Genomic DNA, 55,336 nt, shown 5'->3' with positions numbered 1-55,336 from the left:
ACTATCCCCGGGAGATTTCAGGGTTGTGCCCGTTGTCGGAGGGGACAGCCGGCGGGGTTTCGCCGCTGAACGCCTTGGTGACGTTCTGCAGCGCGGTGGTGACCTCGGACGGGATGACCCAGAACGTGTTGCCGGGGCCCTTGGCCAGCTCGGGGAGCATCTGCAGGTACTGGTACGCGAGCAGCTTCGGGTCCGGGTCGTTGCGGTGGATCGCCTCGAACACGGTGTCGATCGCCTTCGCCTGGCCCTCGGCGCGCAGGATCGCCGCCTGCCGGTCGCCCTCGGCGGTCAGGATCCGGGACTGCCGGACGCCCTCGGCGTTCAGGATCGCGGCCCGCTTCTCCCGCTCGGCCCGCATCTGCTTCTCCATCGACTCCTTGATCGACCCCGGCGGCTCGATCGCCTTCAGTTCGACCCGGTTCACCCGGATGCCCCACTTGCCGGAGGCCTCGTCGAGGACGCCGCGCAGGATCGAGTTGATGTGCTCGCGCGACGTCAGCGTCTTCTCCAGGTCCAGGGCGCCGATGACGTTGCGCAACGTGGTCACGGTCAGCTGCTCGATCGCCTGGATGTAGTTCTGGATCTCGTACGCCGCGGCGCGCGGATCGGTGACCTGGAAGTACAGCACCGTGTCGATGTGCACGACCAGGTTGTCCTCGGTGATCACCGAGTTCGGCTCGAACGACACCACCTGCTCGCGCAGGTCGATGAGCTGGCGGGGCCGGTCGACGAACGGGATCACGATGTTCAGGCCGGGTTCCAGCGTGCGCAGGTAGCGGCCGAGGCGCTCGACGTTGCTGGCCCGCGCCTGCGGCACGATCCGCACGGTCCGCAGTACCAGCACGACGGCGAGCAGCGCGACGACGATTCCGATGATCAGTTCGGCCATGGTTCCTCCTGAGGATGGACGAGGGCGGTAGCCCCCTCGATGGCGAACACGTCGACCCGGGTCCCGGCGGGGATCCGCAGGTCGGGGTCGTAGGAGCGGGCACTCCACTCCTCGCCGCCGATCCGGACCCGGCCGGCGTCCCGGTCGCACGGCGCGAGGACGACGGCCTCGCGGCCGACCAGCGCGGCGACACCGGTGCGCAGCGTCGGGTGCCCGGTCAGGTGCCGGCGCGCCACCGGGCGGACCAGCGTGACCATCGCCACGGCGGTGACCGCGAAGGCCAGCACCTGGAAGCCGATCCCGAGTCCCAGCCCGCCGATCCCGGCCGCGGCGAGCGCGGCGACGGCGAGCAGGAGCAGGTCCAAGGTCGCCGTCATCAACTCGGCCGTGCCGAGGACGGCGGCGACGATCAACCACAGGATCCAGGACTGCATGGCGACCACCCCGGCGGCGGAAAGTACCTCTACTTTCGACGGTACTCCTGGATACGCCCACATTCAGCTAACGGTTCAGCTGCCTTCCGGCGGATCCCCGGTCGGTACGACGGCGACCAGCGAGGTGATCTCGCGCGCGCCGGCCGGATGGCTGCTGACCGTCCGGTTCTTCTTGAAGCGGTCGACGAGCCCCAGCAGCTCCTGGTTGAACTGCTCCGCCTCGGCATGGGTCAGCCACAGCCGGGACCGGCTCATCGAGCTGACGTCGTCCCAAGGGTCGTCCGCGTCCATCTCGACGAACTGGTCGGCGACCGCTTCCATCGTGGTCCGCAGCATCGCCTGGCTGGCCAGGCGTCCGGCGCTGCTCGACTGCGAGGAGATCACCAGACTGGCGGCCGGCGCCTTCCACGGGCGCTCCCGGCCGTCCGCGGACTCGTCGGCGCGCTCGATGATGCCCCACTTCTCCAGCGCGCGGAGGTGGTAGCTCATCGCCGACGGCGTCAGTCCGGCCAGCTCGGCGCATTCCGTCGCGGTCAGCACCTTGCCGTTGAACAGCTCGTCGATGACCACCTGCCGCGCGGGGTGCGCGAGCGCCCGGATCGCCCGCGGATCCGTGATCACCAGCTGCTTCTTCTTCGCCACGAGGTCAGCGTAGCGAACCCCTTGACGACCCAAGATCTGAAGTGTTTACTTCACAACTATGAAGCAAACCCTTCAGACCTCGATCTGGTCGCGCCCCGACGTCCGCCTCGTCCTGCCAGCTCGCGCGCTGTCGTACGCGGGCGACTCGATCGCGTTGATCGCGCTGATGCTGCGCGTCTCCGACGGCCACGGTCCGGCAGCCGTCACGGCACTGCTGCTCGCGTTCGCCGTACCGACGGTGGCGATGATCCCGTTCGCCGGGCGGATCGTGGACGGGTTCGACTCGCGGACGGTCCTGGTCTGGTCAGGGCTGCTGCAGGTGGCCGCCGGTGTCGGGCTGGCGTTCGTGCACGACCTGGTCAACACGCTGGCGCTGGTGTGCGTACTGCAGATCGGCCAGGCCGTCGCTGGGCCCGCGTGGGGTGCGCTGATCCCGCGGATCGTCGGCGAGGAGCTCGTCGGCCGTGCCACCGGGACCAGCCAGGCATTGATCGGGGTCGCGACGCTGGCTGGGTCGGCGGCCGGCGGTGTGCTGGTCAGCTGGGTCGGCAGCCGCGGCGCCCTGCTCGTCGACGCCTCGACCTTCCTTGCCCTCGTCGTCGTCGCGCAGCTGGTCCAGACCCGGCGCCGGCCGGAGCCGGGCGCCGCTCGCGGGCGCGGCGGGGTGTCTGCGGGACTGCGCGCCATCTTCGGTGACGACATCTTGAAGATCCTGGTTCCGGCGCTGTGGATCTTCGTGGTCGCCGGCGAGGCGGTCAACGTCGTGGAGGTCTTCCTGATCACTGACGAACTCGGTCTCGGGGCCGCTCTGTACGGCGCGGCGGGCGCGGCGACCGGCGCCGGGGCGATCCTCGGTGCCTGGTACAGCGGCCGGCTGAACGGCGACCGCGCCCGGGCGGTGGGAGTCGTCGTGGGAATGGCGGCGATCGGCGGCTCGAGCGTGCTGATGGGCCTCGCGGGCAACCTGGTGACCCTACTGATCGGAGCCACCACGATCGGCGTCGGCAGCGGAATGCTGAACGCGGCGGCCAACGCACTGGTGGTGACCAGAACCGCCGAGGCCGTCCGCGGCCGGGTGATCGCCGCCCTGAACGGTACGGTCCGCTCGTTCAGCATTCTCGCGATGCTCCTGGGCGGTTTGGCGGGTGCGCTGCTCGGCCCGCGCGGGACGTTCGTGACGTGCGGAGTGGCCTGCGTCGCGGCCGCCGTGGTCGTCGGTGCCCTGGTCGCGCGGAGCAAGGCCGAATCAAAGGATTCGGAGCTGGAGGCCCTGAGTCACTAGCCTTTGGGCTATGACTGATGCACACGTGGACCCGGTGAACCCCGACAGCGGGCAGGACGACCTGCCCGAGCAGATGCGGGTTCGCCGGGAGAAGCGTGACCGCCTGCTGGCGGAAGGAGTACCGCCGTACCCGATCTCGGTGCCCCGGACGCACCTGCTCAAGGACCTCCGGGCGACGTACGACGCCCAGGACCTGGAGCCCGACACCCGGACCGGCGAGCAGGTCTCGGTGGCCGGCCGGGTGATCTTCCTGCGCAACACCGGCAAGCTCTGCTTCGTCCGGCTCCGCGAGGGGGACGGGACCGAGCTGCAGGTGATGTTCTCGCTCGCCGACCTCGGCGAGGAGGAGCTGGCCCGGTTCAAGGGGCTCGTCGACATCGGCGACCTGCTGTCCGTCCAGGGCGAGGTGATCACCAGCCGCCGCGGTGAGCTGTCCGTGCAGGCGACCGCGTGGCAGATGGCCGCGAAGACGCTCCGCCCGCTCCCGAACGAGCACAAGCCGCTCAGCGAAGAGGCCCGCGTACGGATGCGGTACGTCGACCTGATCGTGCGTCCCGAGGCCCGCGAGATGGTCCGCGCGAAGGCAGCCGTCCTGAAGGCGCTGCGCGCGACGTACGACGGGCGCGGCTTCGTCGAGGTCGAGACGCCGGTGCTGCAGCTGACCAACGGCGGCGCGGCGGCTCGGCCGTTCTCGACCCACTTGAACGCGTTCGACCAGGAGATGAAGCTCCGGATCGCGCTCGAGCTCGACCTGAAGCGCGCGATGATCGGCGGCGTCGACCGGGTGTACGAGATCGGCCGCACGTTCCGTAACGAGGGGCTGGACTCCACCCACTCGGCGGAATTCTCGATGATCGAGGCCTACGAGGCGTACGGCGATTACGACACGATGGCCGAGCTGATCCAGGAGCTGATCAGGAACGCGGGCCGTGCGATCGGTCGTACGACGATCACCGGGCGCGACGGTTCGACCATCGACATCGAGCAGCCGTTCCAGCACGCGACGCTTTTCGGGCTGCTCTCGGAAGCGGTCGGTGAGAGTGTCGACGCGACCACCGACCTGGCCAGGCTGCTGAAGTTGGCCGAGCAGCACGGGGTCGAGCTGCAGCCCGACCGGAATGCCGGTGAGATCGCCGTCGACTTGTTCGAGAAGCTCTGCGAGCACACCCTGATCCAGCCCACCTTTGTTCGCGACTATCCGGAGTCGGCGCGGCCGCTGGCGAAGCCGCACCGGGAAATTCCGGGGCTGGTCGAGGCCTGGGACCTGTTCCTCAACGGCGTCGAGCTCGGGGTCGCCTACTCGGAGCTGAACGACCCGGTGATCCAGCGGGATCGCCTGGTGGAGCAGTCGTTGCTGGCCGCGGCCGGCGACCCGGAGGCGATGGATCTGGACGAGGACTTCCTGCGCGCGATGGAATTCGGGATGCCGCCGGCCGGTGGCATGGGGATGGGCCTGGACCGCTTGGTGATGTTGCTCACCGGGACCGGTATCCGGGAGACGATTCTCTTCCCGTTGCTGCGTCCGGAGTGATTTTCGAATCCAGACACAGGGTCGTTGCATAGCACAACGGACGGCCTTCGCAAATCCAGGGGCCGAATTCATTCCGGACCGCCCGGTTCGAACCGGATGAATACTCAAGGTCACCATGACTGCACAGCGTCGATGAATGACAAGTGCCTGGTTTGTGCGGTACAAATCAGGTGCTAACAATTCAGCAGGGGGATTGTGCCCGATGGCGGGCGCGGAAAGGTTGTCATCGATGGCGCAAAGGGTGCAGGTGGTTCTCGAGGACGATCTCGACGGTGGTAAGGCCGACGAGACCGTCACATTCGGGCTGGACGGAACGACGTACGAGATCGACCTGTCCAAGAAGAACGCCGCGAAACTGCGCGACGCCCTCGCCGCGTACGTCGGCTCGGGTCGCCGGGTGGCCGGCCGCCGGGGTGCGGCGGGCCGGGCGCGCGGCCGCGGCCGGTCGGCCTCGGACTCCGCGGACATCCGGGCCTGGGCCAAGGAGAACGGCTACGAGGTCAGCGAGCGCGGCCGGATCTCCGCCGAGGTGCGCGCGGCGTACAACGACGCGAAGTAGTTTTCAGCTGTCGCCGGTCCCGGCACCCCGATGCGGGTGCCGGGACCGTCCGCATTCCGGTTGTTTCACAGAGTGGGACCGGGCGTGTCGCGGCGATGGCTGACCGGGCAGGCAGTTCTGGGAATTCGCTGGTGGCGAACACGCTGTCGGATCGCGGTGCACCGGGAACACGCTGGTTACCAGTGCGGTTGTTCCCTTGTGATGCCGCCCGGACGGCCGATGGACGAGTGATCGGGTGTTCGCCGAGAGCGAGCCTGTCGGTGTCGGGGACTAGCATGCAGGTACGGGGGTCGGCCAACACGGCACGTCCGACTCCTCTGAGGCAAGGAGCGCTTTGGCGATGTTTGAACGATTTACGGACCGCGCCCGTCGGGTAGTCGTCCTGGCACAGGAAGAAGCCAGGATGCTCAGTCACAACTACATCGGGACCGAGCACATCCTGCTCGGCCTGATCCACGAGGGTGAAGGGGTCGCCGCCAAGGCTCTCGAGAGCCTGGGTATCTCGCTCGAAGCCGTCCGTTCCCAGGTCGAGGAGATCATCGGCCAGGGGCAGCAGGCACCGAGCGGGCACATCCCGTTCACTCCCCGCGCCAAGAAGGTGCTGGAGCTCTCCCTGCGCGAGGCCCTGCAACTGGGCCACAACTACATCGGCACCGAGCACATCCTGCTCGGCCTCATCCGCGAGGGTGAGGGTGTCGCAGCGCAGGTCCTGGTCAAGCTCGGTGCGGACCTGAACAAGGTCCGGCAGCAGGTCATCCAGCTGCTGAGCGGATACCAGGGCAAGGAGTCGTCGCCGCAGGGCACGGCCCCGGAGGGTGCACCCAGCAGCTCCCTGGTGCTCGACCAGTTCGGCCGGAACTACACCCAGTCCGCTCGTGAGGCGAAGCTCGACCCGGTGATCGGGCGCGAGACCGAGATCGAGCGGGTCATGCAGGTGCTGTCCCGGCGGACCAAGAACAACCCTGTCCTGATCGGTGAGCCGGGTGTCGGCAAGACCGCCATCGTGGAAGGTCTGGCCCAGCAGATCGTCCGTGGTGACGTCCCGGAGACGCTGAAGGACAAGCAGATCTACTCTCTCGACCTGGGCGCCCTGGTGGCCGGTTCGCGCTACCGCGGTGATTTCGAGGAACGCCTGAAGAAGGTGCTCAAGGAGATCCGCACCCGCGGCGACATCGTGCTGTTCATCGACGAGATCCACACCCTCGTCGGGGCCGGTGCGGCCGAGGGCGCGATCGACGCGGCGAGCATCCTGAAGCCGATGCTGGCCCGTGGCGAGCTGCAGACGATCGGCGCCACCACCCTCGACGAGTACCGCAAGTACGTCGAGAAGGACGCCGCGCTGGAGCGCCGCTTCCAGCCGATCCAGGTGGCCGAGCCCTCGATCGCGCACACGATCGAGATCCTCAAGGGCCTCCGCGACCGGTACGAGGCGCACCACCGGGTGACCATCACCGACGCCGCGCTGGTGAACGCCGCGCAGATGGCCGACCGGTACATCTCGGACCGGTTCCTGCCGGACAAGGCGATCGACCTGATCGACGAGGCCGGGGCCCGGCTACGGATCCGCCGGATGACGGCTCCGCCGGACCTGCGCGAGTTCGACGAGAAGATCGCGACCGTGCGCCGGGAGAAGGAGTCGGCGATCGACGCGCAGGACTTCGAGCGCGCCGCCCGGCTGCGGGACGACGAGAAGAAGCTGATCAACGCGAAGTCCGAGCGTGAGAAGCAGTGGAAGGCCGGCGACATGGACGTCGTCGCCGAGGTCGACGAGGAGCTGATCGCCGAGGTGCTGAGCACCGCGACCGGGATCCCCGTCTTCAAGCTGACCGAGGAGGAGTCCTCGCGGCTGCTCGACATGGAGAAGGAGCTGGCCAAGCGGTACGTCGGCCAGGTCGACGCGGTCAAGGCGCTGTCCCGCTCGATCCGGCGTACTCGCGCCGGCCTGAAGGACCCGCGCCGCCCGAGCGGCTCGTTCATCTTCGCCGGCCCGTCCGGTGTCGGTAAGACCGAGCTGTCCAAGGCGCTGACCGAGTTCCTGTTCGGCGACGAGCACGCGCTGATCAGCCTCGACATGTCGGAGTACTCGGAGAAGCACACCGCTTCCCGGCTGTTCGGTTCGCCTCCTGGGTACGTCGGCTACGAAGAGGGCGGCCAGCTGACCGAGAAGGTGCGCCGCAAGCCGTTCAGCGTCGTGCTGTTCGACGAGGTGGAGAAGGCCCACCCGGACATCTTCAACTCGCTGCTGCAGATCCTGGACGAGGGTCGTCTGACCGACGCCCAGGGCCGCGTGGTCGACTTCAAGAACACCGTGATCATCATGACCACGAACCTCGGTACGAAGGACATCGCCAAGGCGGTCTCCCTGGGCTTCTCGCAGGCGAGCGACACCACGTCGTCGTACGAGAAGATGAAGGCGAAGGTCACCGAGGAGCTGAAGCAGCACTTCCGGCCGGAGTTCCTCAACCGCGTCGACGAGATCGTGGTCTTCCACCAGCACACGATGGAGGACATCGTCCGGATCGTGGACCTGATGGTGGCCCAGATCGAGCTGCGGCTGAAGGACAAGGACATGGGCATCGAGCTCACGCCGGCGGCGAAGGAACTCGCCGCGAAGCGTGGCTTCGACCCGGTCCTGGGTGCCCGTCCGCTCCGCCGCGCACTACAGCGCGACATCGAGGACGTGCTGGCCGAGAAGATCCTGTTCGGGGAACTGCGCCCCGGCCAGATCGTCCTGGTCGACGCGGCACCGGAAGGCACGGTCGACGGCGACGGACTGCCCGAGTACTTCACCTTCACCGGTAACCAGAAGTCGACGGCCTCCGACCTGGAGCTCACCGACCTCACCACCGGTGGCACGACCGGCAGCTCCGGTCTGCAGGACAGCTGAGCCAGTAGCTGACAGCGAGGGCCCCGCGGACATCGTGTCCGCGGGGCCCTCGTCCTACGTCGGGCAGGTCCCGGGGATGCAACCGGGTGCTCGCCTCACCCGGTACTTAACGGTGAGGAAGCGCCCAACCAGGACCGGAGGACGCGTGGCGAGCAACCGAGATCAGGACTTCACCGACTACGTGAGTGCCCACCGCGGGCGGATGATGCGGATGGCGCGTCTGCTGACCAGTGGGGACGCGCACTGGGCCGAGGATCTGGTGCAGACCGCGTTGACCAAGCTCTACGTGAAGTGGGGTGCGGTCAGGCCCGAGGTCGGAGCGGCGCGGTACGCCGACAAGATCCTGATCAACGTGTTCCTGGACGAGAAGCGCCGGTTCTGGCGTCATCGCGAGACGTTGACCGACGAGGTCTCCGAGCCCGGGCAGCAGACCGGCTCCGGACCGGAGGACCGGCTGACCGTGCTGGCCGCGCTCGAGCAGCTGCCCAGGCGTCAACGGGCCGCTGTCGTCCTGCGGTACTTCTGCGATCTGGACGTGGCCGCTGCCGCCGAGCTGATGGGCAGCAGCCAGGGCACCGTCAAGAGCCAGACCGCTCGTGGGCTGGACAAGCTGCGCGACCTCATCGGCGAACCCCTGAACACACTGGAGCATGTGCGATGACTGATCTGAAGAGTCTTCTCGAGCGCGCGGCCGGCACCGACCCGGTGGTCACCGACGACGACGTCGCGGCCGATCTCAGCCGCGGCCGCCGGGCCGCCCGTCGTCGCCGGTTCGCCGGCGCCGGCCTCACCACGGTCGCCGCGGCTGTCGTCGTCGGTGCCCTCGCGGTGCCGCTGGCGTTCGCACCCGGTGCGCACTCCGGCGGCTCGGACTCCGCGGTCTCGGCGCCGCCCGCGACCGGCCCTGCGACCGGCTCTGTGACGATGTCGGCCGGTGAGGTGCTGTTGGTCGCGGCGGCCCACGAGGAGAAGGCCGAACCGACGACCGGCAAGTACTTCCGGGTCCGGAAGGTCCAGAGCCGGGAGTGGACCGTCATGGCCGACGGCAAGATCGTCTGCTGTGGGTCGATCCCGGCCGGTCCGGGCGGCTACAAACTGCGTGAGCTGACGGTGACCGAGAGCTGGACCGGCCTGAAGGGCGGCACCGCCTGGCTCGGTACCCGCTCGCTGGGTGCGCATCCGGCCACGGCGGCCGACGAAGCGGCGTGGCGCAAGGCGGGAGCGCCGGCGAGCTGGAACGCCGGTCCGACCGACACCTCGACCAAGCACGACCAGGTCATCTCGTCGAAGCCGGGAAAGGCCACCTTCCTCGAGCTGAAGGACGACGCGGACCGCTACACCGCCCTGGGGATCAACGGCACCCTGCAAGACGTGCTGGCGCTGCCGGCCGACCCCGCACAGCTGCGGACCCGGCTGCTCGAGGTGAAGGCGGCGACCGCTCCTGACGCCACCGAGGCGGCGGCTCTCGCGCAGCTCTCGGCCGGCCTGCTCAGTGATACCCCGGCACTGCCGAAGGTCCGCGGAGCCGCGTTCCGGCTCCTGGCGGGGCTGCCGGGCGCCACGGTCCAGCCGAACGTCACGGACCTGAGCGGCCGGACCGGTACGGCGGTCGGGTTCTCCTTCCCGGCGTACCAGCTGAAGCTCCGGCTGATCGTCGACCCGAAGACCGGCAAACTCCTGAGCAGCAGCCACACCGGCGGAAAGAACGGCGACAGCACGATCCTGCTCTCCGGCTGGACCGACGCCACCCCGGAAGCACCACCCGCCGCCATCAAGTGAGCTGACTTCGTTCTGCGTGCCTCGAGCGCCCGTCGACCCTCCGGGGCCGGCGGGCGCTCGCGTGTTCGGCCGGGAACCGGTCCAGGCCGGTGGAGTACTGCGACGCTGCTCGGCGTACCGGAAACACGCCTGATTTATGCGAAGGCTACTGATTGGTCGTATCGTCCTGCGGAGCGTGATCACTTCGGTACGGAGACGGCTTCCGTCCGCCTACGGATCGATGGGAAGATCGCGCGACTGCTGAGGAAGCAGTTACTTACCGCCTGTCTGCCGCGTTGTAACCCTGTGACCACGCTGTTCGGACCCGGACTGTCGGAAAGGGGGCCGAGGATGGAATCATCTCGTCGCATGGACGCGCCGCGTCTGCCGCTGACCCAGGAACCGGTCGCCGACACCGGTTCCTTTGGCGTGCGGCAGGCGGGCGGAGTGCTCGAGCGGGCGCAGCGGATCGCGGACACGCTCCGCGAACAGGCCGAGCACGAGAACGATCTCGCCCGCGACGAGGCCGGCCGGATCCGGGCCGCGAACGAGCGCCTGAAGGCCGACGCAGAGGCCGCCGCGAAGAAGCTTCGGTCGGACGCGATGACGGCCGCCCAGCGGGTGCTGAACGACGCCGAGCGGGCCGCCGAGCAACTCCGTACCGAGTCCGAGGCCGAGGCCGAGCGCGTCCGCTCGGAGGCCGAGGAGACGGCAGACAGGCTGCGCTCCGAGTCGACCGCCGAAGCCGAGCGGGTACGCCGGGACGCAGCCGCCGCTGCCGAAAAACTGACCGCCGAGTCGACGGCCGAGGCCGAGCGGGTCCGGTCCGAGGCGACTGCTTTCGCGGAGCGGCTGAAGGTTGAGTCGGAGTCCGCCGCCGAGCAGCTCCGCGCCGAGGTCGCCGAGGAGGTGGCCAAGCGCCGGGCGGATTCGGAGGCGACGGCCGAGCGGCTCAGGGTCGAGAGCGAGGCGGCCGCCGAGAAGCTGCGGGTCGAGTCACAGGCGGCCGCGGACCGGCGGGTCGCGGCGGCAGAGGTCGAAGCGGGCCGGGTGAAGGACGAGGCCGACGAACTGCTCGACGACGCCCGGATGGCGCGCGAGTCGGCCCAGGCGATGGTCGAGCGGGCCAGCCGCGAGGCACAGCAACTGGTCGCCGACGCCGGCGAACAGGCCGCGCTGGTGTCGCAGGCCGCCGTCCGCAACGAGGCAGACCTGATCGCCCGCGCCGAGTCCGAAGCGAGCGAGCTGCGGGCCGCGGTCGAGCGCGAGGTCGAGACGGCCCGGGAGCGGTCCCGCGTCGAGATCGCCGCTGCCCACGCGGAGATCGAGCGGCTGCGCGGCGAGAACCGGACGGAGCTGGAACGCCGTACGGCGGAGCTCGAGGAGACCGAGCGCGCCAAGCTGGCCGCGATCTCGCTGGAGATCGACAAGCTGCGGGCCGAGGCGGTCGCGGAGATCGCCGAGCGGAAGGCCGAGGCCGAGGCCGGTAACGAGCGGCTGATGGCGGACGCCCGGGCCCAGGCCAAGCTGGTCGTGGACTCGATCGAGGCGGACCGCCGGACGGCGGCGGGCGAGGCGCAGCGGATCGTCGAGGACGCGAACAAGGCGGCCGAGGCAGCGATGGCCGAGGCCGAGAAGCAGACGCTGTGGAGCAAGAAGACCGTCGACGACCTGATCGGCGCCGCGGAGTCCGAGGCACAGGCGATCCGCGACCAGGCCGCCGTCGACGCGGCCGAGCTGCTCAAGCAGAAGCGCGCGCACCTGCGGCGCGTGGTCGGCCGGTCGACCACCCGGCTCAAGCAGACCCAGGACGCGATCGCCAAGGAGAACGCCGAGCTGACCCAGCTGGCCGAGACCACGCTGTACTCGGCCGGCGAGCAGGCGGAGGCGACGCTGGCCGCGGCCAAGCAGGAGGCCGAGCGGGTCACCGCCCAGGCACAGGCCCGGGCCGACCGGCTGAAGAGCTCGGCCGCCGAGGACGCGCGGGAGATCATCGAGCGCGCCAACCGCCGCGAGGCCGAGGCCCAGCAGAGCACCCAGGTACTGCGGGAGCGCGCGGCCAACGACCTGTCCGAGGCCCAGCGCCAGTCGCACGAGCTGATCCGCAAGTCCCGCGCGGAGGCTCAGCAACTCGAGGCCCAGGCCCGCGAGCACGCCGACACCCTGCGTGCCCAGGCCCGAAAACTTCTCGCCGACGCCGAGGCGAGGGTCGCTGCGCTGAACCAGCGCCGTGATGAGATCACCAAGGAGCTCACCCAGCTTTCGGGTGTGATCGAGGCACTCGCTGTACCGGGGTTCCGCCCAGGTGGTGGAATGTCCTCCAGTGAGGGTTCCACGGGGGAATCAGGATGAGGACGTGACAGTCAGATCCTTGTCAGTGACAATGTGTGATCCACCCACCCATCGAAGTGAGCATCGGAAAACATGAGCAGTGAAAGCCCAACCCCGTTCCGTACCGTTCTGCGTGGCTACGAGCCTGCCCAGGTGGATCAGCACATCCGTGAGCTGACCACTTCGCTGACCGCGCTGCAGCAGCAGTCCGAGCAGCTGCAGCGTCATGTGCAGGAGCTGCAGTCCCGCACGGACGCGGCGGAAGCGGCCGTCATCTCCGCCCAGGAGGACTCCAAGGACCGCGCGCCGACGTTCACCGAGTTCGGTGAGCGCGTCGCGAAGATCCTGTCGCTGGCCGACGACGAGGCCCGTGACCTGGTGACCCGCGCCCGCACCGACGCGGAGGCGATCGTCGCCGACGGTGAGGCGCACGCGAAGAAGGTCCGCAAGGAGGCCGAGCAGTACTCCCTGGACTGGAAGAGCGAGGTCGACGCCGAGGCCGCCCGGATCCTCGAAGAGGCCCGGACCCAGGCCGACGACATGCGTGACGAGGCCGAGCGTGACGCCACCGCGCGTCGCAGCGAGGCGCAGGCGCTGTACGAGCAGGAGCGGGCCAAGTCCGCGCAGGCCGCGGCCGCCTTCGAGACCACCCTGGCCGAGCGCCGGGGCAAGGTCGAGCAGGAGTTCGCCGCCCGTACGGCGCTCGCCGAGCAGCAGCTCGCCGCGGTCACCGATCGCGCCGCGCAGGTGCAGCGGGAGGCCGACCGGTCGCGTTCCGAGGCCGAGCGGTTGTCCCAGCAGCAACTGGCCGACGCGAACCGGCAGGCCCAGGAGATCGTCGCCGCCGCGAAGGACAAGTCCGAGCGGATCCGTGCCGAGTCCGAGCGCGAGCTCGCGGCCGCGACGCAGCGCCGGGACAGCATCAACGCGCAGCTGACCAACGTCCGCCAGATGCTGGCGACGCTGTCCGGCCAGCCGGCGATGCCGCTCGACCTGCTGGACGACGACGCAGACGCCACCACCGGCAGCAAGAAGAACTGAAGCACTACCACCTAAGACGCCGGCTCGAGTCCTTCGAGCCGGCGTCTTGGTCTGTCACGCAGGGAGCCGGTAGCGGCCACGGCTGAGAGGTTCGACGAGGCCGTCGGCCACGAGTCCGTCCAGGGCTCGTTCGCGTTGGACGGGTTCCGGCCAGCAGGTGTCCAGCTCGGTCTTCGGTACGGGCGCCGACGCGGCACGCAGTACGGCCAGAAGGCGGCCGCGGACTTGGCGGTCGGTGCCTTCGTAGGTCTGGCCGCGGCGCGGCGGGCCGTCGTACGGCGGGCTTCCGGCGCGGACCCAGGCGCAGTCGGACCGGATCGGGCAGTCGGCGCAGCGCGGCGTACGGGCGGTGCAGATGAGGGCGCCGAGCTCCATGGACGCCACGGCCCAGCGGGCTGCGGTCGGCTCGTCGGCGGGCAGTGCGCTGACGGCGAGGCGCTGGTCGGCGGCCGTGGGGGAGATGCTCGGTTGCGCGACGCCGGTCAAGGAGCGCGCGAGAACCCGGCGTACATTCGTGTCGACGACCGCGTGCCGCTGACCGAACGCGAACGATGCGATCGCGGCGGCCGTGTACGTGCCGACGCCGGGCAGCGCGAGCAGCGCCGCATGGTCGTCCGGTACCTCGCCGCCGTGACGCTCCACAATCGCCTGAGCCGCCGCGTGCAGCCGGAGGGCGCGCCTGGGGTACCCGAGCCGGTCCCAGGCCCGCACAGCCTCACCAGGAGCCTCTGCGGCCAGGTCCACCGGCTTCGGCCACCTCTCCAGCCAGCGCTGGTACGCCGGTAGCACCCGATTCACCGGTGTCTGCTGCAACATGAACTCACTGACCATCACCGCCCACGCCCCGGCGCCCGGCTCCCGCCACGGCAGTTCCCGCTTGTTGACGGCGTACCAAGCCAGCACGGGGTCATGGAGAGCTGACGGCGAGCCTGAGTGGTCCTGCACGGAGCCGATATTAGAGTGCGCTTCATGAGCAGTCTGCTCCGTCCGGTCGGGCACCTGCCCGCCAGCGTGTACTGGTTCCGGCGTGGACTCGTGCTCGCGGTCGTAGTGGTGCTGGTCATTCTGATCTCCCGGCTGTTCGCGGGCGGTGGCGACGACACGAAGAACGCCGCCGCGTCGGACCCGCAGCCGAACCCCACCGGCGCCGCCCCGGTCACACCGTCGACGACGCCCAGCAGCAAGCCGAGTACGACGCAGACACAGACCCCGAAGCCGACGAAGACCACGCCGCCCGCGGACCTCGCCTGCAAGGGCTCGGACCTCAGCATCGACGCGCTGCCGGCGAACCGGAAGATCGTCTCCGGCTCGATGCTGAACTTCGTCATCCAGTTCAGGCCGATCGACGACGGGTGCAAGGCGACCGTCAACGCCGACAAGCTGACGGTCACCGTGACGTCCGGGACGGACCAGATCTGGAGCACCACCCAGTGCGACAAGGCGATCCAGACCGCCACCCTCGTCGTTGCCAAGGGCAAGCAGTCGGCGGTCACCGTGCCCTGGAACGGACACCGGTCCAGGCCTGGCTGCCTTCCGGGTCAACCGATCGCCAAGCCTGGAACCTATGTCGTCAAAGCCGAGTACGACGGCCGCTCGTCAGGCGCTCAGGCCTTTCAGGTCGTCTGATCGGCCGGCCGCGCAACCTCGTCCTGCTGCTTCTGCAGGTGGCTGGGGGCGGTGAACAGCAACGCGGCCACCAGTCCGACCAGTAGCACCAGGGCCGGCAGCACCAGCGACTGCGCCATCGCGTCGCTGAACCCCTGCCGAACCATCTCGGGCAGCCGTCCGCTGGAGAACCCCTCGCCCGCCGGCGCGCCACCGGATCCCGGAAGGTTGTGCGCCAGCCGCGACTCCATCAGTACGGCGATGCTCGCACTGCCGAGCACCGCGCCGACCTGCCGCGTCGTGTTGTAGACGCCGGCCCCGGCGCCGGCCTGGTGCATCGGGAGGTTCCGCGTCGCCGTCGCCCCGAACCGGTTTGGGGAGACTTTCCGCCGGGACTGGGGAGGGTTACTGCCTGATTCGGGAGGGTGAAACTCCCCACAACGACCCGCGCGCGTCGCCCACCGCCGGGGTGGGCGTCCCTCGGGCAGATGTCGCGATCGTCCCGGCGGGCTACTAGGCGAACGTCCCGTGCGGGCTGCTAGACGTAGCGTTCCAGGATGCTGGACTCGGCCAGCCGGGACAGGCCCTCGCGGACCGTGCGGGCCCGGTTCTCGCCGACGCCCTCGACCGTCTGCAGGTCGTCGATGCTTGCCGCGAGCAACTTCTGCAGGTGGCCGAAGTGGTCGATCAGCCGGTCGATGACCGCACCCGGGAGCCGCGGCACCTTGGCCAGCAGCCGGTAGCCGCGCGGGGTGACCGCAGCGTCCAGTTGCTCGGCGCCGCCGAGCTGCAGAGCCCGCGCGACCTGGCCGATGTCCAGGAGGTCCGTCGGGCTGACGGCGTCCAGCTCGAGCAGTACGTCGTCAGCGGTCTTGGGCCGGCGACCCGTGGCCGGCGGGAGGTAGTCGCGGACGACCAGTTCCCGTTCGCCGGCCACTCCCGCGACGAGTTCGTTGAGCTGCAGCGTGAGCAGGCGGCCGTCGGTGCCGAGCTCCACGACGTACCCGTCGATCTCGGTGGCGATCCGGCGGACCATCTCCAGCCGCTGCGCGACCGCGGCAACGTCCCGGACGGTGACCAGGTCCTCGATCTCGAGGGCGGACAGCGTGCCGGACACCTCGTCCAGCCGGAGCTTGTAGCGCTCCAGGGTGGCGAGGGCCTGGTTGGCGCGGGACAGGATCGCGCCGGAGTCCTCGAGCACGTACCGCTGGTCGTCGACGTACAGCGCGATGATGTGCATCGACTGCGACACCGAGATCACCGGGAACCCGGTCTGCCGCGCGACGCGGTCCGCGGTGCGGTGCCGGGTGCCGGTCTCCTGGGTCGCGATCGACGGGTCCGGCATCAGGTGCACGGCCGCGCGGATCAGCCGGGTGGCGTCCCGGTCGAGGACGATCGCGCCGTCCATCTTGCTCAGCTCCCGCAACCCGGTCGCGGTGAAGTCGACGTCGATCTCGAAGCCGCCGGTGGAGATCGCGTCGATCGCCTTGTCGTGACCGAGCACGAGCAGTGCGCCGGTCCGCCCGCGCAGGATCCGTTCCAGTCCTTCGCGTAGTTCCGTGCCGGGCGCCACTGCCGCGAGCGTCGCGCGGAGCCGGGCGCCGGTGCTGTTCTTGTCCGTGTTCGCCGCCACGGAACCTGAGTCTATGCGGTCAGCCGCGTGCCGTTGCGCGGATATCTGCCGCAGCGCCCGGTACGGCGCCCGGGGATCGGCCGACCGGCGCACCTGCGCGTGCACCCGCCCGTGCATCGGACTGTGCAGTTCTGGTTTCCCGCGTGGACCGGGTGCCCGCAGGTACGACGTCTTCCGCGTCAGGGGCAGCGGATGACCTGACCGGCGTACGAAAGACCGCCGCCGAATCCGAACAGCAGTACCGGCGCGCCGGACGGAATCTCGCGCTTCTCGACCAGTTTCGACAGCGCGATCGGGATGCTCGCGGCCGACGTGTTGCCGGATTCCACGACGTCCTTCGCGACCACCGCGTTGACCGCGCCGAGCCGCTTCGCGAGCGGCTCGATGATGCGCAGGTTGGCCTGGTGCAGGACGACGCCGCCGAGATCCTCGGGCTTCAGGCCGGCCTTCGCGCACACCTGCTTGGCGATCTCCGGCAGTTGCGTGGTGGCCCAGCGGAAGACGCTCAGACCTTCCTGCGCGAACGGGCCGTCGCGGCCTTCGATCCGGACTGCGTCCGACATCTCGGGCACCGAACCCCACACCACCGGGCCGACCTCCGGCTCGTCACTCGCGACCAGCACAGCTGCACCGGCGCCGTCACCGATCAGCACGCAGGTGGTGCGGTCGGTCCAGTCCGTCCAGTCGCTGAGCTTCTCGACGCCGATCACCAGGGCCTTGGTCGCGGCACCGGCCCGGATGGCCTGGTCGGCGGTCGCGAGCGCGTACGAGAAACCCGAGCACGCGGTGTTCAGGTCGATCGCGGCCGGGTTGCCGAGGCCGAGGCGTGCGGCGACGCGAGCGGCCATGTTCGGCGAGCGGTCGATCGCCGTACAGGTCGCGACCACGACGTAGTCGATCTCCGAGGTGTCGATCCCGGCGTTCGCGACGGCCTTGTCGGCGGCCCGCCAGGCCATCTCGTCGACCTGCTCGTCGGGTGCCGCGATCCGGCGCTCCCGGATGCCGACCCGGCTCTGGATCCACTCGTCGTTGGTCTCGACCATGGTGGCGAGCTCGTCGTTGGTGAGCACCCGTTCCGGCTGGTAGTGGCCGAGCGCGACAACTCTGGATCCGGTCATCAGGTGCTCCTGCAGTCATCCGGCGGGGGTACGGGCGGTCCCCAGAGTACGTTCCCGAGCCAGCAGCTGTGGATCCCCCGTCTCACCCCGTCCCACCCCTGTGTCCCACCCCACACCCGGACCACCTCCACCTGTTGCCGGGCTGGCGTGCGCATTTGGTGGGTTGGCGTGGGCATTTGCTGGGTTGGCCCACCAAATGCTGGGTTCCACACCCTGGTTGGAGGTGAGGAACCCCCAACCTGCTGGGTTGGCCAGGCAAATTGGTGGGTCTGCCAGGCAAATGCGGGGGGGGGGGGGCGGTCAGGCGAGGCCGGCGGCTAGGCGAGACCCGCGGCTGGGCGAGGCCGGCGGCTGGGCGAGGCCGGCGGCTGGGCGAGGTCCGTGGCTGGGCGAGGCCTGCGGCTAGGCGAGGCCTGCGGCCAGCAATGCGGAGCGGAGGTCGGGGGCGGCGAAGGTGCGGAGGCCGTACTTCTTCTGGATGTCCATCGGCTTCACGTCCTTGCTCCGGTTCGGGATGTCGGCGGGGACGATCGCCTTGGTGAACCCGAGCCGGGCCGCTTCCGCGAGACGTTTCTCCAGGCCGCCGACGCGACGTACCTCACCGGCCAGGCCGACCTCGCCGATCGCGACCAGGCCGGGGTGGATCGGCTTGTCCATCACCGAGGACGCGACCGCGATCGCGACCGACAGGTCCGCGACCGGCTCGGTGATCTTCACACCGCCGACGGTCGCGACGTACACCTCCTGGTCGGCCAGCTTCAGCCCGGCCCGGTTGCCCAGTACGGCGAGGACCATCGCGACCCGGGACGACTCCAGACCGGACGTGGTGCGGCGCGGTTGCGGTGCGGCGGACGGGCCGACCAGCGCCTGCACCTCGGCCAGCAGCGGGCGGCGGCCCTCCATCATCACCGTCACGCAGGTGCCGGCCACCGGCTCGGCGTGCTCGGACACGAACAGACCGGTCGGGTCGGTGACCTCCACGATGCCGGTGTCGACCATGTCGAAACAGCCGACCTCGTCGGACGGGCCGAAGCGGTTCTTGGTCGCGCGCACCATTCGGAACCCGGAGTGCCGGTCGCCGTCGAACGCCAGCACGACGTCGACCAGGTGCTCGAGCATCCGCGGACCGGCGATCGCACCCTCCTTCGTGACGTGGCCGACCAGCACGACGGCGATATGCCGCTCCTTCGCGAGCCGAACCAGCGCGCCGGTGACCTCGCGGACCTGCGTCACGCCGCCCGGGGCACCGTCGACCTCCGGGTGCGCCATCGTCTGCACCGAGTCGATCACCAGGAACGACGGCTCGACCGCGTCGACCTGACCGACCACCGCACCCAGGTCGGTCTCGGCCGCCAGGAAGAGTTCGTCGACGAGGGCATCGGTCCGTCCGGCCCGGAGCCGTACCTGCGCGGCCGATTCCTCACCGGACACGTAGAGAGTCCGTTGGCCGCCGCGGGCGGACTGGGCCGCGACCTCGAGCAGCAGCGTGGACTTGCCGACGCCTGGCTCACCCGCGAGCAGGATCACCGCGCCCGGCACGACACCGCCGCCGAGCACGCGGTCGAGTTCGCCGATGCCGGTCGGGCGGGATTCGGCCTCGATCGCGGACACCTTGGCGATCGGCATCGCCGGAGACGTCACCGGGCCGGCGGTGATCCGCGCGGCCTTCGGCGCACCGACCTCGACGACCGTGCCCCAGGCCTGGCACTCACCGCACCGCCCGATCCACCGCGCCGAGGTCCATCCACACTCGGAGCACGCGTACGCCGCCTTGCTCTTCGCCTGAGTCGCCGCCTTCGCCATGGAAACAACCTAGGCGAGCCCGCCGACAAACCGGCGCGACACCCGCAGCCGCGTCTGTCAGCGGGTGAAGAAGGTGCGCAGGCGTTTCAGCCAGGTGACCGCCGTACGGCGTGGTGGGTCTTCGTCGACGACGGGAAGGTCCGAGGTTCGGCGGGCCGCGTCGAGGTACTTCGTCAGGAGCTCGCTCTCCGACGTGCGCAGTGTCGCGCTGCGTTCGAGCAGGTCGAGTGCGGTGTCCAGGTCCTCGGCGACGACGGCCGCGGAGCCGAGGTGCTGGAGGCAGCGGGCGTGGCCTTCGCGTTCGTCGATCTCGGCGTACAGGTTCGCGGCGTGCTCCCACCGGCTGCCGGCTTCGTGCCGGTTGCGCTGCATCCACGCCGCCACGCCCATGAGCTCCAGCGCGTGGGCCTGTCCGCTCACGTCACCGGCCGCTGTCGCGCGGGCGAGTGCGGGGCGCAGCTGATCGAGTGCGCCTTCGTCGTCGTGCTGGTACAGATGCACGACGGCGAGGTTGATGGAGATCGCTACGTCGGCTGCGAGGTCCGGACCGGGCCGGGTGAGGCGTGCGTCGTCGAGCCGGTCGCGTGCGTTCAGGACAGCCTCGTCACGGTCGTTGCCGGCCGGTGCGCGTTCTGCGCGGGCCAGGTGCAGCAGGGCGCGTTCGACTTGGCGTCGCGTCTTCAGCGCGGCCGCCGTACGGCCGTGGGTCGCGATGTTGTCCGAGACGCCCAGCCGGGTGCTGGCCGTGTCCAGGTCGCCTAGCATCCGGTACGCCGTTGCCGCCCGCGCTGCTGCGAGCTCGGCGAGACCACGGCGCCCGCTGGCCTCCGCTGCGGCGCTCAGGAGCTCGCTCAGTTGGAGGAGTGCGTCAGGGTTGGGACGGCGTACGTACCAGGCCTCGAGCGCGTCGCAGATCCGGGCGAAGTCGTCGACGGCCGCGTTCTGCGGGTTCTCGGTCGCGACCAGGTCGCGGAGCCAGTCCTCGTTCACCGTGAACCACTCGGCTGCCCCCATCCCACCAGCGTCCGATCCGAGCGCGATCATCCACTGCTCGGCCTCTTCGGCGGCCGCGTGCAGTTCGCTCGCACCCTGCTGGCGGCGGATGCGCGCACGCCGGCGCCGCGCGCGCAGCCGAAGGTAGGAGATGACCACGAGCAGCGCGGCGACGGAGTACCCGACCCACTGCACGATGCCGCGTTGGCCGAGGCTCTGGTTCAGCAGCTGTGACGTGAGATCGGTGAGCAATGCGGACGCGACACCGCCGACGACCAGGGAGAACTCCTGGATCCGCGACTGCTCCTCCGGTGGCTCCCGCTTTGGCTGCTCCTCACTCACGGCCGGCTCCCTGTCGTTAGTCCGCGCACCACAGTCCGCCAGAACGTCAGCATCAGCACCACAGGTACAACGGACGCGACCACAGCCGCGGCAGCGACCGGTCCGCTCGACGTGGAGAACTGCCGCGCCTCACCCCACAGCACCAGCGACAACGGCGTCGCGCCCGGCCCACTGATCAGGAACCCGACGATGAAGTCGTTCCACACCAGTGCGAACTCCAGCACCGCAACAGCAACCAGCGCGGGACGGTACGTCCGCTGCACAGTCGCCAGTACAGCGCTCTGCCGCGCTGGACCCTGCAACGCCTCAGACACAAGCGCAGGTGGTGCAGACGCGAAGGCGGATCGCAGCAGCAGTACGGCGAACGGTAGACCAGCAGCCGCATGTACTAGTGCCAGTGCGACCCGGGACCCGGCCAGCCCGGCTGTGTCGATCGCATCCCGCAGCGGAGCGGCGTACATCTGCACCGGTGTCACGGCCAGTACGACGAACACGCCCATCGCGATGCGCCCGAGCCGCGTCGGCAGGCCGCCCCAGGCGACCAGGTACGCGGTGGGTACGGCGATGACGAGCAGGACAGCTGTTGCCGCGGCCGCGATCACCAGCGTGGACAGCAGCGCCCGGAACAACCCGACGTTGGCCGCGGCGGCGAACGACGAGAACCCGAGCCCCGACAACGACCACCACCCGCGGAGACCGGCGTCTCGTGGCGAGTGCAGTGCGGTGGCGACGAGTACGACGGCCGGGAAGATCCACACCAGCGCGACAGCGAGCCCAATGAGCCAGCCGAACCGCCGTACCGCCCGGCCCGGCTTCGGTCGCCCCAGCGACGGATCCGGCCGTACGACGGCCACGGGCATCGCCCACCGCCGGCGACGCAGCCCGCGGACGCCGATCAGCCCGACCGCCGCGACGATCGCGAACAGCACCACGCCGAGCGCCGCCGTCCGTCCTGAGTCGCCACCTGTCGTGGTGGCCCGCCACCAGTTCAGACCGAGTACGTCGGCGGACCGCTGCATCGACCCTGGTACGACGATCAGTACCAGGTCGAACACCCGCACTGCGGCAATGACCAGCGTCAACGTGACCACGCCGGTCACCGGACGCAGCAGCGGGATCTCCAACGCCCGCAGGCGTCTCCAGCCCGTCACGCCTTCAGCCGTGAGCGTCCGCGACACGTCGTCCGGTATCGCGTCCAGACCGGCGCGGAAGAGCGACACGACGTACCCGAGCCAGGTCCAGCCGAACGCGGACACCAGCACCAGCCAGAACAGTCCAGGACCCAGCCACACCGGACTGGTACCGAACAGCCGCGTCCAGACGGCAGTGATCGTGCCGCGTTCCGGCGTCGGGTCGAAGATCAGCCGGAACGTCGCACCGGACGCCAGCACCGAAACAGCGAACGGGATGACGAGCGCGGGCTGCAGGAACGTCGTGACCGCCGGGAGCCGATGACTCAACAGGGCAAGGAAGAACCCGACCACGACGGTTCCGAACGCGACCATCACCCACAACAGGCTGTTGCCCACAGCATGCAGCGCGGACGGGTCGCCCATCACCGCGAAGTTGCCGAGCCCGAAACCGCCGCGCGTCCGGAACGCCGCCACCACGGTCACGCCGATCGGTACCAGCAGCAAACAGCTCAGCAGCAACGCCGGCAGTCCCAGCAGGTACGGTCCGGCGGGTCGGCGCGGTTTGCCCTGCACCGGACGGCCGGTGACCTCCCGGCCGACGACCTCGAGTGACAGGCCGTTGGTCTGCAGGCCCATCAGCCCTCCTCCACGTTCCGCAGCTCGGCCATCGCGTCGTCCACCGCATCCGGTACGGCGGCGTCCGGGCGCCCGACCGCGATCAGGAAGTCGGTCAGCACCCGCCACAGTCCGTTGATGTCTCCGATGCGACCGAGCCGGTCGGACAGGTCGAACTGCAGTTGCTCTCCGGGCCGGGTCAGCTGCTCGGCGAGCCGGGTGAGCTCGGGGGAGTACCCGGTGGTCCGTCCGTCGACCAGGAACCCGCCTTCCGCGATCCACGGGTCCGGCGCGGTCTGTGCGGACAACCGGCGTACCAGGTCGCGTGCGTCGTCCGAGGTCGGCTTCTGCAGCACCATCACGTCGCCTCCGACGACCACGGGTGCAGGAGCCCCCGCATTCATCGGCGGGAACGTGAAAAGCCCTATGTCATGGGGGTCTGCGGCAAACGAGCGCACTACCGGTTCGGCGAAGTCGGACGCGAGAACCATCGCGGCCCTGCGGTGCCCGAACACCTCCACCAGTGCGTCCGGGAACTGCTGGACGAGCGACTCCTTCACCCCGCCCGCCAGAAGACCAGGCGCGGACCACATGGTGCCCAGCAACCGCAGTGCGGCCGCGAACTGCGGCTGCTGCGACGGCCGCGGGTCTTTCGCCGTAGCAAGCTCAGAGTAGACAGACGGCGCGATGCCCAGCAGGACGTTCTCCAGAAAGTCTGTGAGCACCCAACCGTCACCTGCGGCCAGCGCCATCGGTGTGACACCGGCCTGCGTCAGCGTCCGGTTCAGTGTCAGCCACTCGCTCCACTGCCGTGGAGGTTGTACGCCGACCTGCCGGAACACCGAGGGGCGGTACCAGACCGCCGACTTGTGCGCTGTCTTGAACGGCACGCCGTACGTCGTTCCCTCGTGAACCAGGAGCTCTTTCCACAGACGGGCCCGGCCAAGTGGTGCGATGTCCTCGGGGATCGGCTCCAAGTCAGACAGATGGCGCGGCACGAGACCTGGTTGCGGCAGCATGACGATGTCCGGTCTCCGGGTGGAGCGGATGCCGAAGGCGGTGGAGATGGCGTCGCCGAGAGGCACGACCTCGACCGGGTAGTTCAACGTACCCAGGCTGTCCAGGACCTTGTGGAACGCGCGCAGCTCCTCGCCACTCCAGCTGACAGCTACGCGGACCGCGCGTCGCAGTCCTAGTACGTCACTCGAGCAGCCGGCCAGCAGAAGTGTCGCTGCGGTCCCCAGAAACGCTCTGCGGCTACTCAGCATCGACAAACCCCGCTGTACGCGTCGCACTGGTTGTGATGAGCATCAGAGCGGCTGAGGCGAGGTCGGGGTTGGGCCGGAGCGACAGGAGCGATCCCCACGTAGGCAGGCCGTTGGCGTCCTCCAGCACGATCGCTCGCGGGTAGGCGCCGAGCGCCCGGGCCACTCCGGCCAGACGGCGACGGCCTGCGGTGATCTCGTACGGGTAGCGGTCCAGTACATCCTCCAGCCCGCAGCCGACTGCTTTGACGACGCTCGCTTCCCGCGCTGCCTGACTAATGACCGACTGGGACGTGCGGTGCCCGTGCATCACGTTGCCGAGCACAGTGAGGTGGGGGAGTAAGCCGCCTTCGGCAGGGACCAGCCGGACCTTTCCACTGGCCAGCACGAGTGCGCCGGGTGGTGGGTCGTCCAGCCCGGTCACGATGTCGGCCAGCCTGCGGCGGTCGGCTGCCTGAGGCACCACCACCGCACGCTGCTCACCTACGTCGATCCGGAGCCGCCCCGGCAACCCCGGCACGTGATCGAGCAGCAGTCCGTCCATCCGTGGCTGGCGCCTCCCCAGGAACCCCGTCGAGTGGTCCGTCAACCCTATGAGGACCGGAGGTCCGTCCGCAGACCGGAGAGTGTCGTCTAGAAGGTCCGGCTCCAGAGGTTGATTGCGTAGTCGACCTCCACACCCGTGTGCGACGCGAGGATCCGGCGCGCGTCCTTCGGGGTGAACTCGATCTTCACCACCGCCTCCAGGTCGGCGCGGGTCTCGAACCGCCAGCCCATGTCCAGCGGTGTCCGGTGCCAGCCGCGATCCGCCCAGAACCGTTCCACCACAGGCGCCTTGATCATCGGGTACGACGTACGGAACCAGGCACCGAACGTCGACCGGCTCCCGTCGTTGTCGATCACGAACGCGGTCCCGCCGCGGCGCATCACCCGGTCCAGTTCGGTCAGTCCGGGCTCGCACCCCGGCCCGAAGAAGTACGCCCAGCGCGCGTGCATCACGTCGACCGACGCGTCCGGTACCGGCAGGCGCTGCGCCGTCCCCTGCCGTACTTCGACGTTCGGCAAAGCCTGCGTACGTCGACGGGCCGCGTCCGCCAGTGCTCCGTGCGGCTCGACGCCGATCACGTGTCCGGCCGTCGCGGCGAAGATCGGCAGGTGGAACCCGGTCCCGCAGCCGATGTCGAGGACCGTCGCGCCGGCCCAGTCGCGGATCGCCCGCATCGCCGGCTCGATGACGCCGTTCGGGTCGACCGCCCGGTTCTCGACCTCGTACACCTTCGGGTGGTGCCAGATGTTCGGGCTCGGAATCCCGCCGTCCGCGACGCTCACATCGCTAAACCCTAGCTACTGCTTGTTTGGTCGTTACGGCGAGTAGGGCCGCCGGAATCAGGAGGATGCCGCAGAAGACGGCCAGCCAGTGGAACCCGAGGTACGCGAGGACGGGGCCGGCAGCTGTGCCCGAAAGGGAAGCCAGGACGCCCATCGTCAGGTCCGACAGGCCCTGCGCCGATGTGCGGATGCCCTCGGGCACGGACCGCGACAGCAGGGTGGAGCCGGCGACCAGACAGGCGGACCAGCCGAGGCCCAGCGTGAAGAGGGCGACTCCGGTCAGCGCGTGTGCGTCGTCCGGCGCGACAGCGGCCAGCGTCATCGCGACCGCGAGGATGCCGAGGCCGATGCCGATCGTCGGGATCCGGCCGAGCCGGTCGGCCAGCCAGCCGGTCAGCGGGGACAGGGCGTACATGCCGGCCACATGTCCGCTGATGACGAAGCCGACGATGGTCAGCGAGGCGCCGTGGTGGCGCAGGTGGACCGAGGTCATCGACATCACGCCGACCATCACCGCGTGCGCCGTCGCGATCGCAAGCAGCCCGAGGCGCGCGTGCGGGATGCGGATGACCTGGCGGAACGTCTCGGCCAGCGGCTGGCGCTCCACCTTGCCCGGCCGCACCTGGCTGCGCATGCCGACCCACACCGTGGCCGCGCTGAGGCCGAAGGCGACGACCGAGAACACGTACGGACCGGCGAGCGCCAGGATGCCCAGTGACGTACCGACCGAGCCGCCGACCCCGGTCAGGTTCGGTCCGACGATCACGCCGATCGTCGTGGCCCAGACGACCAGCCCGAGCGAACGGGCGATACGGCTGGGCTCAGCGGCGTCCGTGGCGGCGTACCGCGACTGGAGGTTGGAGGCCGAGCCGCTGCCGAAGAAGCAGCCCGCGGCCAGCAGCAGCGCCAGCGAGCCGATCTGCGCGGCGACGATCGTCAGCGCAGCGCCCACGAAGGCGATCGCGTAGCCGATGCTCAACGAGACCCGTCGGCCGTAGGACCGTGCCAGACCGGCCAGCGGTACGGCGAGAGCGGCGGCGCCCAGTGTGGTCGACGTGGCGACCAGACCGGCCATGGAGGTGGACCCGGACACGTTCTCCGCCAGCAATGCGGCGACTGCGAAGCCGCTGGCCGTCGCGACCCCTCCGAGCGCGTTGCTCGCCACCAGGACGCGGAGAGTCGTCCGCTGCTGCTCGCTCGTCACGAGCGAACCCTCTCATGAACCTGACAAGGAAGCCGCTTATAGGATCGTCCTGACATAAATCGATCCCCTTCCCTGGAGTCCCGATGTCCGACATCGCGATCGTCCCTGCCCCGCGAGAACTCACCGTCCACGAAGGCCGGTGGTTGACCGCCGATCCGATCGGCGAGGCGGTCCGGGACGTGGTCGAGAACCTCGGCAACACCGAGTACCGCATCGAGGTGACGGCCGAAGGAGCCCGGCTGACCGCCGGTTCCGAGGACGCGCTCCGGCACGCGGAGACGACGTACGCGCAGCTGGTCGAGGCCGCCGAGCCGGATGAGCACGGGAAGGTCGCCGTACCGCTGGCGCACGTCGCGGACGCGCCGCGGTTCGGCTGGCGCGGGATGATGCTGGACGTCGCGCGGCACTTCATGCCGAAGGACTTCGTCCTCAAGATCATCGACGTGCTCGCGCTGCACCGGCTGAACGTGCTGCACTTCCACCTCACCGACGACCAGGGCTGGCGGGTCGAGATCGAGGCGTACCCGCGGCTCACCGAGATCGGCGCGTGGCGGGCCGAGACCATGGTCGGCAAGATGTCGCACGGCCAGACCGAGTTCGAGTACGACGGCACGCCGCACGGCGGGTTCTACACCAAGGACGACCTGCGCGAGATCGTCGCGTACGCCGCGGAGCGTGGTATCACCGTCGTGCCCGAGATCGACCTGCCCGGTCACATGCAGGCCGCGATCACGGCGTACCCGGAGCTGGGGAACCACCCGGACAGGCAGTTGGCGGTGCGGCAGGTGTGGGGAATCAGCGACGACGTGCTGAACGTGAACGATGCGACGGTCGAGTTCGTGAAGACCGTTCTGCGTGAGGTGCTGGAGATCTTCCCGTCGCCGTACATCCACCTCGGCGGCGACGAGTGCCCGTCGGTGCAGTGGGCCGAGTCGGAGGCGGCGCAGAAACGGCAGGCCGAGCTCGGATTGGACGAGCCGGGCCAATTGCAGGGCTGGTTCACCGCGCAGGTCGCGGAGGTGCTCGCCGAAGAAGGGCGCCGGCTGGTCGGCTGGGACGAGATGGTCGACACCGACTGCCCTCGCGACGCGGTGATCATGGCGTGGCGGAGCGCGCAGCGCGGCGAGATCGCGGTGAAGGCCGGTCACGAGACCGTGATGGCGCCGTGTGAGTCGGTGTACTTCGATTACTACCAGGGCGACCCGGCGAGCGAGCCGCTCGCGATCGGCGGGAACATCCCGCTGGAGAAGGTGTACGACTTCGAGCCGATCCCGGACGGGTTGTCGGCGGAGGAGCAGGCGCTGATCGTCGGGACCCAGTGCCAGATCTGGACCGAGTACATGGAAGGACCCGAGCAGGTCGGCTACATGCTGCTCCCGCGCCTGTCCGCCTTCGCCGAACGTGCCTGGGGCTCCCCGAAGACGTCGTACGACGAGTTCCTCACCCGCCTCCGCCCGCACCTGACCCGCATCGAGCGGATCGGCGTCAACTACCGCCCGCTCGACTGAGCGGGTCCGATCGTTGTTGCTGCGGTAACTAATTCTCGGTGAAGGGAGTTGTGGGGGTGTAGACGCGCTCTCGTACGACGACCACGATGGTTTGCCGGGAAGGTGAGGACCATGACCGTGGTGGGGCCGCTGGACGCGATGTTCCTGGGCGGAGAGTCTCGGGAGCAACCGATGCATGTCGGTGGGCTGATGCTGTTCGAGTTGCCGGAAGGCGCCGGGCGGGATCACGTGTTCCCGGAGTCGTCGCGGGACTTCGTGTCGCGGCTGTACCACGAAATGACGGCCGCGCCCGAGGTGCATCCGTTGTTCGCGCGCCGCGTGCGGAACCGGCCGGTGGACCTCGGCTACTGGTCCTGGGAACAGGACGACGAGATCGACCTGGAGTACCACGTCCGGCTGTCCGCGCTGCCCCGCCCCGGGCGGTACCGCGAACTGTTCGAGCTCACCAGCCGGCTGCACGGGACACTGCTCGACCGGCATCGCCCGCTGTGGGAGATGCACCTGATCGAGGGCGTCGAAGGCCGGCGGTTCGCGATCTACAGCAAGATCCACCACTCGATGATCGACGGCGTCACCGCGCTCCGCTGGATGCAGGACACCCTCACCACCGACCCGACCCGTACCGGGATGCCGGCCACGTACGCGCTGCCGCCGAAGGTCGCCGAGCCGCGGCCGGACACCGGTCTGCTGCGGGCGATCGCCAAGGTTCCGGGTGACGCGTTGCGGACCGCCGCGGGGCTGGCCGGTCTTCCGCTGGCCGGTGTGAAGAGCCTGGTGCACTCGACGATGCCGTTCCAGGCGCCGCGGACGATCTTCAACCAGCCGGTCACCGGTGCGCGGCGGTTCGCGGCGCAGTCGTGGCCGATCGAACGGCTGGAGAAGGTCCGGGCGATCACCGGTGCGACGCTGAACGACGTACTGCTGGCGATGTGTTCAGGGGCCCTGCGCAACTATCTGCTCGAGCTGGACGCCCTGCCGGACAAGGCGCTGACGGCGATGGTGCCGGTCTCGTTGCGGACGTCGGACGACGCGCCCGGCGGCGGGAACTCGCTCGCCACGCTGATCGCCGACCTGGCCACCGACCAGGCGGATCCCGAGCGCCGGATCCGCCGGATCATGGCGTCGACCGCCCACGGAAAACGTGTTCTCTCCGACCTCAGCCCGCTGCAGAACCTGATCGTCGGCGCCCTCGGCTTCGGCGTCGCCGGCCCCGCCGCGGTGCTTCCCGGCGTCGCCGGCCGTACGACGCCGCCGTACAACGTGGTCATCTCGAACGTGCCCGGCCCCGCCGAGAGCCCGCTCTACTGGAACCGCTCCCGACTACTCGGCATGTATCCCGCGAGCATCGTCCTCAACGGCCAGGCGCTGAACATCAGCGTCACCAGCTACGCCCACGAACTCCACTTCGGCCTGACCGGCTGCCGCCGCACCGTCCCCCACCTGCAACGCCTGCTCGCCCACCTGGAAACCTCACTCGCCGACCTGGAGAACATCCACTGACGAGCTGGGACCGGGGATCAGACGCGGACGATACCGTTGGGGGTCTGGAAGACGGCCGCGACCAGGCCCGGTTGGCCGTTCGGGCCGACCCAGGCGACGTCGAGGTCGTCGAGGAGGTGGTCGGCGGGGTGGCCGATCCAGTCGGTGACCCGGGTCGGGTCGCCGGCGATCTCGAGCCCGGTCAGCTTGATGTCCTTGCCGCCGATCGACGGGTGCTCGGACAGGTCGTCCCAGTGGATGAAGAACGGCAGCTGCGGGTCGGCGATCAGGCCCTTCACGCCGATCTGCCGCCAGGTCAGGTTCAGCCCGTCGGGGCGGTGCCGGTTGCCGGGGACCGCCTGCCGGCCGAGGCGCTGTTCCATCCGCTCCATGTCGCGGACCGCGACCACCCAGCCCAGCCAGCCGCCGCCGAGCTCCTTGCGGGCCCGGACCGCCTGACCGAACGGCGCCTTGTCCGACGCCGGGTGGTCGAGCACGTCGACGACCTCGATGTACCGGTCGTTCTCCAGCGGCAGGATGTGGTTCACGGTGCCGAACCGCGGGTGCACCCCACCGTCCACGAACTCCGCTCCGAGCAGCGCGGACAACCGCTCGACGGTCGCGCGGCACCCGTCCGGCCCGCACGCGTACGACAGATGATCCAGACGCATGCCGATCATTCTTGCGCCCTCCACCGACAATCGTGATGTCAGGGGTGTGTCGGACTACTCTCAAGTGCTATGCGCACAGTCGTCATCGGCGGAACCGGCCATATCGGCACCTACCTCGTCCCGCGGCTGGTCCAGCTCGGGCACGACGTCACCGTCCTCAGTCGCGGCGAGCGTACGCCGTACCACTCGGACGGCACCTGGAAGGACGTCACGTTCGTCCAGATCGACCGCGCCGCGGAGGACACCGCGGGGACGTTCGGTCAACGGGTCGCCGACCTGGACGCGGACATCGTCGTCGACCTGATCTGCTTCACCGAGGACAGCGCTCGCCGGCTGGCCGAGGCGCTGGAGGGCAGGGTCCAGCACTTCCTGCACTGCGGCACGATCTGGGTGCACGGCCCGAGCCTGGTCGTCCCGACCCGCGAGGACGCACCGCGGAAACCGTTCGGCGAGTACGGCGTCCAGAAGGCGGCGATCGAGGCGTACCTGCTGACCAAGGCCCGCCGCGACGGCTTCCCGGTCACGATCGTCCACCCCGGCCACATCTGCGGACCCGGCTGGACGCCCGTCAACCCGGCCGGCAACTTCGATCTCGGCGTCTACGAGAACCTCGCCAAGGGTGCGGACGTCCTGCTGCCGAACCTCGGCCTGGAGACGCTCAACCCGGTGCACGCCGACGATGTCGCGGGCGTGTTCCTGGCGGCGATCGCGAGCCGGTCGACCGCGATCGGCGAGAGCTTCCACGCGGTGGCGAGCGACGCGGTCACGCTCCGCGGATACGCGCACGCGCTCGCCGACTGGTTCGGGCAGCCCGCCAACCTCGGCTTCCGGCCGATCGGCCAGCTGCGAACCACCTGGCCGAAGGAGCAGGCCGAAGCGACCTGGGACCACATCGCCCACAGCCCGAACTGCTCGATGGACAAGGCGGCCCGGCTCCTCGACTTCCGCCCGCGCTACTCCGCGATCGAAGCCGCTCTCTCAGGAGTCTCGTGGCTCGTCGAGAACGGGAAGATCGCTACTTAGACGCCGGGTGCGGCAGCAGCGGCCGCGCGGCCTCCAGGCGCTGACGGCACAGGTCGGCGAGGACGTCGTACGCCTTGAGCCCCATCAGTGTCTGCAGTTCGACCTTGCTGGACTCGAAGACCGGCTCGACCGCGATGTGCGCCTCGGTGTTCCCCGTGCAGTACCAGTCCAGGTCGTGCCCGCCCGGGCCCCAGCCGCGCCGGTCGTACTCGCCGATCCCGACCTCGGTGTACGTCGTCCCGTCCGGCCGCTCGACCTCGCGGAAGGTCCGCCGGATCGGCAGCTGCCAGCACACATCCGGCTTGGTCTCGACGAAATGGACGCCGCGCTTCAGCGCCAGCCCGTGCAGCGCGCAACCGGCGCCGCCCTCGAACCCCGGCCGGTTCAGGAAGATGCACGCACCCTCCCAGACCCGGGTCTTGCGCTCACCGTCGTCGTCGGTCTCGACCCAGCCGTTGCTCCGGCCCTCCTTGCGGAACTGCCAGTCGTCCTTGCCGAGCTCCTTGACGTACTTCTTCACCCGCTTCTCGTCGTCGGCGTCGGAGAAGTGCGCGCCGAGGGTGCAGCAGCCGTCGCTCGGACGGCCCTTGTAGATCCCCTGGCAGCCACCGCCGAAGATGCAGGACCAGTTGGAGGTCAGCCAGGTCAGGTCGCAGCGGAAGACCTGGTCGGGGTCGGCGGGGTCGGTGAACTCGACCCAGGCACGGGGGAAATCGAGAGAAACCTCAGGCACCTGGAAAGCGTACGCGCAGCACCCGCCGATCTGTGAACGACGACTCCAGAACAGTGATTACTCCGGTTGTCCAGTAGCGTGAGGGTATGCGGCTCGGCGTACTCGACGTGGGATCCAACACCGTCCATCTGCTCGTGGTGGACGCGCATCGCGGTGCCGCGCCGCTGCCGGCGTTCTCGCACAAGATCGAGTTGCGGCTGGCCGAGCACCTGGACAAGGACGGCAAGATCGACCAGTCCGGCGCCGACGGGCTGGTCTCGTTCACCAAGCAGGCGGTCGAGCTGGCCGAGGACAAGGGCTGCGAGTCGGTGCTCGCATTCGCCACCTCGGCGCTCCGCGAGGCGCCGAACGGTGAGAAGGTGCTGGGCCGGGTCCGCGAGGAGACCGGCGTGGACCTCGAGGTGTTGAGCGGCGAGGACGAGGCCAGGCTGACCTTCCTGGCGGTACGGCGGTGGTTCGGCTGGTCCTCCGGGCGCCTGGCGGTGTTCGACATCGGCGGCGGCTCGCTGGAGATCGCGGCCGGGTCGGACGAGCAGCCGACCGTGGCGGAGTCGGTGCAGCTCGGCGCGGGCCGGCTGACCCGCGAGGGACTGAAGAGCGACCCGCCGGACAAGGACGAGGTCCGGGCGTTGCGTCGCCGGATCCGGCTGGAGCTCGCCGCGGTCGCCGGTCCGGTGCTGCGCGCCGGGAAGCCGCAGCGCTCCGTCGCCACCAGCAAGACGTTCCGTTCGCTGGCCCGGATCGCCGGCGCGGCCCCTTCCGCGGACGGACCGTACGTGCCGCGCACGCTGAACCGGGACGACCTGAACGAGTGGATCCCGAAGCTGACCAAGATGTCGGCCGCCGACCGGGCCGCCCTGCCCGGGGTCTCGGCCGGTCGCGCGTCCCAGCTGACCGCCGGCGCCCTGGTCGCCGACGCCGTGATGGACCTCTTCGACCTGCCCGCGCTCGAGGTCTGCCCGTGGGCCCTGCGCGAAGGCGTCATCCTGTCCCGGCTCGACCAGCTGCAACCCCGATGAGCTCCCGCACGACCGCGAAGATCGGCCTGTCCACCGCGTCGGTCTACCCCGAGTCGACCGCCAGCGGTTTCGAGCTGGCCGCCCGGCTCGGGTACGACGGTGTCGAGGTGATGATCGGGATCGATCCGCTGAGCACCCAGATCGACGCGATCCAGCGGCTGATCGACTACCACCAGCTGCCGGTGCTCGCGATCCACGCCCCGACCCTGCTGATCATGCAGCGCGTCTGGGGGACCGACCCGTGGAGCAAGCTCGAACGCAGCGCCGAGGCCGCGAAGGAGCTCGGCGCCGACGTGGTCGTCGTCCACCCGCCGTTCCGCTGGCAGCGGGACTACGCGCGCGGGTTCGTCGAGGGGATCGCCCGGCTGGAGGAGCAGACCGGCGTGACGCTCGCGGTGGAGAACATGTACCCGTGGCGCGCTCCCGGCCGCGACCTGCAGGCGTACGCGCCGAGCTGGGACCCGACCGAGCAGGAGTACGCGCACACCACGCTCGATCTGTCGCACGCCTCCACCGCCGAGCAGGACTGCGTCGAACTGGCCGCGACGATGGGCAAGAGCCTGACCCACGTGCACCTGACCGACGGCACCGGCTCCGCGAAGGACGAGCACCTGGTCCCGGGCCGCGGTACGCAACGCGCCGCGGACCTGCTGGGCGTCCTCGCGCAACAGGACTTCCGCGGCCACATCATCATCGAGATCAACACCCGTCGCGCGACCAGCCGCTCCGAACGTGAGGTCGACCTGGTCGAGTCGCTGGAGTTCACCCGCAAGCATTTCGTCCGATCCGGAGCCTCCCGGTCGCGGCGTACGCCGTTCGCGGTCACCCCGGACGGTGAGATCTCGGAGCTGACTCCGTGACAGCAACCGGCCGTACGCCGGGACGCCGTCCGGGGGGCCCGGATACCCGGGGCGAGATCGTGCGGGCGGCCCGGGAATCCTTTGCGGACAAGGGTTTCGCGGCCACGTCGATCCGCGCTGTCGCGCGCCAGGCCGGTGTCGACGCGGCGCTCGTGCACCACTACTTCGACAGCAAGGACGAGCTGTTCATCGAGGCGATGGCGCTGCCGCTGGATCCGCGGCAGGTGGCCGCGGCGATCCTGAACGGGTCCCGCGAGGACCTCGGCCGCCGGATCGTCACCGTGTTCCTCGGTGTCTGGGAGTCGGACGAGGGACAGCAGCGGATGAAGGCGATGCTGCGCAGCGTCGTCACCAGCGACGACGTCGCCCGGATCATGCGCGAGGGTATGACCCGGATGATCCTCGAGCCGGTCTCGCAGTTCATCGACCTCCCGGACGCGAAGCTGCGGGTCGGCCTGATCGCCAGTCACCTGATCGGGATGGCGCTGACCCGGTACGTGGTCGAGCTCGAGCCGGTGGCGTCCGCCGACCTCGACCAGCTCGTCGACCGGATCGGGCCGGCGATCCAGCAGTACGTCTCCGGCTGATGGAGATCCCGACCTGATGGAGATCCCGACCTGATGGAGATCCCGACCGACCGCGAGATCCGTGCGCTGCACCGCGATCACGCGCCGAGCCGGTCGTCCTTCGAGTTGGTCCACGAGCACTGCCGGCTGGTGTGCTCGATCGCGGAGCAGTTCTTCGCCGGGCTGGACATCGACACCGACCTGGTGCGGGCGGGCGCGCTGCTGCACGACATCGGGGTGTATCGCCTGGAGTCCACGGCGTACGTCCGGCACGGCGTCCTCGGGCACGCGCTGCTGTCGTCGCTCGGTTTTCCGGTCGAGATCTGCCGGTTCGCGTCGTGCCATACCGGCGTCGGGATCACCCGCGACGACGTCGTACGGCAGGCGCTGCCGATCCCGGTCGACGACTACCTCCCGCGGACGCCGGAGGAGGAGCTCGTCCTGTACGCCGACAAGTTCCACAGCAAGCGGCGGCCGCCGGTGTTCCTCACCGGCGACACGTACGCCGCCGAGGTCGCCCGGTTCGGCGCCGACAAGGTGGCGCGGTTCGCCGAGCTGCGGGCCAGGTACGGCGAACCGACGCTGGGGCAGCCCGTCGTCTGACGGGCTGTTGCCAAGGAGTGTCGTAAGCGCTAAATTCATCACATGATGAAAAACGCGGTGAGCTGCCGTGACGTCGTCGTGGTACGTGGCGACCGGGAGATACTGCACGGGGTCGGGTTCGACCTCCGGGCCGGGTCGGTGACCGGGCTGCTCGGGCCCTCCGGCTGCGGCAAGACCACGCTGATCCGCGCGATCGTCGGCCTGCAGGCGCGGGTGACCGGCGACGTCTCGGTCCTCGGGTTGCCGGCCGGCGCGCCGAAGCTGCGCGGCCGGGTCGGCTACGTGACGCAGGAGCCCAGTGTGTACGGCGATCTGACCGTCACCGAGAACCTGCGCTTCTTCGCGGCGGTCCTCGGGGTTCCGTCGTCCGATGTGGAACGGGTCGTCGAGGCGGTCGACCTCACGTCGCACGCGGACGCCCGGGTCGACCAGCTGTCCGGCGGCCAGCAATCACGCGCCTCACTCGCGGCCGCGCTGCTCGGCAGCCCGGAGCTCCTGGTGTTGGACGAACCAACGGTCGGCCTGGATCCCGTGCTCCGGCGCGATCTCTGGAAACTCTTCCACGAACTCGCCGACGCCGGCGCGACGCTGCTCGTGTCGAGTCACGTCATGGACGAGGCCTCGCGCTGCGATCGTCTCCTCCTGATGCGCGACGGCGAACTGCTCGCCGACGACACGCCGCAGGACCTGCTCCTGTCGGCCGGGACCAATGACCTCGAGCAGGCGTTCCTCACCCTGATCGAGCGGAAAGCTGGTGCGCGATGACACCGCGTGTGACGTTTGCCGTAGCCGCCCGAGTGCTCGCTCAGCTGCGACGGGACCACCGGACGGTGGCGATGCTGATCGTGCTGCCGGCGCTGCTGGTCAGCCTGATGTGGTGGATGTTCACCGACTCCCCGATGGTCTTCGACCGCGTCGGCGGGCCGCTGCTCGCGGTGTTCCCGTCGATCATCATGTTCGTCGTCACGTCCGTCGCGACACTGCGCGAACGGTCGAGCGGGACGCTGTCACGGCTGTTCACGATGCCGATGGGCAAGCTGGACTTCCTGCTCGGCTACGCCCTCGCGTTCGCCCTGATCGCCGTCGTCCAGGCACTGGTCGTGGTCTCGATCGCCCTGTACCTCCTGGACCTGGACATCCAGGGCGCCGCCTGGCAACTAGGCGTGGTCGCGGTTCTCGACGGGGTGTTGGGTACGGCGCTGGGCCTCTTCGCGAGCGCCTTCGCAGCAACAGAGTTCCAGGCCGTCCAGATGATGCCGGCAGTGATGATCCCCCAAATCCTCCTTTGCGGCCTCTTGGTCCCCCGCGACCAGCTCCCCACAGTCCTCCAAGCTCTGAGCGACGTACTGCCCCTGTCCTACGCGGTCGACGCCGTCATAGGGGTAGCCAAAGGCAACGGCTTCACCACCGGCACAGGCGCCGACACCCTGGTAGTCCTAGGCTTCATCCTCGCAGCCCTAGGCCTAGGCGCAGCAACCCTCAAACGCCGCACCGCTTGACCAGGAAATGGTGGCCTTGAACAGGTCATAACGGCTCTTGTGACTGATATGTGGGTGGTTGTCACGGCCCGGGCGGAGTATGCGTTCTCGACTGGACGTGTCGAGGGGCTGGGCAGTGCACCTGAGCGTGACCGCGCCCGGCGCGTACGGCGTCTCGCCGGTGCTCTACCTAATGAGCCGCCGCGCACCCCCCACAAACCCCGTCGCTGCACAGGGCTCCCCAAACCAGTTCGGGGAGCCCTGCACCCCGAAAACGGCAGGTGATCCTCCCCAAACCAGTCGAACCCCACGACTCGATGCACCGACGGAATAGCGGTAACCGAGGACGCGCACCGGGAACACGCACTGGGGACTGGGAACAGGCAATGGTGACTGGGGACAGGTAATACCAGGTGCTTACCCACCATTGCCTGTTGCCTGTTGCCGGATCGGGTTGATCGCCGCCCACATATCGGACAGAACAGCCGCAATAGCCTGTTCAAGCCCACGGGCACGCCGGTTCTCACTCGCCGACGGAGTACACATTCGGTACGACGCTCCGCGCGCCGTCAGCGAGCCGAGGTTCAGCCCGCAGGACCTCCCCTTCGAAGGTTCGATGGGGAGGCCAACGACGCCGCCCTTTGGTTGATGACTATTCGAAGACCTTGACGATCTTCCCGGCCTTGTCGTACGCCGCGACCTTCGGGAACGTCTTCTGCGGGTGGCTGGTCGTGGTCTTCCAGGTGTAGGCGAACCAGCCGCCCTCGCCGACCGGGACTTCGTAGACGGGACCGTTCCCGATCCGCATGCGGACCGTGACGGCGTCCTTCGAGGCGACCCGGCCCCAGCCGCTCATTCCCCACCCTTTGCAGACCCCGGCTGTGCAGGGCCCGCCGCCGCCCCCGCCGGCGTACATGTCGGCCCGAGCGGACTTGTCGGCCGGGTTCAGCACCGGGTCGCCGCTGTTGAGGTTGGTCAGCGTCGCGAACGTCGTGTTGCCCTGCAGGCCGGTCTTGTTCGGGATGTTCGTCTGCAACGAGCACTCCATGACCTTGTGTCCGCTGGGGGAGAGCGCGACCACCTCGGCCTGTCCGAGCGCCCTCGACTCGTCGGACGCCACGACCTGCCAGCCGGTCACGTCGACCCAGGTCAGTACGGAGCAGTTGCGGAGCTTGCCGTCCATGCTCTTCGGCATCGGATCCTTGGCTGCCGCCGCGACGAGCTCGGCCGACGGCCTGTCCCCGCCGGGGACGATGCACATGTTCCACTTCTGGCCGTTCTTGATGTCGTACATCGACACGTGGCCGGACCGGGCCCCCTTCGTGTCCCGGAGCTTTCGTTTCTCGTCCGGATTCCGCAGGTCGCAGCGCCGCTGTGCCTCTTCCATGGTGATCCGCTGGTCCGCTCCGGCCTCACCGCGCGGGACGCCCGGGACAGGGCCGAACTGCGAGTTCGCCGCCTGATCGCCTGCGACGCCCGGCTGGTTGCCGGCCGAACTGAGGTTGGGCAGCAGACTCGCGCTGAGCGCGATCACCGCGACACCGGCGACCGCCCCGCCCGCGCCGAGCAGTTTCCGGCGCCGCCTGCCACGGCGGCCGCGCTCCAGCACCCGGGTCGTGTCCAGCGGGCCCATCGCCTCCGACTCGGCGAGTCGGTGAAGTTCGGCGCTGACCTCTCGTACGTCATCCATCTCGTTCTCCTTCACAGCGCCCGGCTCGCCCGCCGCTGGTCAATGGCTCGTCGGAGAGTGTCGAGACCACGTGCCGCCTGACTCTTCACGGTGCCCGTGGAACAGCCGAGGATCTCCGCGGTCTGCTCGACGGACAGGTCCTCGTAGTACCGCAGTACGACGCACGCCCGTTGCCGCGGCCCGAGCGACTGCAGTGCCGCCAGCACCTCGTCCCGCTCGGCATGCCCCGCCGCGAAGTCGTCGTACCCGACCTGGTCCGGTACGTCGGCGATCGCCACCTCCCGCCGCCACGGCCGCCGTTTCCCGTCGTACGCCGCGTTCACCACCATCCGGCGCGCGTAAGCGAACGGGTTGCTCACCCGCCGCACCTTCGGCCAGGCCAGGTACAGCTTGTACAGCGCGTCCTGGACGACGTCGTCCGCCCGGTGCCGATCCCCCGACACCAGAAACGCCGTCCGTCGCAGAGCAGCCCCCGCCCCTTCGACGAACTCGACGAACTCCCGGTCCCGCGCCACCATCCCGGCCTCCACTCTCCATCTCCCCCTCAAGACGGAAAGCCCGAGACTCCAGGTTGCACCCTCCTAGCCCGAGAGGTGGGCGACGTTGTGCCAGGCGGGGTCGGGGGTGGTGGTGAGGGTTACTTTGCCGTGGGGCCAGCCGGTGGTGGCGGCTTGTAGTTGGGCGTCGGCGGGGGTGGTGCCGTCGATGTAGAAGTGCAGGATGCGGGTGCCGGCGGAGGTCTCGTGGGCCAGGAGGTTGCCGGAGCCGCCCAGGCGGTCGGTGAGGTGGTCCTCGAACGCCCGGAGCTCGTCGAGCATCTCGGACTCGGGAAGACCGTCCTCGCGCACCAACGGATAGTGGATCGCGACGGCGACATGCGTGTCGAGGTGCGGCCGCCGGATCGAGCGCAGCGGGTACTCAGCGGTCGCGATCACCCGCTGCCCGTCGCGGGTGCCCTCCAGCATCTTCCACGCCGGACTGCCGTCCTCGAGCGTGTGCTCGGCAGCGAACCCAGCCACCGCGGGCAGCAGTTCCATCACCGGTACGGCGTCGACGGGCGCTGCGTCCAGCGTGTCGATCGCACCGACCCACGTCTCCACCATCTCCTCGCCGAGCACCAGGTCGAGGATCAGGAACGTCACCCGCCGCTGCACGTCCACCGACATCGACGAGAAGACCGGATGGTGTACGCCGACGTGCACCGACGCCGAATCCGGCTCGATCGACACCACCGACTCGTCGACCGCGACCGGCGGGAGTCCCTCGAACTGGAGTGTTACCGCGGGCCCGGGCCGGCGCAGGTCGGCGTACTCCCAGGTCTGGTCGGACGGCGGCGCGGCCCGCAGCCAGCGGCGGGCGACCGCGCGCTGCTCGGGGTTGCCGGCGGCTGTGACGATCAGCACGTGCTGGGCGTGCAGCCCGGGGCCGAGCTCCCACTCCAGGTCGGGGTGGATGCGGGCGACCCGCTCGCTCAGGTCCGCGTTCGCGTCGGTCGGCTGCCGGCGGGCTACGGCGTCGGCGACACTCGCCGCGCCGGAGCCGGACCACCAGGACCAGAACGCGCCGATCGGGTCGGCCTCCACGGCGTTCCGGCGGCGACGCTTGAAGATGGGCATGGCCGCATCCTCTCCCAACAGGGGTGCGACCATGGACAGCACCGCGAACGGGCGGGTTGACGAGGAGGAACTTCGAGTGCTTCGGCGAATCCTGCTGGGCATGTCCCGCAGCCCCCAGATGAAGAAGGCCGTGTCGTCACTGCCGGTGTCCAGCGGCATCGTCGCGCGGTTCGTCGCGGGGGAGACCGCCCCGGAGGCCGTGCTGGCCACCGAGAAGCTGGTCAGCAACGGGTTGCACGTCACCCTCGACCACCTCGGTGAGAACGTCACCGACCAGAACGCGGCGTCCGCGACCGCCAACGCGTACCTGGACCTGCTGCGGAAGCTCTCCGCCGCCGGCCTGACGAAGAACGCCGAGGTCTCGGTGAAGCTGTCCGCCGTCGGTCAGGCACTCCCGGGCGACGGCGAGAAGATCGCGCTGGAGAACGCACGGACCATCTGCCTCGCCGCCCGCAACGCCGGTACGACGGTGACGCTGGACATGGAGGACCACACCACGACCGACTCCACGTTGGCGATCCTGCGCGAGCTGCGCCAGGACTTCCCCGAGACCGGAGCGGTCCTGCAGGCGTACCTCCGCCGTACCGAGTCCGACTGCCGCGACCTCGCGTACGCCGGCTCCCGCGTTCGGCTGTGCAAGGGCGCGTACAAGGAGCCGGAGTCGGTCGCGTTCCAGGAGAAACGGCAGGTCGACAAGGGGTACGTCCGCGCGATGAAGGTCCTGATGAACGGCGAGGGCTATCCGATGATCGCGTCGCACGACCCGCGGCTGATCTCGATCGCGGGCGCGCTGGCCGACCGCGCGAACCGCAAACCGGGCAGCTACGAGTACCAGATGCTGTACGGCATCCGCCCCGAGGAGCAACTCCGCCTGGCCGGCCTGGGTCACACGGTCCGTGTCTACGTCCCGTACGGCGAGGACTGGTACGGCTACCTGGTACGACGCCTCGCCGAGCGGCCCGCCAACCTGCAGTTCTTCGCCCGCTCCCTGATCAGCAAGAAGTGATCAGCACGGATAGCCGTACTGCGTGCCGTACCAGGCGCTCCACGGGGTGAAGTTCCGGGTGTCGCCGTCCTTGAGCTCGTACATCTGCCAGCGGACGCACTTACCTTCGATGTGGTCGTAGTTGCACTTCCCCCAGCCCTGAGCAGCCGGGAGCGCCTGGCAGTACCGGTCCTTGCCGTAGTTGGTCTGTACGTGCACCACGGCGGCCCAGCCGTTGGCGTCGCCGTCGATCACCCACTGGTCGTCACCGACCCACTGGTGGCAGGTGGCACCGATCTCGGCGGCGAAGAGGATGCAATGGTCGACGGGCGCCGTGTAGGAATAGCCGGCCGTCGACATCGCCGCAGGGGCGACCGCGGTGGCCGTCGTCGGATTGGTCAGCGTTCCGGTGTCGCCGTCGTCGGTGTCGCCGTCGGTGTCGGCGGCCTGCGCGACGGCGGTGGCCCCTGTGGCTTGTGAGGTGGCGGCGGTGGCTTGGTTCGGGCCGCAGGTCAGCAGCAGGACAACGGTGGCGGGGACGGCGAGGGCGCGCAGCAGTCGCATGGGCGGTCTCTTCTCGGGGCGGAGGAGTGGGAGAGGAGAGCCTATGTCCCGGCTGGTGGGCAGCGGGACCGGGATCTGGGCAGTTCGTCAGTAGTCTGTGGGCATGAGTACAAAGGTGGCCGTTCTCGGGGCCGGAGTGATGGGGGAGACGTTGCTGTCCGGGCTGATTCGGGCCGGACGGCGACCGGAGGACCTCCTGATCACCGAGCGCCGGGAGGAACGCGCAACCGAGCTGCGTGAGCGGTACGGCGTCGACGTCGTGTCCAATGTGGAGGCGGCGAAGCAGGCGGACACGCTCGTCCTGGTGGTGAAGCCGCAGGACATGCCGGATCTGCTCGCCGAGATCGCCCCGGCGGTGCAGGCGTCCCAGACCGTGGTGTCGCTCGCGGCCGGTATCACCACCAGCTTCGTCGAGTCGCGGCTGCCTGAAGGTGTCGCCGTCGTCCGTGTCATGCCGAACACTCCCGCCCTGGTCGACGAGGGTATGGCGGCGATCTCCCGCGGCGCGCACTGCGACGAGAGCCACCTGGAGCTGGCCGAGAGCCTGCTCGCCGCGACCGGGCGCGTGATCCGGGTGCCGGAGAAGCAGCAGGACGCGGTGACCGCGATCTCCGGCTCCGGTCCGGCGTACCTGTTCTTCGTGGTCGAGGCGATGATCGAGGCCGGCGTCCACATGGGCCTGCCGCGCGGTACGGCGACCGAGCTCGTCGTCCAGACCGTGGTCGGGTCCGCGAAGCTGCTGCGCGAGACCGGCGAACACCCGACCGTACTGCGGGAGCGCGTGACGTCCCCGGGCGGTACGACGGCTGCCGCCGTCCGGGAGCTCGAGGACCACAAGGTCCGCGCCGCGTTCCTGTCCGCGATCGAGGCCGCCCGCAACCGCTCGCGCGACCTGGCCGCCGAATAACACCTCTCGCTCGGGTGGCGTTAAGGTGGGCGCCGAGGTTGCCCACCATGTTCGAGGGATGAGTCCGCCCATGACAAATGGTTCGGTCGAGCCGGTCGCCGCGCCTGCGCAGCAGCAGGAGGTCCCGCAGCTCCCGTGGCGCGTGCCACTGGACCCGGCGCCGTGGTGGGCCTGGGCGCTGTTCGTGCTGCCGTTCGCCGTCGTCCCGGCGTTGAACTCGTGGCTGTGGATGGGCGCCCGCGACATGCTCGCGGTCGGTCTGCTGACGATCATCGGAGCGTCGGTCGTCCGCGTCGCCGGCGGTGTCGTGCTGTACCGCGTCGAGCTGTTCCCGAGCGGCCTGAAGGCTCGCACCAGCATGCTGATCCGCAGCCTCGCCTGGCAGGACGTCGGCAAGATCGAGGTCGGTGACGACAACGTCGTACTGACCCGCGGCCCGGACGAGCACGAGATCAACGGCATCCCGAAGGACCGCACCGCTGAGGTCGCCGCGGTGATGGAGGTCCTGCGCGAGCGCTCGCTCGAGGTCAAGGTCCAGCGCCACCGGCCGCGCCCCGGCATCGGTACCCTGCTCGTCCTGCTCTACGTCGTCCTCTCGATCGGCGCCTTCCTCCTCCGCTGGCACATAGTCATCTGAGTCACCTGGCGGCCCACGGCCCCTCGCCGGTCACCCGATCGGCGACCACCCGTACGACGGTGGCGTTGGCGGACACCTGTTCGCTCCAGAAGGGGAACTCGTCGCGGCCGAGGTACTTCTTGCTCAGCCGGTCCATCAACTCCTTGTACCGCTGAGGATCCCGCTCGAGTTTCGCCGTACCTCTCACGACCAGGTACTGCGTGAGTCCGCGGGGACTGGTCCGGTCGTCCTGCAGTACCAGCGTCACGCGTGGATCGCGGCGCAGGTTCCGGGTCTTGCGGTGCTTCTCCTCGACACCGATCAGCAGGTCGTCACCGTCCCGCCCGACCCACACCATCGCGGCGTGCGGTGACCCGTCCGGATCGATGGTGATCAGCGTGACGTCCTTGGGCTCGTCGAAGAGCCGGTGAGTGCTCTGGGGAAGGTTCATGGAGCAGACGCTAGACAGCGCCGTGGGAACCCCTGGGTACCCTGACCGCTGTGCACGGAGCAGAACCTGGCGATGTCTTCCTGGCCGATTGCCCGGCCCGTCTCGCGGTCGAGGTGATCGCGGACAAGTGGGCCGTGGTCGTCCTGTGGGGTCTCAACGACCACGCCCGCAGGCACTCGGAGTTGATCGAACTGATCGGCGGGATCTCGAAGAAGGTCCTCACCCAGACACTGCGCCGGCTGCAGGCGAACGGCCTGGTCACGCGGACCGACCACGGCGGCGTCCCACCCCGCGTCGAGTACGACCTGACCGACCTCGGCCGCACCCTGATGGTCCCCGTCCGCATGCTCACAGAGTGGGCAGAGCAGAACGGAGACGCAGTCCTCGCGGCCCAAGAGGGAGTATGACGTCATGGACTTCTCTTTGTGGCCGGCGGCGGCCCGGACCTGGCAGGGCGTGCTCGAAGGTGCTGAGTACGCCGAGCGGACCGGATGGCACGGCGTATGGATAGCTGACCATTTCCTGCAGAACGGGGACGACCTGAGCGTCCCGGTCAACGAGGTACTGGCGCTGCTCGCAGGGGTCGTCGCCCGCACCGAGCGGGTACGGGTCGGCTCGATGGTGCTCGGGAACACGTACCGGCATCCGGCCGTGGTCGCGAACGCGGCCGCGACGATCGACCAGATGGCCAACGGCCGGTTCGTACTGGGGATCGGCGCCGGCTGGCAGGTCAACGAGCACGAGGCGTACGGCATCGAGCTGCCGCCGATCGGCCCGCGCCTCAAGCGTTTCGAGGAGGCCTGTCAGGTGATCAAGGGCCTGCTCACCCAGGAGCGAACGACGTTCGACGGCAAGTACTACCAGCTCACCGACGCGCCCTGTGAACCGAAACCGGCCAACCTTCCGATCCTGATCGGGGCATCCGGCGAAAAGGTTGCTCTCGGCATCGTTGCGAAGTACGCCGACGAGTGGAACCACTGGGGACGGCCGGAGCTGGCCGCGCAGAAGGGCGAGGTGCTCGCGCGGCACTGCGAGCGGGTGGGGCGCGATCCGAAGTCCGTGCGGCGTTCCGCGCAGACGTTCCTGGAGGTCGTCGTACCGGGCGACACCGAGGCGATCGAGCGCAAGGAGCGCCTGGAGAGCCGGGGTGCGCACGTGATCATGGGATCGGCGCAGGAGGTCCTCGACGTCGTCGCGCAGTACCCAGCGGCGGGCATCGACGAACTGCTCGTCCCCGACGCGTTCCTGGGTGACGGCGACCGCCGCTTCGACGCGCTCGAGCGGCTGCGTGAAGAGGTACTAGCCAAGATCTAGCGTCGCGACCACGGGCCAGTGGTCGCTGGGTACCCGCCCGTCCGGACGGTAGTGCGAAACGGCCGCGTCGGTCACGGTCCACGTCGAGGTGACGAGGATGTGGTCGATGCGGTCGTCGTCGACAGCGCCGGTGAAGTCGTGCCAGCTGCCGCCGGCCTCGATCGGTACGGCGATCCGCAGACCGGAATCCACCAGGGTCTTCACCGGGGGAGAGTCCGGCGTCGCGTTCAGGTCGCCCATCACGATCCACGGGATCGAGCCCGAGACCCAGCGCGCGATCAGCCGTGACGACTGCAGTTGCGCGACCTCGCCCGCGTGGTCGTAGTGCGTGTTGACGACGCCGATCGTCGTACCGTTGCGGTGCCGCAGCCAGACCAGGGTCGCGACCCTGGTCAGGTCGGCGTCCCACCCGATCGAACCCGGCGTCCCCGGGTCGTCGGACAGCCACCGCGTCTCCTGCCGGTCGACCCGCCAGTCGCCGGGCCGGACCAGGACGGCCGCGTGCTCACCCGCGGTCATGCCGTCGTCCCGGCCGGCGCCGACGATCTCGTACTTCGGGAACCGCCAGCGCAGGTACTCCAGCTGGTCGGGCAGCACTTCCTGCAACCCGACCACGTCCGCGTCCAGCTGTTCGATCGCCGCCACCGCCGCCTTCCGCCGGACCGGCCAGGCGTTGTCGCCGTCGGGCGCGGAGGAGTTGCGGATGTTGAACGTGGCGGCGCGGATCTTCATGGAGTAGATCCTGCCAAACCCATCGCCCGGGTCGCCGCCTGGAGTCGCGGAGTGCTCGCCTCGAGCGCCCGGTCGCGCCCGTGCGCGAGCAGGTTCTCGATCGCGCCCGGGTCGGTCGTGAGGCGCGCGTACTCCTTCTGCAGCGGCTCGATGACGGCCAGCACCGCGTCCGCGACGTCCTGCTTCAGCGCGCCGTACGACGCGTAGGACTTCGCGAGCTCGACCGGGTCACCGTCGGTGCACGCCGCAAGGATCTCCAGCAGGTTGGTGATCCCCGGCTTGGCCGCCTCGTCGTGCCGGACCTCGGTACCCGAGTCCGTCACGGCGCGCATGATCTGCCGGCGGATCACGTCCGGCGGGTCCAGCAGCCGGATCGTGCCGATCGCGTCGTCGGCGTCGGACTTGCTCATCTTCGCGGTCGGGTTCTGCAGGTCCTTCACCCGCGTCGCCAGCGCCGCCTTGCTGAGCTGCGGTACGACGAACGTCTCGCCGTACTCGCGGTTGAACCGGAGCGCGATGTCCCGGGCCAGCTCGACGTGCTGGTCCTGGTCACCGCCGACCGGGACCCGTTCCGCGCCGTACAGCAGGATGTCCGCGGCCATCAGACACGGATACGTGAACAGCGAGGCCCGCGTCATCGGGCGGCCGTTGCCCTTCTCCTTGTACTGGATCATCCGGGACAGCTCCCCGACGTACGACGTGCACTCCAGCAGGTACGCGAGCTGGGCGTGCGTGGGGACGTCGGACTGCACGAAGACCGTGCCCTCGGGGACACCGGCCGCGAGCATCAGCGTCGCGAACTCGCGGGTCAGCGTGGCGAGTCTTCGGGGATCGTGCCGGGTCGTCATCGCGTGCAGGTTCGCGACGAAGTAGAACCCGTCCGGGTCGGTGAACCGGCGCAGCGCGCCGAGATGGTTGCCCAGCGTCAGACGGCCGGACGGGGTGATGCCGGAAAGCGAGGTCATGATGGTGCCCTTTCGGTGAGATGGGCCCCACCGAGGGCATGAAAAAGGCCGCCTCGGTGAGGCGGCCGTGGTGGCTGCGTGCGAACACGCCGGGTGGACCGCCCTAGGCGGCCCACCACAGCTGCAAGTTCGTGTTCACGTCGGTCAGGATACCAGCGACTGGACGATCAGCTCGTTCCGGGCGTCCTGGCCCAGCGGGACCGTCGGGTGGACACCGTCGCGCAGGTAGTTGGTCAGCCGGTACGGCTTCACCCAGAGCCATTCGGCCCAGCGGATGATCCGCAGGTTCGCGTACTTCTCCTGCTGGTCGTACAGCTGCATGTTGAGCCACGAGCTGTTGCGCTGGTCGGCGAGCTGCACGGTCGAGGTGACGCTCTTGCGGACGACCTGGATGTTGACCCAGTACAGCGTCCGGTTCGGGCCGACGATGCTGATCGCCCGGGCGACCTGGGCCGCGAACTTCGGCGGGTCGAAGATGTCGTTGGACCCGCTGGCCATCAGGATCCGCCGCGGCAGGCCGTACGTCGACGCCCACTGCTGCAACGCGTCGACGGCACCGGACGTGGGCCGGCTGGACCAGTTGTGCACGGCGAGCGGACTGCCGTCCCGGTTCTGCAGCCGGATCGCCAGCGCCTTGCCGTCCTGGACGGAGATGCTGTCACCGAACATGAAGACGCCGTTGGCGGCCTTGGTGTGCTGGATCTGCGTCGGGGTCGAGATGGCGCGCTGCGCGCCGGCCCAGGAGCCGAGCACGCCGGAGCCGTACGGGCCGGTGGACGACGACGTCGTCACGGCGAACTCTGTGGACGCGGGGACGGCGGATGCGGTTTCGGTCGAGGCGGCGACCGTGGCGGCAGCCGCGGCCGCGGCTCCTACCGTAAAGATCTGCCGCCGGTTCGGTTTCATTTGCCTCACCGGAGAACTCTGGCCGCCCGCGCCCGTCCTCGCAAGTCCCGATCTCACTGTCCGCAGTCGGCCGACGGCACGATCGGGCCAAAAATTGCGGCTGATCTGTCAAACACTGCAATTTCTGTAACGCTTTGCAGTCCGCGACCGATGAATCGACTGTTGGACCACTGACGGGCCGGCGCGACCTGGGAGGGGTGTCGCGCCGCCCGTTGGGTTTCGGGCCTCCCATCCCGAGGCTCGGCCGTTATGGTCTTGGGCATGAGTGGTGAGGCGCTGCTGGTCTTCGACGACGGGTTGACGGCGTACGACTTCGGCCGTGGGCACCCGATGAGTCCGATCCGGGTGGAGCTGACGATCAAGCTCGCCCGGGAGTTCGGCGTCCTCGACCAGCTCAAGGTCGTGCCCGCTCCGACCGCCGACGACGCGCTGCTCGAGACCGTGCACACCGCCGAGTACGTGGCCGCGGTCAAACACGCCGGCGAGAACCCCGACGACGCCGATCCCGCGCACGGACTCGGTACGTCGGACACGTACTGCTTCCCGAACATGCACGAGGTCTCCGCGCGGATCGCCGGCGCCTCGGTCGAGGCGGCCCGCGCCGTGTGGGAGGGCGACGTCCTGCACGCCGCGAACGTGGCCGGCGGCCTGCACCACGCGATGCCCAACCAGGCCAGCGGTTTCTGTGTCTACAACGACCCGGCGATCGCGATCCAGTGGCTGCTCGACCACGGCGCCGAGCGGGTCGCGTACGTCGACGTGGACGTTCACCACGGGGACGGCGTACAGGCCGTCTTCTACAACGACCCGCGGGTGCTGACCGTCAGCCTGCACGAGTCACCGACCACGCTGTTCCCAGGCACCGGAAGCGCGGGCGAGACGGGCGGACCGGATGCCGAGGGTACGTCGGTCAACGTCCCGCTCCCGCCCGGGACCGGGGACGCGGGCTGGCTGCGGGCGTTCCACGCCGTCGTACCGGATGTGGTGAAGGCGTTCCGTCCTCAGGTGCTCGTCACGCAGCACGGGTGCGACTCGCACGTCGAGGATCCGCTGGCGCACCTGACGAAGACGATCGACGGCCAGCGGGCGGCGTACGTGGCCCTGCACGACCTCGCGCACGAGCTGACCGACGGGAGATGGGTCGCCACGGGCGGCGGCGGGTACGCGATCATCGACGTCGTACCGCGGGCCTGGACGCATCTGCTGGCGATCGTGGCCGGTCACCCGATCGACCCCTCGGCACTGGTGCCGGACGCCTGGCGCGAGGAGGTCCAGTTGCGGTTCGGCCGGGTCGCGCCGGTGCGCATGACGGACGGCCGCGACGCGTCGTACGTCGACTGGTCGAACGGCTACAACCCCGACACCTGGCTCGACCGCGCCATCAAGGCCACCCGCGACACCAGCTTCCCTTTGTTAGGTCTTGATCCAAGCTATTGAGTCACACGAGTCCCCCTCTTTCCCATTCGTACCAACAGCCACTACGCTCGTGACATGCACGGACGGAGGTGCCGGAGGGGAAGCCGGCGCACGATCCGTGCTGGAAGTGCGGTGCGCAATGGCATCAAAGAAGTCCGGTGGTGAGCAGCCGCTCGCCGAGGTGAAGTTCCTGACCGTGGCGGAAGTCGCCACGGCCATGCGCGTGTCCAAGATGACGGTGTACCGGTTGGTGCACTCCGGTGAGCTGCCCGCGGTGCGGGTGGGTCGTTCGTTCCGGGTGTCTGAGGACGCCGTGCACGACTACCTCAAGGGCGCCTTCTTCCAGGCCGGATAACCACGAGAAGCCGGAGGGGCCGGATCCTGTGTCAGGACCGGCCCCTTCGTCATGTCCCGGGCCTGTTCAGCGCCCTGAGTGCCTTGGCTGCGTGCGCGACGGTCTCTTCCGGTATCCCGCCCCACAGCTCGTGGTGGGCGGCCGAACTCGCCTTCACGGCCTGCTCCGCCAGGCTGATTCCCTCCGGGGTCAGGCGGATCTGCGTCCCGCGCCCGTCCGCCGGATCGGACTCGCGGACGGCCAGCCCGCGGCGGACCAGCTGATTCGTCACGTTGCTGGTCCCGCCCGAGGACAGCAGCAGGCTCCGGACCAGGTCCGACGGCTTCTGGCGGTACGGCGCACCTGACCGGCGGAGCGAGACGAGCACGTCGAACTCGGCCATCGTCAGCTCCAGGTCGCGCAGCACCCGCCGCGTCGCCGCGTTCAGCTCGCCGGCCAGCAGCATGAGCCGCTTCGTCAGCTCGCTGGTCGGATACAGCACCTCGGGCAGCTCGTGTTCCCAGGACGAGATCAGCCGGTCCACAGGGTCGTCGGTCACGGTTGACAGCCTATCTGCCTTTGATGATAGCTTTCTTCAAAGCTTTCTACTGAGCCTTCTAGTTCCAGGGAGATCGACGTGAGGTTGTTGCTCAAGGGCGGGACGGTGATCGACACCTTCCCGGAGGTCGTCGTACGGCGCGACACCGACGTACTGATCGAGGACGGGCGGATCGCGGCGGTCGGTGCCGGGCTGACCGCGGACGCCGAGGTGATCGACGCAACGGAGCGGATCGTGCTGCCCGGATTCGTCGACACGCACCGGCACCTGTGGCAGACCGCGTTACGCGGGATCACCCTCGACGCGGGCCTCGGGGTGTACTTCGAGCGTGTGCTGAGTGGCTACGGGGCGAGGTTCCGCGCGGCAGATGTTGCGGCAGGCACCCTCGCCGGCGCGCTGGAGTGCCTGGACGCGGGGATCACCACGGTCCAGGACTACTCCCACGTGCAACGGTCCCCCGAGCAGGCCGACGCCGCGCTGGACGCCTTGGAGAACAGTGGCATCCGGGCCGTCTTCGGGTTCGGTCCGTCGCCGCTGGGTGGTGCCGCGGTCGACGCCGGGGAGATGCGCCGGATCATGGCGCGCCGGTCCGAGCGGCTCGAGCTGGCGGTCGCCGCGATCGGCCCGGCGTACGCACCGTTCGAGACGGTCCGCGCGGACTGGGAGCTCGCCGACTCGCTCGGCGTGCCGGTCGTCGTCCACATCAGCAGCACGCCGCAGACCCCCGACCCGATCACCCGGCTGCGGGACGCCGGGCTGGCGCGGCCGACCACGTTGTACGTGCACGGCAACAACCTCCCCGACTCCGAGCTGAAGGTAATCGCCGAGACCGGCGCGGCCGTATCGGTCACACCGACGGTCGAGGCGCGGATGCAGATGGGCCCGCAGCTGTCCGGCCGGCTCCGCGAGGCGGGAATTCCGTTCAGCCTCGGCATCGACGTCGTGACCACCGCCGGCGGCGACATGTTCCGCGCCATGCACGAGGTCCTGTCCCTCGGCTACGAGGCCTTCACGGCCGCGGAGGTCCTGCAGCTGGCGACCCACGGCGGAGCCAGAGCGCTCGGGCTGCCCGACGTGGGTTCACTCGCCGTCGGCAACAAGGCCGACGTCATCCTCCTCCGCACCACAGACATCAACCTGGCCAGCGGCCTCCACGACCCGATAGCAACAGTCGTCACCGCAGCCCACCCAGGCAACGTCGACACAGTCCTGGTCGGAGGTGTGCCAGTCAAACGAGACGGCCGACTGCTGAGTCCGCTCCTCCCCGCAGCCCTCGTCGACCTCGCCGAATCAACCACCTACCTCACCACCTAGCCGCCGGGGGTGAGGAGGACTTGTTCCCGAATCGGGCGGCAAAACCTCCCCAACCTCGTCGCAGTCCACGCCACGCGGCACCCGCCCGCCCCGGCGGGAGTTGGCTTACCTCTTAGCGGGTGAGGAGTTTGCGGATGGCTGTGGTGATTTCGGTGGGGTTCTGCTCGGCCATGAAGTGTCCGGAGGTGGTGGTTTGATGGTGGAGATCAGGGGCCCAGCTCTTCCAGCGGGCCGCGGCGTCGAAACCGAGCGCGGCGCCCCAGTCCTGCTGGATCACCGTCACCGGCATCCGCAGCTTGTTGCCCCGGGCAAGATCTTCCTCGTCGTGCGTGACGTCGACGGTCGCCGAGGCACGGTAGTCCGCGACGATCGACGGCACCGCCTGGCGACAAGCCTCCAGATACGCCGCACGGACATCCGACGGGATCGCCGCGGGATCAGTCGCCCACAGATCAAGGAAATACCCGAAGAACTCATCCGAGCTGGCGGCGATCATCCGCTCCGGGAGCCCGGCGGGCTGCGCCATCAGATACAGGTGGAAGCCGACAGCCGCGGTGGTTCCGTGCATCACATCCCACATATCGAGTGTCGGCAGTACGTCGAGGCACATCAGATGGGTGACCACCTCAGGATGATCGAGACCAGCACGGAACGCGACCAACGCCCCCCGATCGTGCCCAACCAACGCGAACTGCGAATGCCCCAACCCAGCCGCCACCGCGACAACATCCGCGGCCATGCTGCGTTTCGCATACCCGTCGGCGGGCTTGTCGCTTGCGCCGTACCCGCGAAGATCCGGACAGATCACGGTGTGGTCGACCGCCAGTTCGGCCGCCACCCATCGCCACATCACGTGCGTCTGGGGGAACCCGTGCAACAGCACCACCGGAGTCCCCGAGCCGCCCACCGCAACATTCAGCACCACACCATCCGCACCAGGCACCCGCCGGTACTCAAAGCCTTCAATCTCCATGGCGCTCAGCCTGGCCGATCCGGATGAGCATCGAATGAGCGCTACCGTGACCGAGTGGAGTTCGGCGTACTGGGACCGGTGGTGGCCTGGAAGGGCGATGCCGCCGACCCAGTCGATCTGCGAGGCCCGCGGCATCGGGCGGTGCTGGCGCGGTTGATCGTGGCGCGTGGGCGGGTCGTACCCGCCCAGGTGCTGGTGGACGACTTGTGGGTCGATCCGCCGGCCGGCGCATTGAGTGCGGTCCGGACGTTCGTGGCCGCACTACGACGAGCGATCGAGCCAGACCGCGCCCCACGCGCCCCAGCCCAGTTGCTCGTGACCTCGGGCCCCGGCTACGCCTTGAAAACAACAAACATCGACGCCCACCACTTCGAGAGAGCAGTACGAACACCGGGTCCTCCTGAGGGGCGGTTGCGGGAGCTCTTGGACGGGGTGGGGTTGTGGCGGGGGCCGGCGTACGCCGAGTTCGCGGACGAACCGTGGGCGCTAGCTGAGCGGGCGCGACTGACCGAGTTGCGACTGCACGCGGTGGAGCAGATCGCGGAAACGCGCCTGGAGTTGGGCCTGGCGGCGGAGGCGGTGCCGGACCTCGACTCACATGTCACTGAGCATCCGTGGCGCGAGGACGCCTGGCGGCTCCTGGCCCTCGCCCTGTACCGAAGCGACCGCCAAGGCGACGCCCTCGCCGTACTCCGTCGCGCCCGCGAAACCCTGGCGGGCCACCTAGGCATCGACCCCGGCCCCGCCCTCACCCGCCTGCAAACCGACATCCTCACCCAGGCCCCACACCTCAGCCCAGCCGAGGGACTGCTCTTGGGTGGCGGGGTGTGGGCGGAGACGGCTGCGGCGTATGACCGCGCTGTTGGGGGGACTCGGGCTCGGATTGAGTCGACTGTTGGGCTCCTCCGGAATCTTGCGGTGACTGGTGGCGGGGGACTGGAGGCGGCTCGGCGGCATCGGCTTGCGGCTATCGCGGCGGCCGAGGAACTAGGCGATCACGACCTGACCGCCCGCGTGATCGGCGCGTACGACGTACCGGCGATCTGGACCCGCTCCGACGACGAGGCGCAGGCGGCGGCCGTCGTGGCCGCCGCCGAACGCGCGCTGCCGACCCAGGACCACGCCAGCATCCGCGCACGACTACTCGCCACGATCGCGCTCGAATCCCGAGGCTCCCGTTCACCTCGACCACGCGAGGCCGCCCTCGAGGCCGAGCAACTAGCGCGCGGCCTCGACGATCCCGCACTGCTGGCGTTCACGTTGAACGCCGTCTTCATGCAGACCTGCTACCGCGCCGGCCTTGCACCAGAACGCGACAAGATCGGTACCGAACTCGTCACAATCTCGCAGCGCCACAACCTCTTCACCTACGAGGTTCTCGGCCACCTGATCCGGCTGCAATCAGCCTGCGCACGAGCCGACCACACCGCCGCCGACGAACACGCCGCAGCCGCCGACGCACTAGCGGCCCGACACGAGCTCCCACTCGTCGCAGTCTTCACCCGCTGGTACGCCGCTCTCCGCCACGACACCCCCGAGTCGTATCGCGCCGCAGCCTCCCTACTCGATGACGCGGGCATGCCCGGACTGAGCGCCGGTCTCCTCCCGCTGGCGTTGGCTGCGCACGCCGTACGTCATGGCGAACCGATCCCGACGGCTGACTACGGCCCGCACGCCCCGTGGGTGCACGGATCGCCGGATCCGCCGCCCGGCCTGCTGTTCGAGGCGTATTGGGCGTTGACCGCCCACAGCACCCAGGACCCCGAGCTGCTGGCAAAGGCCCAAGCCGCGCTGGCACCGGCCGCCGGCGAACATGCGGCCGGCAGTGGTCTGCTCACTCTGGGTCCGATCGCCAACTACCTCTAAGCATCTCGGGTGTGAAACGCCGCGAGCGCCAACGCAGTGATACCGGCCGCCCAGACCGACAGCGCCAACCAGTTCGTGCCGTCGGGAAGGTACTCCGCGAACGATCGATCCCGCACCAACGGACCGATGACGAAGTAGTACGTGAGCAGACCGACCAACGCCGGTACGGTCCGCCGGAGCAGAGCGCCCACCGCCTGCGCGATGAGCGCCGTGGCGGTGAGGTAGCCGATCGCCCGGCCGTCCGCGCGCCCGCCGACGAGAGCGTTGACGGCAACTGTCGCTCCGGCGACGGGCCCCGTGACGACCACGATCGCGACGAGTCTGGCGACGTACGCCGTGATCCGCCGAGGTACGGCGACCAGCGTCGTCCTGATCTGCCCACCCTGGTACTCCGAGGTCATCGACAGCAAACCGAGTACGACGAACCCCGCCGGCACCGGGCCGGACAGTACGTCGGTGTTGTCCTGCCCGGCGTTGACGAGTGCAACCGTGATCAGCGCCGTGACCGCCCAGATTCCGAGGACGGTGTACTGGATCGCCGGCAGCGTGACGAGCTTCAGGAGCTCGGCCCGGAACGCATCCGTCAGGACCCTGATATCGCTGCGCTGTCTCATGCGTCGCGCCTTCTGAACACGATGAAGCCGATCCCGGCGACCACCACGACCCACAGCCCCATCACCAAACCACCGGTCAGCGGTGCGATGTCGACAGACCCGTGGACGTCGCGGAGGAACAGGTGCATGCCGGCCAGGTCCGGGAGGTAGTTCGCCCAGCTCGTCAGCTTGGTCAGGAGGAAGCTGACGGAGACGACCGACATGTTCACGATGCAGAAGGTGAGCGGGACGATGCCGCTCCGGGTGACCAAGGTGATGCCGGACGCGAGGAGCGCCGTCAGGATCCAGTACGCCGTGACTCCGGCGACCCGGGGCAGGTCCGCCGTACCGACCGAGACCGTCTCGTCGGTGAGCGAAGTGGTGGTCAGGGTGATCGCCGAGCTGAGCAGAGCGAGCAGCGCGACCGTGACGGCCACCGCGGCCGCCTTCGCGAGCAGGAACCGGGACCGCGAGGCCACGGCGGTCAGGCTGGTCGTGATCTGCCGCCCGCCGCCGGACTCCGCGCCTTCCACCAGGTATTCGCTGCTCACCGCGACCACTCCGATGACGATCGCGCCGATGACACCCGGGGCCAGATCCTGGAACCCCGCATCGATGCCCCGGCTCACCTGACTGCGCGAATTCAGGACGGCCACTGCGGCGGGCAGGATCGTGGCGAGGCCGGCGGCGATCCAGGCCGACAGCAGCGAGGCGAGCTTGATCAGCTCGGCGTGGATCAGCTTCACCGCAGGCCTCCACGGGGTGCGCCGGTCAGGGCGAAGTAGGCGTCCTCGATGGTTCCGTGCTCGCCGACCACCTCGGACAACGTGCCTTGGGCAACTATCTGACCCTGGTGGATGACGACCGCGTCGTCGACGGTCTCGGCGACCTCGCCGAGGAAGTGGCTCGACAACAGCACCGTCCGTCCGGTCTCGGCCCGCTCGCGCAGGAAGGTCCGGATCCAGCGGATGCCCTCCGGGTCCAGGCCGTTCACCGGCTCGTCGAGGACCAGGATCTCCGGGTCACCGAGCAGCGCGGCGGCGAGTCCGAGCCGGCGGCTCATGCCGAGTGAGTAGCTCCGCACGCGGCGACGGGCGTCGTCGGTGAGCCCGACGACCGCGAGCACCTCCGCCACCCGGGCCGGCGGGATCCCGCCGGCCGCGGCGATCCAGCGCAGATGGGCGCGCGCGGTCCGGGACCG

The 55,336-nt window shown here is 69.3% G+C and carries 56 protein-coding genes (1 of these 56 only partly in view); 27 read left to right on the top strand and 29 right to left on the bottom strand.

What is annotated here, in order from left to right; translation table 11 throughout:
• Nucleotide 1 precedes the first annotated feature (1 nt).
• The 3 genes from E0H50_RS11715 to E0H50_RS11705 form a co-directional block, all read right to left on the bottom strand.
• On the bottom strand, nt 2–889 hold the full coding sequence (locus tag E0H50_RS11715; protein WP_131286922.1) for an SPFH domain-containing protein: 888 nt from the start codon (nt 887–889) through the stop codon (nt 2–4).
• Nucleotides 877–1,323 carry an NfeD family protein gene (locus tag E0H50_RS11710; protein WP_131286920.1) on the bottom strand — a complete coding sequence of 149 codons (447 nt, stop codon included), beginning with the start codon at nt 1,321–1,323 and terminating at the stop codon, nt 877–879. The genes E0H50_RS11715 and E0H50_RS11710 overlap by 13 nt, the downstream gene beginning before the upstream one ends.
• A 75-nt stretch (nt 1,324–1,398) precedes the next feature.
• Entirely contained in the window at nt 1,399–1,965 is a 567-nt protein-coding gene (locus E0H50_RS11705; protein ID WP_202868096.1) for an ArsR/SmtB family transcription factor, read from the bottom strand.
• Nucleotides 1,966–2,023: 58 nt separating this feature from the next.
• Between E0H50_RS11705 and E0H50_RS11700 the strand changes: the two genes are divergently transcribed.
• The 8 genes from E0H50_RS11700 to E0H50_RS11665 all read left to right on the top strand — a co-directional run bounded on the left by E0H50_RS11700 (nt 2,024) and on the right by E0H50_RS11665 (nt 13,354).
• The gene (locus tag E0H50_RS11700; RefSeq protein ID WP_131286916.1) at nt 2,024–3,247 is read left to right on the top strand and encodes an MFS transporter; all 1,224 of its coding nucleotides are present in this window, start codon (nt 2,024–2,026) and stop codon (nt 3,245–3,247) included.
• 10 nt (nt 3,248–3,257) lie between these two features.
• The gene (gene lysS / locus E0H50_RS11695) at nt 3,258–4,778 is read left to right on the top strand and encodes a lysine--tRNA ligase (RefSeq protein WP_131286914.1); all 1,521 of its coding nucleotides are present in this window, start codon (nt 3,258–3,260) and stop codon (nt 4,776–4,778) included.
• A gap of 229 nt (nt 4,779–5,007) precedes the next feature.
• Nucleotides 5,008–5,337 carry a histone-like nucleoid-structuring protein Lsr2 gene (locus E0H50_RS11690; protein ID WP_130384932.1) on the top strand — a complete coding sequence of 110 codons (330 nt, stop codon included), beginning with the start codon at nt 5,008–5,010 and terminating at the stop codon, nt 5,335–5,337.
• 340 nt (nt 5,338–5,677) lie between these two features.
• Nucleotides 5,678–8,224 carry an ATP-dependent Clp protease ATP-binding subunit gene (locus tag E0H50_RS11685; protein ID WP_131286911.1) on the top strand — a complete coding sequence of 849 codons (2,547 nt, stop codon included), beginning with the start codon at nt 5,678–5,680 and terminating at the stop codon, nt 8,222–8,224.
• A gap of 145 nt (nt 8,225–8,369) precedes the next feature.
• A complete protein-coding gene (locus tag E0H50_RS11680) occupies nt 8,370–8,885 on the top strand; it encodes a SigE family RNA polymerase sigma factor (RefSeq protein ID WP_202868095.1) in 516 nt (171 codons plus the stop codon).
• Nucleotides 8,882–10,003 (top strand): CU044_5270 family protein, encoded by a 1,122-nt coding sequence (locus tag E0H50_RS11675; RefSeq protein ID WP_131286907.1) that lies wholly within the window; start codon nt 8,882–8,884, stop codon nt 10,001–10,003. Before E0H50_RS11680 ends, E0H50_RS11675 begins: the two co-directional genes overlap by 4 nt.
• Before the next feature lie 348 nt (nt 10,004–10,351).
• Nucleotides 10,352–12,334: a kinetoplast-associated-like protein gene (locus tag E0H50_RS11670; protein ID WP_131286905.1), complete on the top strand. Its 1,983-nt coding sequence runs from the start codon at nt 10,352–10,354 to the stop codon at nt 12,332–12,334.
• Between the two features lie 72 nt (nt 12,335–12,406).
• The gene (locus E0H50_RS11665) at nt 12,407–13,354 is read left to right on the top strand and encodes a DivIVA domain-containing protein (protein WP_131286903.1); all 948 of its coding nucleotides are present in this window, start codon (nt 12,407–12,409) and stop codon (nt 13,352–13,354) included.
• Between the two features lie 54 nt (nt 13,355–13,408).
• Here the strand turns inward: E0H50_RS11665 and E0H50_RS11660 are convergent, their stop codons facing one another.
• The gene (locus E0H50_RS11660; protein WP_202868094.1) at nt 13,409–14,299 is read right to left on the bottom strand and encodes an HhH-GPD family protein; all 891 of its coding nucleotides are present in this window, start codon (nt 14,297–14,299) and stop codon (nt 13,409–13,411) included.
• A gap of 24 nt (nt 14,300–14,323) precedes the next feature.
• Here E0H50_RS11660 and E0H50_RS11655 point away from each other — a divergent pair, with 24 nt between their 5' ends.
• Complete coding sequence (locus tag E0H50_RS11655; RefSeq protein ID WP_131286898.1) at nt 14,324–14,980, top strand: hypothetical protein; 657 nt, start codon at nt 14,324–14,326, stop codon at nt 14,978–14,980.
• Here the strand turns inward: E0H50_RS11655 and E0H50_RS11650 are convergent.
• From E0H50_RS11650 to E0H50_RS11605, 10 genes are all read right to left on the bottom strand, one after another.
• On the bottom strand, nt 14,968–15,297 hold the full coding sequence (locus tag E0H50_RS11650) for a hypothetical protein (protein WP_202868093.1): 330 nt from the start codon (nt 15,295–15,297) through the stop codon (nt 14,968–14,970). The genes E0H50_RS11655 and E0H50_RS11650 overlap by 13 nt on opposite strands.
• Before the next feature lie 200 nt (nt 15,298–15,497).
• Nucleotides 15,498–16,592: a DNA integrity scanning diadenylate cyclase DisA gene (gene disA / locus E0H50_RS11645; protein ID WP_131286896.1), complete on the bottom strand. Its 1,095-nt coding sequence runs from the start codon at nt 16,590–16,592 to the stop codon at nt 15,498–15,500.
• A gap of 179 nt (nt 16,593–16,771) precedes the next feature.
• Entirely contained in the window at nt 16,772–17,710 is a 939-nt protein-coding gene (locus E0H50_RS11640; protein WP_131286894.1) for a beta-ketoacyl-ACP synthase III, read from the bottom strand.
• Between the two features lie 402 nt (nt 17,711–18,112).
• On the bottom strand, nt 18,113–19,513 hold the full coding sequence (gene radA, locus E0H50_RS11635; protein ID WP_131286892.1) for a DNA repair protein RadA: 1,401 nt from the start codon (nt 19,511–19,513) through the stop codon (nt 18,113–18,115).
• A 57-nt stretch (nt 19,514–19,570) separates the two neighbouring features.
• On the bottom strand, nt 19,571–20,848 hold the full coding sequence (locus tag E0H50_RS11630) for a tetratricopeptide repeat protein (RefSeq protein ID WP_131286890.1): 1,278 nt from the start codon (nt 20,846–20,848) through the stop codon (nt 19,571–19,573).
• Nucleotides 20,845–22,617: an ABC transporter permease subunit gene (locus E0H50_RS11625; protein WP_131286888.1), complete on the bottom strand. Its 1,773-nt coding sequence runs from the start codon at nt 22,615–22,617 to the stop codon at nt 20,845–20,847. The genes E0H50_RS11630 and E0H50_RS11625 overlap by 4 nt, the downstream gene beginning before the upstream one ends.
• Nucleotides 22,617–23,864, bottom strand: a complete 1,248-nt coding sequence (locus E0H50_RS11620; protein WP_131286886.1) for an ABC transporter substrate-binding protein — start codon at nt 23,862–23,864, stop codon at nt 22,617–22,619. The genes E0H50_RS11625 and E0H50_RS11620 overlap by 1 nt, the downstream gene beginning before the upstream one ends.
• A complete protein-coding gene (locus E0H50_RS11615; RefSeq protein ID WP_131286884.1) occupies nt 23,854–24,405 on the bottom strand; it encodes a P-loop NTPase family protein in 552 nt (183 codons plus the stop codon). The genes E0H50_RS11620 and E0H50_RS11615 overlap by 11 nt, the downstream gene beginning before the upstream one ends.
• An 89-nt stretch (nt 24,406–24,494) precedes the next feature.
• Entirely contained in the window at nt 24,495–25,190 is a 696-nt protein-coding gene (locus E0H50_RS11610) for a class I SAM-dependent methyltransferase (RefSeq protein WP_131286882.1), read from the bottom strand.
• Between the two features lie 4 nt (nt 25,191–25,194).
• The gene (locus tag E0H50_RS11605; protein ID WP_131286880.1) at nt 25,195–26,394 is read right to left on the bottom strand and encodes an MFS transporter; all 1,200 of its coding nucleotides are present in this window, start codon (nt 26,392–26,394) and stop codon (nt 25,195–25,197) included.
• An 83-nt stretch (nt 26,395–26,477) separates the two neighbouring features.
• Here E0H50_RS11605 and E0H50_RS11600 point away from each other — a divergent pair, with 83 nt between their 5' ends.
• Together E0H50_RS11600 and E0H50_RS11595 are read left to right on the top strand one after the other, a co-directional pair.
• The gene (locus E0H50_RS11600) at nt 26,478–27,902 is read left to right on the top strand and encodes a beta-N-acetylhexosaminidase (protein ID WP_131286878.1); all 1,425 of its coding nucleotides are present in this window, start codon (nt 26,478–26,480) and stop codon (nt 27,900–27,902) included.
• A 111-nt stretch (nt 27,903–28,013) separates the two neighbouring features.
• Nucleotides 28,014–29,402: a WS/DGAT/MGAT family O-acyltransferase gene (locus E0H50_RS11595; protein ID WP_131286876.1), complete on the top strand. Its 1,389-nt coding sequence runs from the start codon at nt 28,014–28,016 to the stop codon at nt 29,400–29,402.
• A 17-nt stretch (nt 29,403–29,419) separates the two neighbouring features.
• Here E0H50_RS11595 and E0H50_RS11590 read toward each other — a convergent pair whose 3' ends face one another.
• A complete protein-coding gene (locus E0H50_RS11590) occupies nt 29,420–30,052 on the bottom strand; it encodes a VOC family protein (protein WP_131286874.1) in 633 nt (210 codons plus the stop codon).
• Nucleotides 30,053–30,121: 69 nt separating this feature from the next.
• Between E0H50_RS11590 and E0H50_RS11585 the strand changes: the two genes are divergently transcribed.
• Nucleotides 30,122–31,075 (top strand): NAD-dependent epimerase/dehydratase family protein, encoded by a 954-nt coding sequence (locus E0H50_RS11585; RefSeq protein WP_131286872.1) that lies wholly within the window; start codon nt 30,122–30,124, stop codon nt 31,073–31,075.
• On the opposite strand, the gene E0H50_RS11580 is transcribed toward E0H50_RS11585, so the two are convergent.
• Complete coding sequence (locus E0H50_RS11580; protein WP_131286870.1) at nt 31,068–31,808, bottom strand: DUF3109 family protein; 741 nt, start codon at nt 31,806–31,808, stop codon at nt 31,068–31,070. The genes E0H50_RS11585 and E0H50_RS11580 overlap by 8 nt on opposite strands.
• 86 nt (nt 31,809–31,894) lie before the next feature.
• Between E0H50_RS11580 and E0H50_RS11575 the strand changes: the two genes are divergently transcribed.
• Genes E0H50_RS11575 through E0H50_RS11550 form a run of 6 tightly spaced genes read left to right on the top strand, consistent with a single transcriptional unit; the run spans nt 31,895 to nt 36,355 of the window.
• The gene (locus E0H50_RS11575) at nt 31,895–32,827 is read left to right on the top strand and encodes a Ppx/GppA family phosphatase (RefSeq protein WP_131286868.1); all 933 of its coding nucleotides are present in this window, start codon (nt 31,895–31,897) and stop codon (nt 32,825–32,827) included.
• Nucleotides 32,824–33,687 carry a sugar phosphate isomerase/epimerase family protein gene (locus E0H50_RS11570; RefSeq protein ID WP_131286866.1) on the top strand — a complete coding sequence of 288 codons (864 nt, stop codon included), beginning with the start codon at nt 32,824–32,826 and terminating at the stop codon, nt 33,685–33,687. The genes E0H50_RS11575 and E0H50_RS11570 overlap by 4 nt, the downstream gene beginning before the upstream one ends.
• Entirely contained in the window at nt 33,684–34,274 is a 591-nt protein-coding gene (locus E0H50_RS11565; protein WP_131286864.1) for a TetR/AcrR family transcriptional regulator, read from the top strand. The genes E0H50_RS11570 and E0H50_RS11565 overlap by 4 nt, the downstream gene beginning before the upstream one ends.
• A gap of 33 nt (nt 34,275–34,307) precedes the next feature.
• Nucleotides 34,308–34,856, top strand: coding sequence for an HDIG domain-containing metalloprotein (locus E0H50_RS11560; protein ID WP_131286862.1), 549 nt, complete (start codon nt 34,308–34,310; stop codon nt 34,854–34,856).
• A 42-nt stretch (nt 34,857–34,898) separates the two neighbouring features.
• Complete coding sequence (locus tag E0H50_RS11555) at nt 34,899–35,621, top strand: ABC transporter ATP-binding protein (RefSeq protein WP_131286860.1); 723 nt, start codon at nt 34,899–34,901, stop codon at nt 35,619–35,621.
• Nucleotides 35,618–36,355 carry an ABC transporter permease gene (locus tag E0H50_RS11550; protein ID WP_131286858.1) on the top strand — a complete coding sequence of 246 codons (738 nt, stop codon included), beginning with the start codon at nt 35,618–35,620 and terminating at the stop codon, nt 36,353–36,355. Before E0H50_RS11555 ends, E0H50_RS11550 begins: the two co-directional genes overlap by 4 nt.
• Nucleotides 36,356–36,986: 631 nt before the next feature.
• On the opposite strand, the gene E0H50_RS11545 is transcribed toward E0H50_RS11550, so the two are convergent.
• The 3 genes from E0H50_RS11545 to E0H50_RS11535 all read right to left on the bottom strand — a co-directional run bounded on the left by E0H50_RS11545 (nt 36,987) and on the right by E0H50_RS11535 (nt 39,640).
• The gene (locus E0H50_RS11545; RefSeq protein ID WP_131286856.1) at nt 36,987–38,024 is read right to left on the bottom strand and encodes a hypothetical protein; all 1,038 of its coding nucleotides are present in this window, start codon (nt 38,022–38,024) and stop codon (nt 36,987–36,989) included.
• 11 nt (nt 38,025–38,035) lie between these two features.
• Nucleotides 38,036–38,542, bottom strand: a complete 507-nt coding sequence (locus tag E0H50_RS11540) for a SigE family RNA polymerase sigma factor (protein ID WP_131286854.1) — start codon at nt 38,540–38,542, stop codon at nt 38,036–38,038.
• Nucleotides 38,543–38,605: 63 nt separating this feature from the next.
• Nucleotides 38,606–39,640, bottom strand: coding sequence for a DUF695 domain-containing protein (locus tag E0H50_RS11535; protein ID WP_131286852.1), 1,035 nt, complete (start codon nt 39,638–39,640; stop codon nt 38,606–38,608).
• A gap of 76 nt (nt 39,641–39,716) precedes the next feature.
• On the opposite strand from E0H50_RS11535, the gene E0H50_RS11530 reads away from it, so the two are divergent.
• Nucleotides 39,717–40,646 carry a proline dehydrogenase family protein gene (locus E0H50_RS11530; protein WP_131287060.1) on the top strand — a complete coding sequence of 310 codons (930 nt, stop codon included), beginning with the start codon at nt 39,717–39,719 and terminating at the stop codon, nt 40,644–40,646.
• Here E0H50_RS11530 and E0H50_RS11525 read toward each other — a convergent pair whose 3' ends face one another.
• Nucleotides 40,647–41,189 (bottom strand): hypothetical protein, encoded by a 543-nt coding sequence (locus E0H50_RS11525; protein WP_131286850.1) that lies wholly within the window; start codon nt 41,187–41,189, stop codon nt 40,647–40,649.
• 103 nt (nt 41,190–41,292) lie between these two features.
• Between E0H50_RS11525 and proC the strand changes: the two genes are divergently transcribed.
• Entirely contained in the window at nt 41,293–42,096 is an 804-nt protein-coding gene (gene proC / locus E0H50_RS11520) for a pyrroline-5-carboxylate reductase (RefSeq protein WP_131286848.1), read from the top strand.
• A gap of 70 nt (nt 42,097–42,166) precedes the next feature.
• Nucleotides 42,167–42,733, top strand: a complete 567-nt coding sequence (locus E0H50_RS11515; protein WP_238150900.1) for a hypothetical protein — start codon at nt 42,167–42,169, stop codon at nt 42,731–42,733.
• A 1-nt stretch (nt 42,734) separates the two neighbouring features.
• Here the strand turns inward: E0H50_RS11515 and E0H50_RS11510 are convergent, their stop codons facing one another.
• Nucleotides 42,735–43,163 (bottom strand): PPOX class F420-dependent oxidoreductase, encoded by a 429-nt coding sequence (locus E0H50_RS11510; RefSeq protein ID WP_131286844.1) that lies wholly within the window; start codon nt 43,161–43,163, stop codon nt 42,735–42,737.
• A gap of 50 nt (nt 43,164–43,213) precedes the next feature.
• On the opposite strand from E0H50_RS11510, the gene E0H50_RS11505 reads away from it, so the two are divergent.
• Together E0H50_RS11505 and E0H50_RS11500 are read left to right on the top strand one after the other, a co-directional pair.
• Nucleotides 43,214–43,570, top strand: coding sequence for a winged helix-turn-helix transcriptional regulator (locus tag E0H50_RS11505; protein ID WP_131286842.1), 357 nt, complete (start codon nt 43,214–43,216; stop codon nt 43,568–43,570).
• 4 nt (nt 43,571–43,574) lie between these two features.
• Entirely contained in the window at nt 43,575–44,477 is a 903-nt protein-coding gene (locus E0H50_RS11500; RefSeq protein ID WP_131286840.1) for a TIGR03560 family F420-dependent LLM class oxidoreductase, read from the top strand.
• Here E0H50_RS11500 and E0H50_RS11495 read toward each other — a convergent pair.
• The 3 genes from E0H50_RS11495 to E0H50_RS11485 all read right to left on the bottom strand — a co-directional run bounded on the left by E0H50_RS11495 (nt 44,463) and on the right by E0H50_RS11485 (nt 47,080).
• Complete coding sequence (locus E0H50_RS11495) at nt 44,463–45,209, bottom strand: endonuclease/exonuclease/phosphatase family protein (protein WP_131286838.1); 747 nt, start codon at nt 45,207–45,209, stop codon at nt 44,463–44,465. The two genes, E0H50_RS11500 and E0H50_RS11495, sit on opposite strands and share 15 nt — an antisense overlap.
• Nucleotides 45,206–46,174 (bottom strand): tryptophan--tRNA ligase, encoded by a 969-nt coding sequence (gene trpS, locus E0H50_RS11490; RefSeq protein WP_131286836.1) that lies wholly within the window; start codon nt 46,172–46,174, stop codon nt 45,206–45,208. The genes E0H50_RS11495 and trpS overlap by 4 nt, the downstream gene beginning before the upstream one ends.
• Nucleotides 46,175–46,318: 144 nt before the next feature.
• Complete coding sequence (locus E0H50_RS11485; protein WP_131286834.1) at nt 46,319–47,080, bottom strand: SGNH/GDSL hydrolase family protein; 762 nt, start codon at nt 47,078–47,080, stop codon at nt 46,319–46,321.
• A 261-nt stretch (nt 47,081–47,341) separates the two neighbouring features.
• On the opposite strand from E0H50_RS11485, the gene E0H50_RS11480 reads away from it, so the two are divergent.
• Nucleotides 47,342–48,517 carry an acetoin utilization protein AcuC gene (locus E0H50_RS11480; protein ID WP_131286832.1) on the top strand — a complete coding sequence of 392 codons (1,176 nt, stop codon included), beginning with the start codon at nt 47,342–47,344 and terminating at the stop codon, nt 48,515–48,517.
• Between the two features lie 118 nt (nt 48,518–48,635).
• On the top strand, nt 48,636–48,851 hold the full coding sequence (locus E0H50_RS11475; protein ID WP_012923942.1) for a helix-turn-helix domain-containing protein: 216 nt from the start codon (nt 48,636–48,638) through the stop codon (nt 48,849–48,851).
• 49 nt (nt 48,852–48,900) lie between these two features.
• Here E0H50_RS11475 and E0H50_RS11470 read toward each other — a convergent pair whose 3' ends face one another.
• A complete protein-coding gene (locus E0H50_RS11470; RefSeq protein ID WP_131286830.1) occupies nt 48,901–49,389 on the bottom strand; it encodes a MarR family winged helix-turn-helix transcriptional regulator in 489 nt (162 codons plus the stop codon).
• A 78-nt stretch (nt 49,390–49,467) separates the two neighbouring features.
• On the opposite strand from E0H50_RS11470, the gene E0H50_RS11465 reads away from it, so the two are divergent.
• Nucleotides 49,468–50,703, top strand: a complete 1,236-nt coding sequence (locus E0H50_RS11465) for an amidohydrolase family protein (RefSeq protein ID WP_238150899.1) — start codon at nt 49,468–49,470, stop codon at nt 50,701–50,703.
• 112 nt (nt 50,704–50,815) lie between these two features.
• Here E0H50_RS11465 and E0H50_RS11460 read toward each other — a convergent pair whose 3' ends face one another.
• Nucleotides 50,816–51,676, bottom strand: coding sequence for an alpha/beta fold hydrolase (locus E0H50_RS11460; protein ID WP_131286827.1), 861 nt, complete (start codon nt 51,674–51,676; stop codon nt 50,816–50,818).
• Between the two features lie 54 nt (nt 51,677–51,730).
• On the opposite strand from E0H50_RS11460, the gene E0H50_RS11455 reads away from it, so the two are divergent.
• Complete coding sequence (locus E0H50_RS11455) at nt 51,731–53,542, top strand: AfsR/SARP family transcriptional regulator (RefSeq protein ID WP_131286825.1); 1,812 nt, start codon at nt 51,731–51,733, stop codon at nt 53,540–53,542.
• Here the strand turns inward: E0H50_RS11455 and E0H50_RS11450 are convergent.
• The 3 genes in view from E0H50_RS11450 to E0H50_RS11440 are tightly spaced (each overlapping or abutting the next) and all read right to left on the bottom strand, a layout consistent with a single transcriptional unit that may run on beyond the window.
• Nucleotides 53,539–54,156 carry a hypothetical protein gene (locus tag E0H50_RS11450; RefSeq protein ID WP_131286824.1) on the bottom strand — a complete coding sequence of 206 codons (618 nt, stop codon included), beginning with the start codon at nt 54,154–54,156 and terminating at the stop codon, nt 53,539–53,541. The genes E0H50_RS11455 and E0H50_RS11450 overlap by 4 nt on opposite strands.
• A complete protein-coding gene (locus E0H50_RS11445; protein ID WP_131286822.1) occupies nt 54,153–54,881 on the bottom strand; it encodes an ABC transporter permease in 729 nt (242 codons plus the stop codon). The genes E0H50_RS11450 and E0H50_RS11445 overlap by 4 nt, the downstream gene beginning before the upstream one ends.
• Nucleotides 54,878–55,336: the 3' portion of an ABC transporter ATP-binding protein gene (locus E0H50_RS11440; protein WP_131286820.1), read on the bottom strand. 255 nt of this gene lie beyond the right edge of the window; only the last 459 of its 714 coding nucleotides appear in the window; its start codon lies beyond the right edge, outside the window; it ends in the stop codon at nt 54,878–54,880. Before E0H50_RS11440 ends, E0H50_RS11445 begins: the two co-directional genes overlap by 4 nt.

It is taken from the genome of Kribbella sindirgiensis, assembly GCF_004331435.1.
GTDB lineage: Bacteria > Actinomycetota > Actinomycetes > Propionibacteriales > Kribbellaceae > Kribbella > Kribbella sindirgiensis.
The sequence above is the reverse complement of the archived record's forward strand: the minus strand, read 5'-3'. Positions and strand labels throughout refer to the sequence as shown.

Bases quoted from the DNA above. Each gene is read 5' to 3' on its own strand.
- E0H50_RS11535 (WP_131286852.1), bottom strand. From the start codon at position 39,640: ATGCCCATCTTCAAGCGTCGCCGCCGGAACGCCGTGGAGGCCGACCCG.
- E0H50_RS11555 (WP_131286860.1), top strand. From the start codon at position 34,899: ATGATGAAAAACGCGGTGAGCTGCCGTGACGTCGTCGTGGTACGTGGC.
- proC (WP_131286848.1), top strand. From the start codon at position 41,293: ATGAGTACAAAGGTGGCCGTTCTCGGGGCCGGAGTGATGGGGGAGACG.
- E0H50_RS11655 (WP_131286898.1), top strand. From the start codon at position 14,324: ATGAGCAGTCTGCTCCGTCCGGTCGGGCACCTGCCCGCCAGCGTGTAC.
- E0H50_RS11475 (WP_012923942.1), top strand. From the start codon at position 48,636: ATGGCATCAAAGAAGTCCGGTGGTGAGCAGCCGCTCGCCGAGGTGAAG.
- E0H50_RS11560 (WP_131286862.1), top strand. From the start codon at position 34,308: ATGGAGATCCCGACCGACCGCGAGATCCGTGCGCTGCACCGCGATCAC.
- E0H50_RS11510 (WP_131286844.1), bottom strand. From the start codon at position 43,163: ATGAACCTTCCCCAGAGCACTCACCGGCTCTTCGACGAGCCCAAGGAC.
- E0H50_RS11575 (WP_131286868.1), top strand. From the start codon at position 31,895: ATGCGGCTCGGCGTACTCGACGTGGGATCCAACACCGTCCATCTGCTC.
- E0H50_RS11690 (WP_130384932.1), top strand. From the start codon at position 5,008: ATGGCGCAAAGGGTGCAGGTGGTTCTCGAGGACGATCTCGACGGTGGT.
- E0H50_RS11460 (WP_131286827.1), bottom strand. From the start codon at position 51,676: ATGGAGATTGAAGGCTTTGAGTACCGGCGGGTGCCTGGTGCGGATGGT.
- E0H50_RS11710 (WP_131286920.1), bottom strand. From the start codon at position 1,323: ATGCAGTCCTGGATCCTGTGGTTGATCGTCGCCGCCGTCCTCGGCACG.
- E0H50_RS11665 (WP_131286903.1), top strand. From the start codon at position 12,407: ATGAGCAGTGAAAGCCCAACCCCGTTCCGTACCGTTCTGCGTGGCTAC.
- E0H50_RS11600 (WP_131286878.1), top strand. From the start codon at position 26,478: ATGTCCGACATCGCGATCGTCCCTGCCCCGCGAGAACTCACCGTCCAC.
- E0H50_RS11485 (WP_131286834.1), bottom strand. From the start codon at position 47,080: ATGAAACCGAACCGGCGGCAGATCTTTACGGTAGGAGCCGCGGCCGCG.
- E0H50_RS11570 (WP_131286866.1), top strand. From the start codon at position 32,824: ATGAGCTCCCGCACGACCGCGAAGATCGGCCTGTCCACCGCGTCGGTC.
- E0H50_RS11515 (WP_238150900.1), top strand. From the start codon at position 42,167: ATGACAAATGGTTCGGTCGAGCCGGTCGCCGCGCCTGCGCAGCAGCAG.
- E0H50_RS11585 (WP_131286872.1), top strand. From the start codon at position 30,122: ATGCGCACAGTCGTCATCGGCGGAACCGGCCATATCGGCACCTACCTC.
- E0H50_RS11685 (WP_131286911.1), top strand. From the start codon at position 5,678: ATGTTTGAACGATTTACGGACCGCGCCCGTCGGGTAGTCGTCCTGGCA.
- E0H50_RS11540 (WP_131286854.1), bottom strand. From the start codon at position 38,542: ATGGTGGCGCGGGACCGGGAGTTCGTCGAGTTCGTCGAAGGGGCGGGG.
- E0H50_RS11500 (WP_131286840.1), top strand. From the start codon at position 43,575: ATGGACTTCTCTTTGTGGCCGGCGGCGGCCCGGACCTGGCAGGGCGTG.
- E0H50_RS11480 (WP_131286832.1), top strand. From the start codon at position 47,342: ATGAGTGGTGAGGCGCTGCTGGTCTTCGACGACGGGTTGACGGCGTAC.
- E0H50_RS11450 (WP_131286824.1), bottom strand. From the start codon at position 54,156: ATGAGACAGCGCAGCGATATCAGGGTCCTGACGGATGCGTTCCGGGCC.
- E0H50_RS11675 (WP_131286907.1), top strand. From the start codon at position 8,882: ATGACTGATCTGAAGAGTCTTCTCGAGCGCGCGGCCGGCACCGACCCG.
- E0H50_RS11700 (WP_131286916.1), top strand. From the start codon at position 2,024: ATGAAGCAAACCCTTCAGACCTCGATCTGGTCGCGCCCCGACGTCCGC.
- E0H50_RS11715 (WP_131286922.1), bottom strand. From the start codon at position 889: ATGGCCGAACTGATCATCGGAATCGTCGTCGCGCTGCTCGCCGTCGTG.
- E0H50_RS11525 (WP_131286850.1), bottom strand. From the start codon at position 41,189: ATGCGACTGCTGCGCGCCCTCGCCGTCCCCGCCACCGTTGTCCTGCTG.
- E0H50_RS11650 (WP_202868093.1), bottom strand. From the start codon at position 15,297: ATGCACCAGGCCGGCGCCGGGGCCGGCGTCTACAACACGACGCGGCAG.
- E0H50_RS11670 (WP_131286905.1), top strand. From the start codon at position 10,352: ATGGACGCGCCGCGTCTGCCGCTGACCCAGGAACCGGTCGCCGACACC.
- E0H50_RS11590 (WP_131286874.1), bottom strand. From the start codon at position 30,052: ATGCGTCTGGATCATCTGTCGTACGCGTGCGGGCCGGACGGGTGCCGC.
- E0H50_RS11550 (WP_131286858.1), top strand. From the start codon at position 35,618: ATGACACCGCGTGTGACGTTTGCCGTAGCCGCCCGAGTGCTCGCTCAG.
- lysS (WP_131286914.1), top strand. From the start codon at position 3,258: ATGACTGATGCACACGTGGACCCGGTGAACCCCGACAGCGGGCAGGAC.
- radA (WP_131286892.1), bottom strand. From the start codon at position 19,513: ATGGCGAAGGCGGCGACTCAGGCGAAGAGCAAGGCGGCGTACGCGTGC.
- E0H50_RS11545 (WP_131286856.1), bottom strand. From the start codon at position 38,024: ATGGATGACGTACGAGAGGTCAGCGCCGAACTTCACCGACTCGCCGAG.
- E0H50_RS11615 (WP_131286884.1), bottom strand. From the start codon at position 24,405: ATGGACGGACTGCTGCTCGATCACGTGCCGGGGTTGCCGGGGCGGCTC.
- E0H50_RS11625 (WP_131286888.1), bottom strand. From the start codon at position 22,617: ATGGGCCTGCAGACCAACGGCCTGTCACTCGAGGTCGTCGGCCGGGAG.
- E0H50_RS11640 (WP_131286894.1), bottom strand. From the start codon at position 17,710: ATGACCGGATCCAGAGTTGTCGCGCTCGGCCACTACCAGCCGGAACGG.
- E0H50_RS11595 (WP_131286876.1), top strand. From the start codon at position 28,014: ATGACCGTGGTGGGGCCGCTGGACGCGATGTTCCTGGGCGGAGAGTCT.
- E0H50_RS11495 (WP_131286838.1), bottom strand. From the start codon at position 45,209: ATGAAGATCCGCGCCGCCACGTTCAACATCCGCAACTCCTCCGCGCCC.
- E0H50_RS11620 (WP_131286886.1), bottom strand. From the start codon at position 23,864: ATGCTGAGTAGCCGCAGAGCGTTTCTGGGGACCGCAGCGACACTTCTG.
- trpS (WP_131286836.1), bottom strand. From the start codon at position 46,174: ATGACCTCGCTTTCCGGCATCACCCCGTCCGGCCGTCTGACGCTGGGC.